We start from the raw sequence: 57,671 nt of genomic DNA on the forward strand, positions 1-57,671 counted from the left end.
GCCGCGCCGCCCGAGTCGCCCGGGCGGCCGGAGCCCGCCGTGCCGTTCGAGTATCCCCGGCCCTTCGAGTTCCCCCGGTCGCCGGAGTACCCAAGGCCGTCGGAGCACCCCAGGCCGCCGGAATCCGCGGTGCCGCCCGCCTCCGCCGTACGGCCGGCCGCGGAACCCGGATTGCTGTCGGCGGCCATGCTGGCCCGCGCGGCGACGGCGCTGGACGCCGCGACCGTGAGCGCGGGACTGGACGCGGCGCTGGCCGCGCACGGCGTCGTGTGGACGTGGGAGCGGCTCGTGCTGCCGGTGTTCGCGGCCGTCACGCGCAGGCAGCAGGACACCGGCACCGGGATCGACGTCGAGCACCTGTTCTCCGACCGGCTCCAGGCCGCGCTGGCGCGGTTCTCCGCGCGTGCGCCCTCGCCCGTGCATCCCCGTCCCGTCCTGCTGGCCGGTGCGGAGGAGGAGCAGCACGCGCTGCCGATCCACGCGCTGGCCGCCGCGCTCGGCACGCTCGGGGTGGAGGCCCGCGTGCTCGGGGCCCGGACGCCGTACGCCGCGCTGTCGGATGCCATGCGCCGCCTCGGCCCCGCTGCCGTGTTCGTGTGGTCGCAGATCAGGGAGACGGGCGACCCCGCCCCGCTGGCCGCTCTGCCGAGGCTCCGCCCCGCCTGCCGCATCGTGGTCGGCGGTCTCGGATGGTGGGACGACCTGCCTACGCACGTCGTCCGGGTGAACACGTTTCGTGACGCCATCTCGGCGGTAATGACCACTCTGCGGTGAATTCGCCGTCTTTAATGCATTTTTGATCCGGCGTTCGGCCCCCATGGTTGCCCGCCTCGAACACGGGCGGCTATGAATAGGTTTTGAATAAGTTTCTGTCCAAGGGGGGCCGATGGAGGAGACCCTGGAGTTCCGCCTCGCCGCAGGGGACACGGGAGCGCTGGGGGAGTGCTACCGGGTGCACTCCCCGGCCGTACGCTCCTACCTGCGCAAACTCGTGCCGCCCCAGGACGTGGAGGACGTCCTGCAGGTCGTCTTCACCGAGGTGTGGCGCTTCCGGCACCGCTTCGACCCGGGCCGCAGCCTGACGGCCTGGCTGTTCGGCATCGCCCGCAACCGGGCGGTGGACCACCTGAGGGCGCGTACCCCGGCGACGGTCCCGCTGGAGGCGGTTCCCGACCCGGCGGGGCGCGACGGCCGGCTGGACGGCGAGGAGTTCGCCGACCGCGACCGGATCAGGCGCGCGCTGGCCGCGCTGCCGCAGGTGCAGCGCCAGGCGATCGAGCTGGCCTACTACGGGGACCTGACCCAGCGGGAGATCGCCGAGCACCTGCGGGTCCCGCTCGGCACGATCAAGGCGCGTACGGCACGCGGCCTGCACCGCCTGTCCACGCTGCTGCGGCCGGCGGCCTGATCATGGAGCCCGCGGAAGGGATCAGGCCCAGGGTCGCCGTGTCGAGCTGCCTGCTCGGCGCTCCCGTACGGTTCAACGGCGGCCACAGCCGTGACCGGTTCCTGACCGCGGAGCTCGCGGAGCACGTGGACTGGGTGCCGGTCTGCCCCGAGATCGAGATCGGCCTCGGCGCCCCGCGCGAGACGCTCCGCCTGCAGCGCTCCCCGGACGGGCCCCGGCTCGTCACGCGCCGGACGCACGAGGATCTGACCGCCCCGATGACCGCGCTCGCCGCCGAGCGTGCCGCCGGTCTGGCGGACGTCGACGGATACGTGTTCAAGTCGCGGAGCCCGAGCTGCGGGCTGCACGGAATTCCCGTGTACGCCGAGTCCGGCGCCGCGGCCGACCGCCGAGGCAGGGGAATCTTCGCCGCCGCCGTCACCGCCGCCCGCCCCGAACTGGCCGTCGAGGACGAGGGCCGGCTGCACGACGCCGTGCTGCGGGAGGCGTTCGTCGAGCGGATCTTCGCCTCGGCCCGCCTGCGGGCCCTGCTGGCCGGCGAATGGCGCCCCCGCGACCTGGTCGCCTTCCACGCCCGGCACAAGATGCAGATCCTCGCCCACGCGCCCGCGGCGTACCGGGAGATCGGGCGGCTCGTGGCCGCGGCGGGCGAGCGTCCACGGGAGGCGCTGGCCCGGGAGTACGGCCGGGTGTTCCTGGCGGCCCTCGCCACCAGGGCCACGGTCGGGCGTCACGTCAACGTCCTGCAGCACTGCCTCGGCATGATCGGCCGGGACCTCGACCCGGTCCGCCGGGCCGACCTGGCCGAGGTGATCGCGTCGTACCGGGCCCGCGAGGTCGCCCTCGCGGTGCCGCTCGCCCTGCTCCGGCACCACGCGAGGGGCGCGGCGGCCCAGTACGTCCACGTCGTCCAGGCGCGGTACGTCCGCGACCAGACCTACCTGTCCCCGTATCCCGACGCGCTGCGCCTGCGCAACCACATCCCCGCATGAGCGCGGGCCGGCGGGAAGGAAGAAGACCCATGAGACGCACATCGAAGAAGACGCTGCTGCGCACGGCCCTCGCCGTGACGGCCGCCGCCGCGGTCGGCGGCCTGTCCACCGACCGGCACAACCCGAAAGCACGGCACAACCAAGGCCTGAGGTCAGCCGATCGCGCGGCGGAAGCGCTCGCCGAGCCCGGCCAGCCGTTCGACCGGCTCGTTGGCGAACACGAGCCGCAGGTAGTGCGCCCCCGAAGGGCCCCAGCCGTCCATGGGCGTGGCGGCGACCTTCCCCCGGTCGAACAGCAGCCGGGACAGCTCGGCGGGCGTCAGCCCGAGCGGGCGGGTGTCGACCAGGGCGGACCAGCCGCCGTGCGGCGGGACGACCGGATAGCCGGCCAGTTCGCGGAGGACGGCATCGCGGCGGCGGGCCCACACCGCGGTGGCCGCCGCCACGTCCGCCTCGGCGTCCGGCGCGTCCAGGGCGGCCGCCACCGCCTCCTGGGCGATCCCCACCTGGCAGACGACGTTGGTGAGGCCGACCAGGCGGATGTCGGCGAGGACGGCGGCCGGCCCCACCACCCAGCCGACCCGCCAGCCGATGAGCCGCAGCTCCTTCGACGCCGAGCCGACGGTGATCGTGCGGCCGGCCAGTTCGTCGCGGGCGGCGGGATGGCTCGGAGCCCGGCCGTCGAAGCGGATGCGCTCCATCGCGGCGTCGTAGATCAACCAGGCGTCGTGCCGCTCGCACGCGGCGGCGAGCGCCGCCCAGTGGCGGTCGTCGAGCACGAGACCGGTCGGCATGAGCGGGCTCATCATCAGCACCGCGGCGGTCCGCCCGGTGACCGCCGCGGCCAGCTCCTCCGGGTCGAGCGTCCACCCCTCGGCCGTGGCCCCGGCGGGCACGAAACGGGGGACGCCGCCCGCCAGCCGCACCCGGTTGACCAGCCCCGCGTACACCGGGTCGCACAGCACGACCTCTTGACCCGGCTCGACGGTGGCGAGCAGCGTGTTCAGCACGCCGTTGAGCCCGCCCGCGACGCTGACGCACTCGGTGTCCGGGTCGTACGCGCGCCCGGCCAGGCGGCCCACGTGCGCGGCGGCGGCCGTACGCAGGGAGCGGCGGCCCTGGAACGGCAGATAGCTGTTGGCCGCGTCGTCGTCGAGTGCGGCCCGGGTCGCCTCGATCGCGACGGCAGGCGGCCGGAGATCGGTGTCCAGGTTCTCCAGCCGCAGCAACTCCGGATCGTCCGCCGCGTCGGCGGCGTCGCCGACGGCGTCGACCCCGATGCCGGGGATGTCGCGGAGCCGGGACACGGTCATGGTAACTCCGTTCGCTCAACTGGTATCTCCGTACCACTATGCTGATACGTGTGAACATGGCGCAAGTGGTCGGCGACAACGTCCACCGGCTGCGGAACGCGGCCGGCATCTCCCTGGCGGACCTCGCGGCGGCGGGCGGGATCAGCAAGACGACCCTGCACGGCATCGAGCAGGGCGCGGGCAACCCCACCCTCGGCACGCTGTGGGCCCTCGCCACCGCGCTCAAGGTCTCACTGGGGGAGCTGATCGAACCGCCGGCTCCCGTCGTGGAGGTCGTGCGCGCGGACGACGAGCGGCCCGCCGTGACCGGCGACGCCGTGGGCGCCCGCCTGCTGCACCGCATCCGGCTGCGCGGCACCGTGGAGGTCTACGCGATCGAGGTGGCCGCGAACGGGCAGGAGTCGCAGGCCCACCTGCCCGGGGTCGAGGAGTGCCTGGTCCTCACGGGCGGCCGGATCACGGCCGGGCCCGCCGACGCGCCGGTGGACCTGTCGGAGGGCGACTCGCTGCGGTTCGAGGCCTCCCGGCCCCACGTCTACCGGGGCCACGACGAGCGCAACCGGGCCGTGCTGCTCATGCTCCACCCCGATCCGCCCGGCACCTGAGCCCGCCACCCCCGCCACAGGGCCGGCGCGGGGCCACGTCCGCCAGGAGTGCCCGGGGATCGGCGGCGACGGCCCGGTGCAGGGACGCCTATAGCCTTGGGATGGCCGCGTTCCCCAGGCGGCGTGTTGTGAGGTGGCATGGTCCCGTCCCTGTTCGACCGGCTGGTCGCCGGCGATCACGTGTGCAACGTCTACGACGACGAGGAGCAGCGGCTCGCCGCCGTCGCCCGTTTCGTCCGCGCCGGCGTCGGCGGCGGCAACAGGGTCGTCCACTTCTCGGTCGGCTCCCCGGAGCAGGTCGTGGACGAGCTCGTGGCCCAGGGGGTCGATGCCCGGGCGCTGTGCGAAACCGGCGCATTGCACGTGTACGCCGCGGGGAACACGTACCTGGCGTCGGGCTCCTTCGACCCGGAGGCGGCGGTCGACGGCTGGCGGCGGGCGCTCGCGGAGGCCCTCGACGCGGGCTACGCCGGCCTGTGGGCGCTGGGCGACATGGCCTGGGCGGCCTCGGATATCTCCGGCGCCGAGCGCCTCCACCGGTACGAGGCCGAGGTCAACCGGGTCTTCTCCGGCGGCCGCGCTCTCGCCATGTGCCTGTACGACCGGCGGACGATGCCGCCGGAGGCGCTCGACCGGATCTCCGCCGCCCACCCCTCCCGGCTCGGACCCGGGCCGGACGAGAGCTGGGTCCCGCTGTTGCGCATGCGGCGGACGGCCGTTCCACCCGGCCTCGCGCTCGCCGGCGAGGTCGACGCATCCAACCGGGAGGCGCTGGCCGCGACGCTCGCCGGACTGCGGGAGGACCTGCCGGACGCGCCCGGACCGCTGACCGTCGACCTGTCGGGGCTGCGCTTCGCCGACGCGGGGGTCGCACGGCTGCTGATCGAGGGCCACCGTGCCCTTCCCGGAGGGATCAGAGTGGTCGGGTGCCCACCTCAGGTCGCCCGGCTGTTACGGGTGATGGGCGGCGAGGAGATCCTTGGAGCCGTCGACTGGGCGGAGGCGACGGCATGACCGGGTTCGACCACATCGGGCTGCTGTACCGGGACGAGGACGAGTACGCCGCGGGATGCGCCGCCTTCCTCCGGCAGGCTCTGGCCGCCGAGGAGCCCGCGATGGTCGCCGTGCCGGGCGGCAACGGCGAGCTGATCCGGGCCCGCCTCGGGAGCGACGCCCATCGGGTCGTCTTCCGGGACATGAGCGTCGCGGGCCGGAACCCGGGGCGGATCATCCCGTCGGTCCTGCTCGCCTTCCTGCGCGAGCACGCGGGCCGGCGCGTCTGGATCATCGGCGAGCCCATCTGGGACGGGCGCAGCGAGATCGAGTATCCCGCCTGCGCCCAGCACGAGGCCCTCATCAACGCGGTCTTCGCCGGTGAGGAGGCCGCGATCCTGTGCCCGTACGACGTGGCGCGGCTGAACCCGGAGGCGGTCGCCGACGCGCACCGGACCCATCCCGTCATGCAGGACGCGACCGGCGTCTGGGACAGCCCGGCCTACACCGACCCGATCGAGACCGCCGCCGCGTTCGACGTCCCGCTGCCCGCCCCTCCGCCGGCCGCGGCGGCCTACCGCTTCGAGGGCCTGCGGGCTCTGCCGGCGCTGCGCGCGTTCCTGACCCGCGAGGCCCTCGCGGCCGGGCTCGGGGGGCGGCGCCTGAGCGAGATGCTCATCGCCGTGAACGAGCTGGCCACCAACACCGGGGAGTACACCGACGGGACCGGCACGGTGACGGTCTGGACCGAGCACGGGACGCTGGTGTGCCAGATCGACGACGGCGGCCGGATCGCCGACCCGCTCGCCGGGCGGGTGCCGCCTCCCGACCACGCCACCCACGGACGCGGCCTGCTCATCGCCCACGAGTTCGCGGACCTGGTCCGCATTCACCGGCACTCGCGGGGGACGAGCATCCGCCTCCACTTCGCCCTGTCGCCCGAGCGGGAGCCGGCCGTCAGGCGACGGACGGCTGCGCGCTGAGGCCGCCCGCCGGCGTGCCGCCTGTGTGCTTCGAGGCCGCGCAGGCTGACTCCTATCGCTTGCTGCGGCATCGAGAGGGTCAAGTCAGACGCGGAGCAGGTCGGTCGAGACCGTCCAGAGGCGCTTGGCGGCAGTGGGGTCGAGCGCCCATTCCTTGACACCGTGCGGGTGCTGCGCGAGGTCGGCGTCGTCCGGCACGGTGTAAGCCTCTTGTGAATCGTCGAGGTAGTGGCCTCCGGTGTGAGCGAACTCCGGGGCGACGGCCGCGACGAGGCTGGTGGCGGCTCCCTGCTCGACCGTTTTGTAGGTGAAGACTCCGGCGGCCTCGGCCGCGTCGAGCGATGCCTTCTGCTGCGCTGTGAAGTTGCGCTGCAGTCCCGTCGCGACACCGCCGGGGTTCACCGCATTGGCGACGATGCCGTCGGAGACCCAGAGGCGAGTCGCCTCGACGGCGAAAAGAGAGTTCGCCGTCTTCGATTGGGCGTAGGCGATCTGCGGGTCGTAGCTGCGACGCTCGAAGTGGAGGTCGTCGAAGTCGATGCCGGAACGCATGTGCGCGGTCGAACTGACCGAGACGATCCGTGCTCCGTCACGGTCGATCGCTCCCAGGGCCAGGGCGTCGTGCAGGCCGGTGGCCAGGGCGAAGTGGCCGAGATGGTTCGTCGCGAACTGCAGCTCCCAGCCCTCACGCGTACGTTCGAGGCCACCGGTGACCACGCCCGCGTTGTTGATCAGCAGGTGAAGCGGACCGTTCCATGCGTCGACGAACCGCCTGACGGTGCTCCTGTCGGCGAGGTCGAGCCGGACGACTCGGGGCCGGATCCCTCCGGTCGACTTCGCGATCGTCTCGGCGACGGCGTCACCCGCGGTCGTGTTCCGGACGGCGAGCGTCACTTCCGCTCCGGCAGAGGTCAGCGCACGAGCGGTCTCGGTGCCGATTCCGGAGGAACCTCCGGTGACGATCGCGCGGACGCCGGTGAGGTCGACGCCCCGCAGCACCTCGTCCGCGGTGCTGGAGGAGGTGAAGGGCGTGGAGATGAGTTTGCGCATGGTCACAGCGGTGACTATACACACTAGACTTAGTTTGTATAGTGCGCCGGTCGCTCGTATGCTCGTTTCATGAGCAGTCCCGAGGTCGGTCACCCGCCATCGACAGTCGCCGATACCGACCGTCGGAGCATGGTTCTGGACTCCGCGATGGTCACGTTCGCGCGATTCGGTTACCGGAAGACCTCGATGGAGGAGGTGGCGCGGGCGGCGCGCATCTCCCGGCCCGGGCTCTATTTCCTCTTCTCCTCGAAGGAGACTCTGTTCCGTGCGGCGGTCACCCAGGCCTTGAATCGCGATATCACAGCGGTCGAACACGTCCTGGCCGACACCGGCCGACCTCTTTCGGAGCGCCTCGTCGAAGCGTTCGATCAGTGGGCGGGCCGCTACATCGGCCCGCTGACGAGCGATGTCGCGATGGTCATCGAGGACAATCCCGACCTCCTCGGAGAGATCATCGAGACCTCGCGGCGACGTTTCGAGGAACTGATCACAGACGCGATCGCCATCACGTCGGGACGAGAGGCGGCTCCCCCTGTCGCGCAGACGATGATCAGCGCCTCGATCGGCCTCAAGCATCAGGTCACATCACGGGAGGTCTACCTCGAACGACTGGAGGTAGCCATCGATCTCCTGCTGCGCTGAAGAGGCTTGCCCGGTGAAGGATCCGTACGGGAATCAGCGGTAGCCCTCGGCGGCGGCCGTTCACTGGGCGGCGGCGTCGAGCTCGCGGGAACGCTCGGCCTCCGCGGCCCTCTGGCACTCGAAGGCCGAGAGGATCGTGTCGAGGATCTCGCCGAACTGCCGCACCTGGCCGGGGGTGAGGGGGTCGAACAGCACCCGGCGGACCTCCTCGACGTGGCCCGGCGCCGCCTCCACGAGGGCGGCGAAGCCCTCGTCGGTGAGCTCTGCGACGGTCGTGCGCCGGTCCTCCGGCCGCTTGAGCCGCCGCACCCAGCCCTTCTCCTCAAGCCGGGAGACGGCGTGGGACAGGCGGCTGACCGAATACTGGAGCATGGCGGACAGCTCCGTCATCGTCATGGTCCGCCCGGGAGACTCGGAGAGGACCACGAGGATCATGTAGTAGGCGTGCGGCATGCCCGAGTCTCGCTGCAACTGCCGTTCGAGGGCCTCCTGGAGGAGCTGGCTCGTCCGCAGGTAGGCGCGCCAGGTGCGCTGCTCCTCCGGGTCGAGCCATCGGGTGCCGGACATGGCGCCAAGACTACCGGTCGGTGGGCACGCTGATTTGTGGGCGAAAGACCCTGGTTCGGCCGCTACTGCTGGGAAAGTGTCAGGGGCATGGACGCATACGGGAACATCGACGCCTACTGGCGGGCCGCGAACTACCTGTCCGTCGGCCAGATCTACCTGATGGACAACCCGCTGCTGACCGAGCCGCTCAGCCCCGAGCACGTCAAGCCGCGACTGCTCGGCCACTGGGGCACGACGCCCGGGCTCAACTTCTGCTTCGCCCACCTCAACCGGATCATCCGGGAGCGCGGCCAGGACATGATCTACATCGCCGGCCCCGGTCACGGCGGCCCGGCGGCGGTCGCCCACGCGTGGCTCGAAGGCACCTACACCGAGCGCTACCCCCACGTCACCCAGGACGCCGAGGGCATGCGCAGGCTCTTCCGCCAGTTCTCCTTCCCCGGCGGCATCCCCAGCCACGTCGCCCCCGAGACCCCGGGCTCCATCCACGAGGGCGGCGAGCTCGGCTACGCCCTGTCCCACGCGTACGGCGCGGCCTTCGACAACCCCGGCCTGGTGGTGGCCTGCGTCGTCGGCGACGGCGAGGCCGAGACCGGCCCGCTCGCCACCGGCTGGCATTCCAACAAGTTCCTCAACCGGGACACCGACGGGGTGGTCCTGCCGATCCTGCACCTGAACGGCTACAAGATCGCCAACCCCACCGTGCTGGCCAGGATCCCGGAGGACGAGCTGATCAAGCTCTTCGAGGGGTACGGCTACCGCCCGCACATCGTCTCCGGCCAGGAGCCGGTGGAGATGCACGAGCTCATGGCCGCGACCCTCGACACCGTCTTCGACCAGATGGCCGACGGCGGCCCGCTGCCGATGATCATCCTGCGTACGCCGAAGGGCTGGACCGGGCCGCGTGAGGTCGACGGGCTCCCGGTCGAGGGCACCTGGCGCGCCCACCAGGTTCCGCTGACCGACGTACGGAACCGGCCAGACCGGCTGGAGGCCCTGGAGGAGTGGATGCGCTCCTACCGGCCGGAAGAGCTTTTCGACGCCGACGGACGGCCGGTCGAGAGGATCACGCGGACGGTCCCGGACGGGCCGCTGCGGATGAGCGCCAGCCCGCACGCCAACGGCGGGGAGTTGCTGCGCCCGCTCGTGCTGCCCGACTTCCGCGACTACGCGGTCGAGGTCAAGGCCCCGGCGGCGGCCTCCAGCGAGCCGACCCGGGTCCTCGGGGCGTTCCTGCGCGACGTGATCGCGGCGAACCCGGCGAACTTCCGGCTGCTCGGCCCGGACGAGACCGCCTCCAACCGCCTGTCGGCCGTCTTCGAGGCGACGGACAAGGAGTGGGAGGCCGCCCTGCTGCCCACCGACGAGAACCTCGGTCCCCGAGGCAGGGTCATGGAGGTGCTCAGCGAGCACCAGTGCCAGGGCTGGCTGGAGGGCTACCTGCTGACCGGCCGCCACGGGCTGTTCAACTGCTACGAGGCGTTCATCCACATCGTGGACGCGATGTTCAACCAGCACGCCAAGTGGCTGGAGTCCTCCCGCAAGATCCCCTGGCGGCGGCCGGTCGCCTCGCTGAACTACCTGCTGTCGTCCCACGTCTGGCGCCAGGACCACAACGGCTTCAGCCACCAGGACCCCGGCTTCCTCGATGTGGTGGTGAACAAGAAGGCCGAGGTCGTCCGCGTCTACCTGCCGCCGGACGCCAACACCCTGCTGTCGGTCGCCGACCACTGCCTGCGCTCGCGCGACTACGTCAACGTGGTCGTGGCGGGCAAGCAGCCCGTGCTCGACCTGATGAGCATGGACGAGGCGATCGTCCACTGCACCCGCGGGCTGGGCATCCTCGACTGGGCCTCCACCGACCAGGGCACCGACCCCGACGTCGTGCTCGCCTGCGCCGGTGACGTGCCCACGCTGGAGACCCTGGCCGCCGCCGCGCTGCTCCGCGAGCACCTGCCCGAACTGCGGATCCGGGTGATCAACGTGGTCGACCTCATGCGGCTGCAGCCGGCCTCCGAGCACCCGCACGGCCTGCGCGACGCCGAGTTCGACGCGCTGTTCACCACGGACCGGCCGATCATCTTCAACTTCCACGGCTATCCGTGCTGATCCACCGCCTCACCTACCGGCGTACCGGGCACGACAACCTGCACGTGCGCGGCTACAAGGAGGAGGGCACCACCACCACGCCGTTCGACATGGCGATGCTCAACGACATCGACCGCTTCCACCTGGTGATGGACGTGATCGACCGGGTGCCCGGGCTGGGCAGCAGGGCGGCCCACCTGCGCCAGCGCATGGCCGACGCCCGGCTGCGCGCCCGCGCCCACACCCGCGAGTTCGGCGAGGACCCGGCCGAGATCCGCGACTGGACGTGGCCTTACTGATTCCGGAGGACGAGTCCGGCGGCGGGCGCGGCGCATCACCGCCATTCGGGGGCGGCGGCACCGGTAGCATCGGATGCGACCGGAGCCGCCGCCTCGTGCGCGCGCGGCCACCGAGGTCCACGCATCGACCCTGTCCTAAGGAGCAACCGTGTCCGCCGCCCTTGAGATACGCATCACCCTCGCCGGAGCCGAGCGCGTGGTGGCGGCGGGTACGACGGCCGGGGAGGCGCTCGGCGCCGACGGCAGGTCGGTGATCGCCGCCCGGATCAACGGCGAGCTGCGCGACCTGGCCACCGAGGTCGCCGAGGGCGACGTGGTCGAGCCCGTCGCGATCGACAGCCCCGACGGCCGGGCCATCCTGCGCCACTCCACCGCGCACGTCATGGCCCAGGCCGTCCAGGAGATCTTCCCCGAGGCCAGGCTCGGCATCGGCCCGCCGGTCGAGAACGGCTTCTACTACGACTTCGACGTCCGCGAGCCGTTCACCCCCGACGACCTCAAGCGCATCGAGAAGCGGATGCGCGAGATCGTCAAGCAGGGGCAGACCTTCCGCCGCCGTCCGGTCGGCGACGACGAGGCCCGCGAGGAGCTCGCCGCCGAGCCGTACAAGCTGGAGCTGATCGGGCTGAAGGGCGGCGCCGCGGAGTCCGCCGAGGGCGCGAGCGTCGAGGTCGGCGGCGGCCAGCTCACCATCTACGACAACCTCGACCCGAAGACGGGCGAGCTGTGCTGGAAGGACCTGTGCCGGGGGCCGCACCTGCCGAGCACCCGGGTCATCCCGGCCTTCAAGCTCATGCGGTCCGGCGGCGCCTACTGGCGGGGCAGCGAGAAGAACCCGCAGCTCCAGCGCATCTACGGCACCGCCTGGGAGTCGCGCGAGAAGCAGGACGAGTACCTCAAGTTCCTGGAGGAGGCCGAGAAGCGCGACCACCGCAAGCTCGGCGCCGAGCTCGACCTGTTCTCGTTCCCCGACGAGCTGGGCTCGGGCCTGCCGGTGTTCCACCCCAAGGGCGGCGTGATCCGCCGGGTGATGGAGGACTACTCCCGCCGCCGGCACGAGGAGGCGGGTTACTCCTTCGTCAACACCCCGCACATCACCAAGGACAACCTGTACAAGATCTCCGGCCACCTCGACTGGTACGCCGACGGCATGTTCCCTCCGATGGAGCTGGAGGGCGCGCGCTACTACCTCAAGCCGATGAACTGCCCGATGCACAACCTGATCTTCAGGGCGCGCGGGCGGTCCTACCGCGAGCTGCCGCTGCGGCTGTTCGAGTTCGGCACGGTCTACCGCTACGAGAAGTCGGGCGTGGTGCACGGCCTGACCCGCGTACGCGGACTCACCCAGGACGACGCGCACATCTACTGCACCCGTGAGCAGATGCGCGACGAGCTCACCTCGCTGCTGCGGTTCGTGCTCGACCTGCTGCGCGACTACGGCCTGGAGGACTTCTACCTGGAGCTGTCCACCAAGGACCCGGAGAAGTACGTCGGCACCGACGAGACGTGGGAGGAGGCCACCCAGACCCTGCGGGAGGTGGCCGAGTCCGAGAAGCTGGAACTGGTCCTCGACCCGGGTGGCGCCGCCTTCTACGGTCCCAAGATCTCGGTGCAGGCCCGGGACGCGATCGGCCGGTCCTGGCAGATGTCGACCATCCAGCTCGACTTCAACCTGCCCGAGCGCTTCGGACTGGAGTATCAGGCTCCCGACGGCACCCGGCAGCGGCCGGTCATGATCCACCGGGCGCTGTTCGGGTCGATCGAGCGGTTCTTCGGCGTGCTGGTCGAGCACTACGCCGGCGCCTTCCCGGCGTGGCTCGCCCCGGTGCAGGTCGTCGGCATCCCGATCGCCGACGCCCACGTGCCCTACCTGCAGGACGTCGCCAAGCGGCTGCGCGAGCACGGCATCCGGGTGGAGGTCGACGAGAGCGACGACCGCATGCAGAAGAAGATCCGCAACGCCCAGAAGGCCAAGGTGCCGTACATGCTGCTCGCGGGCGACGACGACATCGCGGCGGGCGCCGTCTCCTTCCGCTACCGCAACGGCGAGCAGAAGAACGGCGTCCCGATCGACGAGGCGATCGACGAGATCGTCGACGCCGTCCGCCGCCGCATCCAGGTCTGACGGCCCACCACCCCGAACGCGGGCGCCCCACCCGGGGCTCCCGCGTTCTGGCTTCTCCTGGCGGAGCGGGACGGCCGAGGAGCTCCCGGGGCGGGCTCAGGCGGCCGGGGCGGCCTCGGCGGGGGAGCCCTGACCGGGGAGGCGGACGTCGTCGACGGTCACGTTGACCTCGACCACCTGCATGCCGAGCATGCGGCTCACCGACCGGGCGACGTTGACCTTGACCTCGGTGGCGACGTCCATCACCACGTGGCCGTACACGATGACGATGGTCACGTCGACCGAGACCTGCTGGTCCTGGATCCTGGCCTGCACGCCCTGGGTCGCCCGCTTGCTCCCCACACCGATGCGGTCGCGTACGGATTCGAAGGCGCGCTCGAAGTCGCCGCCGAGGTCGGCGACGCCGGGGATCTCCAGGGCGGCAAGCGCGGCGACCTTCTCCACCACCTCGTCGGCGACCTTGATCCGGCCCTTGAGGACGTTCGCGGTCGGCGTCTCGGGCCTGGGGGTCTCCACCGGCTCGGGCGGCTCCACGCCGCCCGGCTCGTCCAGGCTCCCCTCGGCGTACGCGTCGGGCTGTTCTTCCACGCGCTCCTCGACGGCGGCGGCCTCGCTCATGTGACGGCTCCTCGGGGGGTGGGGGCGTCCGGCAGGTGCATTGTGCCCGATGACCGAGCAGGCCGTCCGGCGTCCGCGGATATCGGCGGGCCGCCGGTCGTGGCCACCCTGCCGGTGACTGCGCAACCCGGCCGGTGAGAGGAGATCCGCGAGGTCATATGCTGCTGCCAGTGCCCAGTACCAAAGGTGACAGTGCACGGGGGCAACGGGAGCGGAGGAGATCGCGGACGTGGATTCAGAGCCGATCGAGCAGGCGGGCGCCGGGATTCCCGACAGCTTCCAGCGTCTGTGGACCCCGCACCGGATGGCCTACATCAAGGGCGAGAACAAGCCCAGCGGATCCGGCGAGGATGACGGCTGCCCGTTCTGTGAGATTCCCAAGCTCTCCGACGAGGACGGGCTGATCGTGGCCCGGGGATCGGCCGTGTTCGCCGTCCTCAACCTCTACCCGTACAACTCCGGGCACCTGATGGTCTGTCCCTACCGGCACGTGTCCGACTACGCGGACCTCGACGGCACCGAGACGGCCGAGCTGGCCGAGTTCACCAAGCGCGCGACGCAGGCGCTGCGCAAGGCGAGCGGGGCGCAGGGCTTCAACGTCGGCATGAACCTGGGCGGCGTGGCGGGCGCGGGCATCGCCGCCCACCTCCACCAGCACGTCGTGCCCCGGTGGGGCGGCGACACCAACTTCATGCCGGTGGTCGGGCGCACCAAGGTGCTGCCGCAACTGCTGCGCGACACCCGCGACCTGCTCGCCGACGCCTGGCCCGCCGCCTCCTGACCGTTCCTCGGCCAAGCGCCGGAAAGGGTGTCAGGCCGCGGCGGGGCTCGCGGGCGGGCCGGGCGACCCCGCGGCCGGGACCGGCTCGCCGTGCTGCAGGGCGCGGATGCCCGCGCTGAGGACGAGCGGCACGGCCAGAGCCAGGGCCATGGACAGCACCGCGGCCCCCGAGTCGTTGACGAGCATGCCGACCAGGCCGCTCACGAGCGCGCCGAGCAGGCCCGCCCTGAGCATGGGCGCCCGTTCGAACGCGATCGGCAGGACGCCGGCGCTCGCCGCCCCCGGCCGCAGCAGCGCGAAGACGAGGAACGCGAACGCGGCGAGCACCACCGGCATCAGGTTGGGGCTGAGCAGCGTGGAGAGCATCGCCCCGAGCTTGCGGGAGATCACCGGCAGGAACGTGCCGTCGGCCACCTGCCCCACGAAGCGGCCGAGGTGCGTCTGGCTGGCCGGGGGACGCAGGTAGTCGAGGTAGGCGATCGCCATCACCAGCACGCCGCCCGCGGCGCAGAAGGCCCCCAGCTTGACGATCGACACCCGCCTGCCCGCCACGATCAGCGCGGTGACCGCGATGCCCGGGACGAAGGCGATGACGCCGCCGAAGTCGCTGCCGACGCCCGGCCAGCCGTCGAGCAGCATGGCGAAGGCCCCGAGCGCGGCGACCAGGGCCACCGCGACGGCCTTGCGGCCCGCTCTGACCAGCCGGTCGGCGGCGGCCGTGGTGACGAGCAGCACGGCGGTGGCGAGCAACGCGAAGGGGATGTTCCCCAGGCCGTAGTAGCGGGCGCCGACCACGCCCGTGTAGCCCATCAGGCTGTTGAGCTGCAGGGGCGTGCCGGTCAGCAGGTCGCCGAGCAGCACGGCCGCGGTCACCGCCGCGATCACGGTCAGCGGCCCGAGCACGCCGCGCCGCCACGGGCCGGCGAGGGCCGCCACGGTCAGCGCCGCGGTGATCGCCGCGATCGCGGCGAAGAGCGTGACCGCGGGCTGCGCCGTACGGGCCCACGGGGTGAGGTTGACCAGGTAGGTCGAGACGGGGATCGAGGCGAGCGCCACGGCGGCGGCCCGTACGGCGGGCAGCCCGTCGCGGCGGCGCAGCAGCAGGAACGCGGTGATGTAGAAGAGCACCTGGAGCACGGCGAGCGTGGTGAAGAAGACGCCGGTCGTGTCGCGGATCGTCTGCCCGGCGACGTCGGCGGTGCGCAGGGCCGTCACGCGCTCGTCCAGGTTTCCGCCCGTCGCGTGGGTCTCGACCGGCACGCCGACGACGGCCGGGGGAGCGGCCACCCCGGTCCTGGCCAGGATCGTGGCGGTGAGATCCGGAACGATGATCATGTCGTCGCGGTGGGTGGACCGGGCGCCGAGTGTCCCCGCCGTGCCGCTGTCAGGGCCGTGCAGCATGGCGGCCCTGAGGTGGGGGGCCGAGCCGTGGTCGGAGAGCCCGGCGACCAGCACCGTCGCCGATCCGAGCCGCGGCAGGAACGAGCCCAGCTTCGCGTCGGCCGCCCGCGCCGCGGCCCGCCGCGCGTCGGCCGACAGGCGCTCGGGCACGTCGCTCAGCCGGTCGCCGGAGATGTAGGGCGCGACGAGGTCGGGGATCTCCACCGCGACCACGTCGCCGCGCGACCACTGCGTGACCTCGGCGGGGGAGGGGGCGTAGACGTCCACCCGGCCCTCGCGGTCGGCCAGCGCGAGCGCCGCTCCCGGGCCGACGGCCATCGTCGTCCGCCCGGCCGCGTGCAGGGCCTGCCCGAGCGTGCCCGCGTCGCGCTGCTCCCGCACCTCCCACAGCCAGGAGAACTCGGGGACCACCGCCCCCTCGCCGGCGGCCTCGGGCGTGGGGGCCATGCCGCACGCTCCCCCCACCGCCGACCGCACCCCGGCCGAGACCGTGAGCCAGGCATCGTACGGGCAGGTGTCCTTGCGTACGGCCCGCACCGACAGGGAGCCGAGGGCGGACTCGCCGGCGAGCCGCCAGAGGTTCGGGGTGTCGGCCGGGGTGATGTCGCTCCACATCAGGCCGGGGATTCCGACGAGCACGACCCGTTCACCGGCCGCCGTCTCCGGCCCGGCAGAAAAGGCCGCGAAGGCGGCGGACGCGGCCGCCGCGGGAGCGGAGGCCGCGACCGACACGCCGAACACGATGGCGACGACCGCGCGCTTCACCCACGTGCCACTCACCGGCGACCCCCAGCCCCCGTACGTGATCTTGAAAAAACTCGCGACCACGCTACCGGAGTCGTCGATGTCCGCGCAGCAATCCGCGACGACCCGCCCTGCCCAGGGATGGCGCCCCTGGGCCGGGGTCAGGCCGCCCGGGTCGCTGGGCTCTCGTTGCCGACGCGGTCGACGGCGGTGACGTAGTAGGTGCCGGGGGCGCCGGCGGCGTACGACGGAGCCTGCGAGGCCGGCACGACGGCCACCAGGTTGCGCGCGTCCGCCGTGGCGCAGGAGGCGTCCTTGCCCGTCACCCGGTAGATCCCGTACGCCTGGGCGCCCGGCTGGGCCTGCCACGTCAGCGTCCCGCCGGCGGCCTTGACCCCGCGCGGGGCGGCGGGGGCGGACCCCTCCCTGAGCACCGGCGGCAGCGCCGGGCGGGCGTAGTGGCTCTTCACGATCCGGTCGAGCACGCCCATCGGGTTCTTCACCAGCTGTGCGGCGCTGAAGTAGACGTCGCCCGAGATCTCCGGATACTTGCGGTTCAGCGTGAGGTGGGCCGGCAGCTCGCCCGCCTTCGTCCAGGCCGGAGTGTCGGCGGCCCCCACCCGGTAGAGCGCCTGCCCGATGTAGAGGTCGACGTCGGTGCCCTTCACCGCGTCGGCCCACCACTTGGCGAGCACGGAGTAGTCGGCCGCGGCGAAGCCCCTGGGCCAGTAGAGCTGGGGCATCACGTAGTCGACCGAGCCCGCCTTGATCCACGCCCTGGCGTCCGCGTAGATCGAGTCGTAGGCCGACATGCCCTTGGTGGCCGAGCCCGCCGGGTCCTCGGTCCTGTTGCGCCAGATGCCGAACGGGCTGATCCCGAAGGCGGTGTACGGCTTGGCCGTGTGCACCGCCTGCGAGACCTGGGCGACCAGCTGGTTGACGTTGCGCCGCCGCCAGTCGGCCAGGGTCAGGCCCTTGCCGTACTTCTTGTACGCGGCCTGGTCGGCGAACCGCGTGCCCTGGCCGGGGTAGGGGTAGAAGTAGTCGTCGAAGTGGACGCCGTCGACGTCGTAGCGCTTGACGACGTCCGTCACCACCTTGGTCACCCAGTCGCGCACCTGCGGCAGGCCGGGGTTGTAGTAGAGCTTGCCCTCGTGTTTGACGGTCCAGTCGGGATGCAGGCGCGCCGGGTGCCCGGCGGGCAGCGTGGAGGAGGCCGAGTCGGCCGCCCGGTAGGGGTTGAACCACGCGTGGAACTGCAGGCCGCGCTTGTGGGCCTCGTCCACCAGGAACGGCAGCGGGTCCCAGCCCGGGTCCTTGCCCGCGGTGCCGGTGAGCCACTGGGACCACGGCTCCAGCGACGAGCGGTAGATCGCGTCCGAGGCGGGCCGCACCTGGAAGAACACCGCATTCAGGTGACGCTTGACCGCGTTGTCGAGGATATTCACATATTCGGTTTTCTGCCGGTCGGGCGACAGCCCCGGCTTCGACGGCCAGTCGAGATTGTGCACGGTGGCGATCCAGACGCCGCGAAGCTGGCGCTTGGGGTATTTCGCGCTGGTGGCGCACGTGTCCGCCGCCGTGAGCGTCTCCGCCTCGACCTGCTGCCGCGTCGCCTTCGCCGCCGCCGTACGGCCGGCCTTCTCCGCGCCGACCTTTTCGGCCTGGGCGCCGGGGCCGAGCGTGTACGCGGCTCCGACTGCGACGGCGGCGATCACGGTGGTCGCGATCAACGGGCGGATGACCTGTCCCCGCTCGGTCACGTGGCTACCCCTCCGATTTGCCAGTAAGTCCGGCCATAAGTCTTACATCGGCAAAAGAGCGGTTTAGCCAGAAAAACGAAATGAACTTGTGATGCGGACGTGACGCGGGGCACTTCCTGGGGCTGCCCTTACCGCGCGCGAGCGAAACCCGGCCCCGGGCGGCGGCACGGATGAGCTGCGAAAACCCCGGCGGCCGGGAGGCGGGCCGCCGGGGTCTCCGATTCGGGCTACTGCTCGCCCGCCGCGGCCACCTTGTCGGCCAGGTGCGCGGGGAGGGGCTCGTACCGCAGGAAGGATCGGCTGAACGTGCCCGCCCCGTGGGACAGCGAGCGCAGGTCGATCGCGTACCGCGTGATCTCCAGCTGCGGCACCTCGGCGCGCACCAGCGTACGGCCGGTGCCGACCGGCTCGGTGCCGAGCACCCTGCCACGGCGGGAGGACAGGTCGGACATCACGGCTCCGACGTACTCGTCCGACACGAGCACCGACACCTCGTCCACCGGTTCGAGCAGGTGCGTCGCCACCTTGGACGCGGCGTCCTTCAGCGCGAGCTGGCCGGCGATCTGGAAGGCCATGTCGGAGGAGTCGACCGAGTGGGCCTTGCCGTCGTAGAGCGTGACGCGCACGTCGACCATCGGATAGCCGGCGACGACCCCGCGTTCCATCTGCGCCCGCACGCCCTTCTCCACGGACGGGATGAACTGCCTCGGCACCACGCCGCCCACGATCTTGTCGACGAACTCGAACCCGCCGCCCGACGGCAGCGGCTCGACCTCGATGTGGCAGATCGCGTACTGTCCGTGGCCGCCGGTCTGCTTGACGTTGCGCCCCATGCCCTGCGCCTTGCCGGCGAAGGTCTCCCGCAGCGGCACGCGCAGGTCGATCTTCTCGACCTCGACCCCGTGCCGCTTGGCCAGGCGGTCGAGCAGGACGTCGGAGTGCGCCTCGCCCATGCACCACAGCACGAGCTGGCGGGTCTCGGCGTTGTTCTCCAGCCGCAGGGTCGGGTCCTCCGCGACCAGGCGGGCCAGGGCCTGGCTGAGCTTGTCCTCGTCGGCCTTGGACTTCGCCCTGATCGCGACCGGCAGCAGCGGTTCCGGCATGGTCCACGCCTCGACCAGCAGCGGGTCGTCCTTGTCCGACAGCGTGTCGCCCGTCTCGGTCCGAGACAGCTTGGCCACCGCGCAGATGTCCCCGGCGACGCACTTGCCCACGGTCCGCTGCGACTTGCCGAGCGGCGACGACAGCGCGCCCACCCGCTCGTCGACGTCGTGGTCCTCGTGCCCCCGTTCCGCCAGGCCGTGGCCGGAGACGTGCACCGTCATGTCCGGCCGCAGGGTGCCCGAGAAGACTCGGACCAGGCTGATCCGCCCGACGTACGGGTCGCTCGTGGTCTTCACGACCTCGGCCACGAGCGGGCCGTCCGGGTCGGCGGTGATCTCCCTGCACGGCTTGCCGTCGATCGAGGTGATCTTCGGCAGCGGGTGCTCCAGGGGCGAGGGGAAGCCCTGGGTGACGATCTCCAGCAGCTCCAGCATGCCGACGCCGGGCGCCGTGGCGAGGACCGGGTAGAAGCCGGCCCGCGCGACCGCCTTCTCCAGGTCGTCGATGAGCACCTTGGTGTCGATCGTCTCGCCGGAGAGGTAGCGGTCCATCAGGGACTCGTCCTCGCTCTCCTGGATGATCCCCTCGATGAGGTCGCCGCGGTACTGCTCGATGAGCGTCAGCTGGTCGGCGTCCGGCTCCCGCTCGGTCCTGCGCCCGCCGCCGTAGTCGAACAGCCGCTGCGACAGCAGGCCGAGCAGCCCGGTGCCGTCCACCGGCAGGTAGAGCGGCGCCACCCCGTCGCCGAACGCGTCCTGGCAGGTGGCGAGGACCTCGTCGAAGTTGGCGCGCTGATGGTCGATCTTGGTGATGACCACGGCGCGGGGCATCCCGACGAGCGCGCACTCCTCCCAGAGCATGCGGGTGAGCCCGTCCACCCCCTCGGCCGCCGAGACGACGAACAGCGCCGCGTCGGCCGCGCGCAGCCCGGCCCGCAGGTCGCCGACGAAGTCCGCGTATCCCGGGGTGTCCAGAAAATTGATCTTGATGCCGTTGTGGACGACGGGGGCGACCGACAGGTTGACGGAACGCTGCTGGCGCACCTCCACCTCGTCGAAGTCGCTGACCGTGGTGCCGTCCTCGACCCGGCCGGGACGCTGGATGGTGCCCGTCTCCGCGAGCAGCGCCTCGACCAGCGTGGTCTTCCCGGCCCCGGAATGGCCGACCAGCACGACATTGCGCACCATGTCCGGCCGATCGGCCGCGGGTGCCCTGCCCGCGGCCCCTGTTGTCGCGCCGGTTGATCTTTCGGCCACGTCGCCTCCCGAATCTCTGAGCGGTCGGGATGGGCACGTGGCACGCACCCCGCGCCGGCCGCTCGTGCCGTCGCTGTTCCCGCGCCCGGGGGCCCGCCCTTTCCAGGACCGTTCACCTCTGTGACATCTCCGCGCGGTCCTGCGGGCGCGTGCTCTTCACCCTTTACCCATGTGGCGCATATCACAAGACTTTTCGGCGGAATGTGCTTGCGAGATGCGGCGGCGCTGGATGGCCTACGATCGAACGGCGATGTTGAACATCCTGCGCCCCGCCGTCACCCGAGTCATGACCCCGCTGGGACGAGCCCTCGCCCGCCGGGGGATCTCGCCCGACGTGATCACCACGATCGGCACGCTCGGAGTGGTGGCCTCGGCCCTCGCCTTCTACCCGCTCGGGCATCTGTTCGCGGGAACGCTCGTCATCACGTTCTTCGTGCTCGCCGACCTCCTGGACGGCGTGCTGGCCCGGATGACGGGCAAGGGGAGCACGTGGGGCGCGTTCCTGGACTCCACGCTCGACCGTCTCGGCGACGCCTCGATCTTCTCGGGGCTGATCCTCTACTTCGTCCTCAAGGACGAGCCCGAGATCGTCCTCGCGACAGTCGCGCTCTTCTGTCTTGTCGCGGGAGCATTGGTCTCCTACGCCAAGGCCAGGGCCGAGGGCCTCGGCATGACCGCGAACGTCGGCATCGCCGAACGGGGGGAGCGTCTCGTGGTCGTGCTCGTCGCGGCCGGCCTGTCCGGCCTCGGGGTGCCGTACGTCCTGGCGGCCGGGCTCTGGCTGCTCGCCGCCGCCAGCGCCGTCACGGTGGTCCAGCGGATGGTGCACGTCTACAGACAGGCGGTGATCAGATGAAGGGCACGGCCGGCCCACCCCCCGGGCGGCCACCGAGACCCGGCGCGGCGCCGCTCGCCGACCGGCTGGTCGCGGCGGCGTACACCGTCGGCTGGGCCGTGGTCCGCTACGTGCCGGAACGGCTGGCCGCCTGGTTCTTCCGGGTCCTCGCCGACTGGCTGTGGCGCAGGCGGGGCAAGTCCGTGCGCCGCCTGGAGTCCAACCTGGCCCGCGTCGTCGGCGGCCACCCCGGCGACCAGGCCGTACGCGACCTGAGCCGGGCCGGCATGCGCTCCTACTTCCGGTACTGGATGGAGTCGTTCCGCTTCACGGCCTACACCCGCGAGCGCATCCTCGACGGCACCCGCGCCACCGGGGGCGAGCACATCTTCGACAACCTCGCCCGGGGCAGGGGAGTGGTGGTCGCGCTGCCCCACATGGGCAACTACGACCTCGCCGGGGCCTGGCTGGTCCACATGGGCCACCGCTTCACCACCGTCGCCGAGCGGCTGAAGCCGGAGTCGCTCTTCGAGCGCTTCGTCGCCTACCGCGAGCAGCTCGGCATGGAGGTGCTGCCGCTGACCTCCAGGGACGGCGGCAGCGCCATGGCGTTCGGCACGCTCGCCAAGCGGCTGCGCGAGGGCAGGCCGGTCTGCCTGCCCGCCGAGCGCGACCTGACCGCCTCCGGCGTCGAGGTCGAGTTCTTCGGCGCCAGGACGCGCATGGTCGCAGGACCGGCCGTGCTGGCGATCCAGACCGGAGCCGCGCTGCTGCCCGCCGTGCTGTGGTTCGACGGGGACGGCTGGGGCATCCGGGTGTACGAGGAGATCCCGGTCCCGACCGAGGGGACGCGGGAGGAGAAGGTCGGGGTGATGACCCAGGCCGTGGCGGCGGTGTTCGAGAAGGGCATCGCCGAGCACCCGGAGGACTGGCACATGCTCCAGCGCCTGTGGCTCGACGACCTGGAGCCCCGCACCGGGGCCGGGTCGTGAACGTCGGCATCGTCTGCCCGTACACCTGGGAGGTCCCCGGGGGCGTGCAGGCGCACATCAGGGACCTCGCCGAGGCGCTCATCGACGACGGGCACAAGGTGTCCGTCATCGCCCCCGCGGCCGACGACGCCGAACTGGAGGCGTACGTGACCCCGGCGGGCCGCGCCGTGCCCGTGCCGTACAACGGGTCGGTCGCTCGCCTGGCGTTCGGGTTCCTGTCGGCCAACCGCGTGCGCAAGTGGATCAGGGAGGGCGGGTTCGACGTGCTGCACGTGCACGAGCCCGCCGTGCCGTCCCTCGGCGTGCTCGCCTGCTGGGTCGCCCGCGGGCCCATCGTGGCGACGTTCCACGCCTCCTACGAGCGGTCGCGGGCGATGTCGGTGGCCGCGCCGATGCTGCAGAGCGCGCTGGAGAAGATCACGGGCAGGATCGCGGTCTCCGACGCCGCCCGCAAGACGCTCGTGGAGCACCTCGGCGGCGACGCGGTGCTGATCCCGAACGGCGTCACGGTGCGCAGGTACGCCGAGGGCGAGCCGCTGCCGGGCTGGGGCCCGGACGGCAACGTGATCGGCTTCCTCGGCCGGATGGACGAGCCGCGCAAGGGCCTGGCCGTGCTGCTGGAGGCGTTCGCCCTGCTGGCCCCCGAGCGGCCCGCGCTGCGGCTGCTCATCGCCGGCCCCGGCGACCCCGACGACGTGCTCGGGCGGGTGCCCAAGCAGTACCGGGACAGGGTCGGGCTGCTCGGCATGGTGAGCGAGGCGGACAAGGTGCGCGCCTACCACTCCGTGGACGTCTTCTGCGCGCCCAACCTCGGCGGGGAGAGCTTCGGCATCGTGCTCACCGAGGCCATGTCGGCCGGGGCGCCGATCCTCGCCAGCGACATCCCCGCCTTCCGGCGCGTGCTGGGCGAGGGGCAGGCGGGGGCGCTGTTCGCCACCGGGGACCCCGCCGCCCTGGCCAGGGAGGCGGCCCGGCTGCTCGACGACCCGGAACGCCGCGCCAAACTGTCCGACGAGGCCCGCCAGGCCGTGTGGAAGTACGACTGGTCCACGGTCGCGCGGGAGGTCGTGCGCGTCTACGAGACGGTGACCCACTCCAGCACGGGTGTGGTGGAGGACGCGCTGCCGTGACCACGACCCTGATCCTCGTGGCGGCCGTGGTCGTCGTGCTGTTCGCCGTCTACGTCTCGTGGCGGGCCGGGCGGCTGGACCGTCTCCACATCCGCCTGGAGACCGCGCAGGCCGCGCTCGACGCCGCGTTGCTGCGCCGCGCCGCGGTCTGCCTGGAGCTAGCCGGCTCGCGCATCCTCGACCCCGCCACCTCGCTGGTGCTCGCGGCGGCCGCCCACGAGGCCCGTACGGCGGGCCCGGACGAGCGCGAGCACGCCGAGAGCGACCTGTCGAGGACCCTGCGGGCGGTGGTCGACCAGGAGCGGTTCCGGGAGAAGCTGGCCGAGCACCCCGCGGGGGCGGCGCTGCTGGAGGAACTGGACACCGCGGTCGCCAAGGTCGTCTACTCGCGCCGCTTCTACAACAACGCCGCCGCGGTCACCCGTACGGCGCAGCGGCGCTGGCTGGCCCGCACGCTGCGCCTGGCGGGGCACACCGATCCGCCCCGCTTCTTCGACATCGACGACGAACCGCCCGAAGCCCTCGCTACTGGATAGTCACTTTTTGTCGGGCATTTCGGGCGGATCCCGGTAAGCTCATGCCGTTTCATTGCCATGCTGGTCAACGGGTCCGCGTGGGCCAGGTCCGTCGTGCCTGGTGGCGGGGGCTCTCCACCGGGAGGAGCGGGTACGGTGCGGGCAGGGATCGGCTTCACGCTGGCCATGGCGGTCATCCTGACCGGAACCGCGTGTTCGGGCGACGACAAGCCCGCCGCCCAGTCCCAGGAGGCGAGCCCGCTGGCGTCCCCATCGCCGACGCCGCCTCCCGAGCACCCGTTCACCGGCCGCCCCGTCGCCGCCCGCAAGCCGGTCCTCGCGGTGAAGATCGAGAACACCCACGCGGGCAAACCGCAGATGGGCCTGCGCAGCGCCGACATCGTCTTCGTCGAGCAGGTCGAGGGCGGGCTCACCCGGCTCATGGCGATCTTCTCCTCGAAGCTGCCCGCCCAGGTGGGGCCGGTCCGCAGCGCCCGCATCTCCGACCTGCACATCCTCCCGATGTTCGGCAAGCCCGCCCTGGCCTACTCCGGGGTGCAGACGAAGATGATCCCCTACGTCCAGAAGGCCTCGCTGTTCGACGTGTCCGACAGCCGGGTCCCCGGCGCGTACACCCGTGCGCAGGGCCGGGTCGCGCCGTACAACCTGATCGGCAGCCCCAGGAAGCTGCTCGCCAAGGCGCCGCAGGCGAGCAAGGCCGACGACATCGGCTTCGTCTTCTCCGACGAACCGCCGGCCGGGGGCACGCCGCAGAAGAGCGTCTCCGTCCGCTACCCGGCGGCCCGCTTCACGTTCGCCTGGTCGGCGGCGCAGAAGCGCTGGCTGGTGACGCAGGACGGCGAGAAGGACATGGCGGCCGAGGGAGGCCAGCAGGGGGCCCCGACGATCGTCATCCAGTGGGTGAAGACCGACCGCTCGGAGTTCCACGACTTCACCGGCAGCTACACCCCGCTCGTGCACACCGTGGGCAAGGGCACCGGCGTCGTGCTCAGGGACGGCCAGGCCTACCGGGTGAAGTGGTCGCGCGCCTCGGAGAAGGAGGGCACCACCTACACCATGGCCGACGGCACGCCGATGCCGTTCGCCCGCGGCCAGGTCTGGGTCGTGCTCGCCTCGCGCAAACCCGTCGCGCCGTGATGGACAAAAGGCCTGATCGACTCTGACATATGGGTGCGTCGGGGGCGGGACGGGCCAGCACCTACCATGGAGGGGAATCCGTAGGCCCGCCGTCGTGAGGTAGCACCGTGTCCAGCAGCACCCCCGAAGTCAACGAGACCACCGCCGTCGGCACCGCCCGCGTGAAGCGCGGCATGGCCGAGATGCTCAAGGGCGGTGTCATCATGGACGTCGTCACCCCGGAGCAGGCCAAGATCGCCGAGGACGCCGGAGCCGTCGCCGTCATGGCGCTGGAGCGTGTCCCCGCCGACATCCGCGCCCAGGGCGGGGTTTCCCGGATGAGCGACCCCGACATGATCGAGGGCATCATCAACGCCGTCTCCATCCCGGTGATGGCCAAGGCCAGGATCGGCCACTTCGTCGAGGCACAGGTGCTCCAGGCGCTCGGCGTCGACTACATCGACGAGTCCGAGGTGCTCACCCCGGCCGACTACGCCAACCACATCGACAAGTGGCAGTTCACCGTCCCCTTCGTGTGCGGGGCCACCAACCTCGGCGAGGCGCTGCGCCGCATCACCGAGGGCGCCGCGATGATCCGCTCCAAGGGTGAGGCCGGGACCGGCGACGTCTCCAACGCCACCACCCACATGCGCAAGATCCGGGGCGAGATCAAGCGCCTCACCTCGCTGCCCGAGGACGAGCTGTACGTCGCCGCCAAGGAACTGCAGGCGCCGTACGAGCTGGTGGCCGAGGTCGCCAAGACCGGCAAGCTGCCGGTGGTGCTGTTCACCGCGGGCGGCATCGCCACCCCGGCCGACGCCGCGATGATGATGCAGCTCGGCGCCGAGGGCGTGTTCGTCGGCTCGGGCATCTTCAAGTCCGGCGACCCGGCCAAGCGCGCCGCCGCCATCGTCAAGGCCACCACGTTCTACGACGACCCTGACGTGATCGCCAAGGTCTCGCGCGGCCTGGGCGAGGCGATGGTCGGCATCAACGTCGACGACATCCCCGTGCCGCACCGCCTCGCCGAGCGCGGCTGGTAGGCACGGCTCCGGGAACATCCGAAAGGGCCGCCGGCGACGGCGTGCCGGAAGCGAGGCGAGACGCTCGGCTGGGAAATCCAGCCGAGCGTCTTTGCGTGCACGACTTCCCCATGCCGACGCCCGAGGCGGCGGGCGAACCGGCCTCCCGCGGCCTGCTTCGTCTGTCCCGGACCGGCCACCGCTAGGGTGACCTGCTATGACGACCGACGACACCGGACGGCTCGCCGAGAACCTGTCGCGCGAACTGCGCCACATCGTGATGCTGCTGCGCCGTACGACGGCCGGGCAGCCGGTCACCGCCCAGCAGTACTCCGTGCTCGGCTCCCTTGAGGACGGCGCGCGCCGGATGACCGAGCTGGCCGAGGAGCACGGCGTGCAGCTTCCGACGATGAGCGTGCAGGTCAACCGCCTGGAGGAGGCCGGTCTCGTCGCCCGGGGCACCGACGCCTCCGACGCCCGGGTGCGCACCGTCGAGCTGACCGGCGAGGGCCGCGACCGTCTCCGGGCCGTACGGCAGGCCAGGATCGCCTACCTGTCCGGCCGGCTGGACGCGCTGACCGCCGAGGAACGCTCGGCCATCGCCCGTGCCCTCCCCGCCCTGGCCAAGCTGGGCCGCTCCTGATTTATCGTTTTGGGCGCGCAAGACCGCGGCCATACCCTGAACAGGGTCACCACAGGAAGGGAAACCGTGACGTCCGCACCCAAGATCGGCGTGCTCGCCCTGCAGGGCGACGTGCGCGAGCACATCCGCGCCCTGGAGGAGTCGGGCGCGACCGCCACGCCGGTGCGCAGGCAGGAGGAGCTCGCCGCGGTGGACGCGCTGGTCGTCCCGGGCGGGGAGTCGACCACGATGTGGAAGCTCGCCACCACCTTCGAGCTGCTCGAACCGCTGCGGCTGCGGATCAAGGAGGGCATGCCCGCCTACGGCTCGTGCGCCGGAATGATCATGCTGGCTGACCGTATCGAGGGCGGCATCGAGGGCCAGGAGACGCTGGGCGGCATCGACATGGTGGTCCGGCGCAACGCCTTCGGCCGCCAGGTCGACTCGTTCGAGGCCGATCTCGACTTCGCCGGGCGCGGGACGATCAGGGCCGTCTTCATCCGCGCGCCCTGGGTCGAGTCCGTGGGGCCCGACGTGGAGGTGCTGGGCCGCACCGAAGCTGGGGATAGGATCGTCGCGGTCCGACAGGGACCGTTGCTCGCGACGTCCTTCCATCCGGAGCTGACCGGCGACGCGCGGGTGCACTCGTATTTTGTCGAAATGGTGAGGGAGCTCTAGGCGATGTCCGGCCACTCCAAATGGGCGACGACGAAGCACAAGAAGGCGGCGCTGGACTCCAAGCGCGGCAAGCTTTTCGCCAAGCTCATCAAGAACATCGAGGTCGCGGCCAGGACCGGCGGGCCCGACCCGGACGGCAACCCCACGCTGTTCGACGCCATCACCAAGGCCAGGAAGAACTCGGTCCCGATCGACAACATCGAGCGGGCCCGCAAGCGCGGCGGCGGCCTCGAGGCCGGCGGCGCCGACTGGCAGACGATCATGTACGAGGGCTACGCCCCCGGCGGCGTCGCGGTCCTCATCGAGTGCCTCACCGACAACCGCAACCGCGCGGCGTCCGAGGTGCGCGTGGCGCTGACCCGCAACGGCGGCTCGCTCGCCGACCCCGGCTCGGTGTCGTACATGTTCAACCGCAAGGGCGTCGTGATCGTCCCCAAGGGGTCGCTGACCGAGGACGACGTGCTCATGGCCGTCCTCGACGCGGGGGCCGAGGAGGTCAACGACCTCGGCGAGAACTTCGAGGTGGTCTGCGAGGCCTCCGACCTGATCCCCGTGCGCAAGGCGCTGCAGGACGCGGGCATCGACTACGAGTCGGCCGAGATGAGCTTCGTCCCCACGCTCAACGTCCCCCTCGACGAGGAGGGCGCCCGCAAGGTCTTCAAGCTCATCGACGCGCTCGAGGACAGCGACGACGTGCAGAACGTCTGGGCGAACTTCGACGTGAGCGACGAGGTCATGGAGAAGGTCGAGGCCTGACGCCGGAGCCGGGCAGAGGGGCGGAAAACCGGTGGCAGAGGCCGCCGGTGCCCGCATAGCTTGGCCGGTTGTGGAAATCCGTCATCTCACGAGCGACGACCTGGACGCCGTCCTCGACAACCGCAGGCGCGCCTTCGGCCCCTTGTCCGGCGGCGGTGCCGAGACCTGGCGCAAGCTCGTCTCCCCGATGCTGCCGGAAGGCCGTTACCTGGGCGCCTTCGACGGCTCCCGTCTCCTCGGCACGGCCAGGGTCAACCCGTACGTCCAGTGGTGGCACGGCCGCCCGCAGTCCATGGGCGGCGTGGCGAGCGTGACGGTGGCGCCGGAGGACCGCGGCAGGGGAGTGGGCCGGGCGCTCATGGACGCGGCGATCGAGCGCTGCGCGGAGCTCGGCCACGCGGTCTCCGCGCTCTACCCGGCCACCACGCCGCTGTACCGGAGCGCGGGGTACGAGCACGCCGGCGTGCTCCAGCGGGTCACCCTGCCCTCCGAGGCGCTGCGCACGCTGGGCGGCCCCGGCGGCGCGGCCGGCGCGGTCAAGCTGCGCCGGATGGGTCCCGCCGACGCGGCGAGCTCGTGGCGCTGATCGGCAGGGTGCACGCCGCCACGCGCGCGAGCGGGCCGCTGTGCTTCGACGAGCGGACCTGGCGGCTGTGGCTGGAGGACGACGACGACTTCTGCTATCTGGCCGAGGACGGGTTCGTCGTCTACCGGTGGAGCGACGGGAACATCGAGGTCGACAACCTGCTGGCGGGGTCGGAGGCGACGGCCAGGGCCCTGTGGTCGATGGTCGGCAGCGCCTCGTCCGTCGCGAAGTCGGTGACCGCCTGCGTCGACCCGGCCGACCCGGTGCTCTGGATGCTGCGGGAGCGGTCGAAGGACGAGGTCACCCAGACCCGGTGGATGTTCCGGCTGATCGACCTGCCCGCCGCGGTCGAGGGGCGGGGCTTCCCCGCCGGGGTCCGCGTCGAGACCCCCGTCGAGGTGACCGACTCCCGGCGCCCGGGCAACGCGGGCGCATGGCTGCTGCGGGTGGACGGCGGCTCCGGCTCCGTGACGCGGCGGGATGTGGCGAGTGGCGAGGGGGCACACGGGGACGCGACGCGGCTCACGATCGGCGGGATGTCCGCGCTGTTCGCCGGGGTGCCCACGGCCACGCTCCGCCGCGCCGGCCTGCTGACCGGCGGCTCTCCCGACGCCGACGACGCGCTGGACGCCGCGTTCGGCTGCAGCGCGTACATGATCGACTACTTCTGACGCACCCGCTCGGCCGCTGATCGCGATAGAGTGACCGACCGAACAGATGTTCGGCGCAGTGGCGGCCGCGCGGTGGCCGCGCCGCCGGGATCAGGGAGGCGTGCCGGTGCGGTTGCCCCAACTGCGGGTGATGGGCGTGGACCCGGGGCTGACGCGGTGTGGTCTCGGCGCCGTGGAGGGCCGTCCGGGCGCGCCGCTGAGCCTGCTGTCGGTCGGGGTGGTCCGCACCCCGGCCGACGACGACATCGGGTCCCGGCTGGTCGTCATCGAGGCGGAGATCGAGCGCTGGCTCGACGAGATCAGGCCCGACGCGGTCGCCGTCGAGCGGGTCTTCGCCCAGCACAACGTCCGTACGGTCATGGGGACGGCCCAGGCGTCGGCCGTCGCGATCGTCTGCGCCGCCCGGCGGGGGCTGCCGGTCGCGCTGCACACGCCGAGCGAGGTCAAGGCCGCCATCACGGGCAACGGCAACGCCGACAAGAAGCAGGTCGGCACGATGGTCACCCGGCTGCTGCGGCTCGACGCCATGCCCAAGCCCGCGGACGCGGCCGACGCGCTCGCCCTGGCCATCTGCCACGTCTGGCGCGGCGGCGTGCAGCACCGCCTGGGCGACGCCCTGGCCCGGGCCCGTTCCGGGGGTACGGTCCCCGCGGGCTCTGGTAGGACTGGGAGGCCCGGCGAAGTCGCGGCCGGGCGTCCGGACCGGGGAGGGAACACGCGGTGATCGCATCCGTTGCGGGGCAGGTGGCGGCGATCGGGGCCGACAGCGCCGTGGTCGAGGTGGGCGGCGTCGGAATGCTCGTCCACTGCACTCCCGGCACCCTGGCCGGGCTGCGCGTCGGCGAACCCGCCCGGCTGTCCACCTCGCTCGTCGTCCGCGAGGACTCGCTCACGCTGTACGGCTTCGCCTCCGACGACGAGCGCACGGTCTTCGAACTGCTCCAGACGGCCAGCGGGGTCGGGCCGCGCCTGGCCCTGGCCATGCTCGCGGTCCACGCGCCCAACGCGCTGCGGGTCGCGGTGGCGAGCGCCGACATCAAGGCCCTGACGATGGTGCCCGGCATCGGCCAGAAGGGCGCGCAGCGCATCGTGCTCGAACTCAAGGACAAGCTCGGCACCCCGGCGGCGGCCGTCGACGCCGCGCTGAACGGTGCGGCGGCGGCACCCGTCTGGCGCGACCAGGTCCACTCGGGACTGGTCGGGCTCGGCTACTCGTCCAGGGACGCCGACGAGGCGGTCGCGGCGGTCACCGCGGAGGCCGAGGCGGAGATCGCGGCCGGCCGCAGCCCCCAGGTGGCCGCGCTGCTCAAGTCCGCCCTGCGGGCGCTGAGCGTGCGGTGACCTCGTGAGCCGTGTGGTGTGTGGCGGGCTGATGGTTCGATGAAATTTTCACCGGGAAGCGGACGGGTCCCGGCAGGCCGAGCGGATGGTGTCGAGTGAGCTTCGAGCGGGATCTCGTGTCCCCGGAACCCGAGGGCGACGAGCGGGCGATCGAGGCCGCGCTGCGTCCCCGGCGCCTGGACGAGTTCATCGGCCAGGGCCGGGTGCGCGAGCAGTTGTCGCTGGTGCTGGAGAGCGCCCTGCGCCGCAACCGCCCGCCCGACCACGTCCTGATGAGCGGCGGCCCCGGGCTCGGCAAGACGACGCTCGCCATGATCATCGCCTCTGAGCTCGGCGCGCCGCTGCGGATGACCTCGGGCCGGCGCTGGAGCGCGCCGGCGACCTCGCCGCGATCCGTGTCCACGCCTGACCGAGGGCGAGGTCCTGTTCATCGACGAGATCCGACCGCATGGCCCGCCCGGCGGAGGAGATGCTCTACCTCGCCATGGAGGACTTCCGGGTGGACATCGTCGTCGGCAAGGGCCCGGGCGCCACCTCGATCCCCCTCGACATCGCCCCGTTCACGCTGGTCGGGGCCACCACCCGGGCGGGGCTGCTGCCCGCGCCGCTGCGCGACAGGTTCGGCTTCACCGCCCACATGGACTTCTACGAGGTCGCCGAGCTCGAGCAGGTGCTGCGGCGCTCCGCGCGGCTGCTGTCGGTGGAGCTGCCGGACGAGGGCGCCTACGAGATCGCCCGCCGCTCGCGCGGCACGCCCCGCATCGCCAACCGCCTGCTCCGGCGGGTGCGCGACTTCGCAGAGGTCCGCGCGGAGGGCGTGATCACCCGTGAGATCGCGGCGGCGGCGCTCAACCTGTACGAGGTCGACGCCGAGGGGCTGGACCGGCTCGACCGGGCCGTGCTCGACGCGCTGCTGCGCAAGTTCGGCGGCGGCCCGGTGGGCCTGTCGACGCTCGCCGTGGCCGTGGGGGAGGAGCCGGAGACCGTCGAGGTCGTGGCCGAGCCCTTCCTGGTGCGGCAGGGCCTGCTGGCCCGCACCCCGAGGGGCCGCGTCGCCACCGCCGCCGCCTGGGCGCATCTCGGCCTGACTCCGCCTCCTGACGCGGTCGGCTCGGTGGCGGTGCCGACGCTCTTCGACGAGTCCTGAACGCCGGCGCGGCGGCTGGAAGCGGAAACTGGGGCAAAGAGGTAACAGACCGATTGCGAAGCCCATGAAACGGGAACTTTCCTGCCCGCCGAGCCGTGGGTTCGTTGCCGGGCTTCTGCGTGCTCGCATACACTGCGTGGCTTGACTGGCCGCACACGCGAGAAGTCGCGGTGGCCCGCGTGTGAAGCGCACAAGACCTCCGGCGTCAGGCCGGTTCATCACGTTACGGAAGGGTGGCCCCCGTGGGTAACAACCCGCTTGGGACGTTCCTGCCACTGATCTTGCTGGTAGTGGTTTTCTACTTCCTCCTGATCCGCCCCCAGCGCAAGCGGCAGCAGGAGCAGATCCAGATGCAGAACTCCCTGACCCCGGGCGTCCGGGTCATGACCACGACAGGCCTGTTCGCGACGGTCGTCGCACTGCAGGACGACGACGTCGTGCTGGAGGTGGCCCCCGGCGTCGAGACCCGCTGGGCCAAAGCGGCGATCGGCCGGGTGCTCACTCCCGTGGACGAGGTGACGGACGGGGAGGCCGAAGAGACCGTGACGGATGGTCCCGACACGGGGAACGGTGACGATACGAGCACCAAGCAGTCCTGAGTAGGCTGATCACAACCTTTCGACGAAAGAACTGACCTCCAGTGGCCCCACCGACCAGTAGCCAGAGCAAGCCTGGACGCACACTCCTGCTGCTCCTTGCGCTCATCCTCGTCATGGGCGCGACGGTCGCCCTCCAGAAGGCGTTCGTTCCCAAGTTCGGCCTCGACCTCGCGGGCGGCACCACTGTGACGCTCTCGCCGGTCACGGCGAACGGGAAGGCGCCGTCGCAGGAGAGCCTCGACCGAGCCGTGACGATCATTCGGCAGCGCGTCAACGGCACCGGCATCTCCGACGCCCAGGTCGCGAAGTCGAACGACAACATCGTGATCCAGATCCCGGGCGCGGGCCGGGAGGAGGCGCTCCGGCTGGTGTCGACCACCGCCGAACTGCGCATGCGGCAGGTGCTCGCGGTGGCCGCCGCCAAGGCGCCGCCGGCTCAGGTGCCCACGGCGGCGCCCACGCCCAGCGGGTCGGCCGCGGCGACGCCGGCGGCCACTTCGAAGGCGTCCACGCCGGCCAGGGAAAGCGCGGCCCCGAACGGGAACGCGACCCCGGCGGGCCGTGCCCTGTCGAAGGCGCTGACCGCGCCGTCGCCGGAGCCGAGCACCTCGACGAGGGCCACGACTCACCACAGGGCGGGCGCCGGGACAGCCCGGGGGGCCCGGGCCAAGGCGTCGCCCTCGGCGGCTCCCAGCCCCACGCCGACGGCGAGCCCGGAGGACACGAGCGACCCACTGGCCGGTCAGGACACCAGCGGCATCGACCCGGCGCTGCTCACCGAGTTCCGCAAGATCGACTGCACCGCGAAGAACCGCGGCCAGGGCGCCATCGACGACCCGAACAAGCAGATCGTCGCCTGCAGCGACGACGGCTCGGCGCGGTACATCCTGGACAAGGCCGCGGTGCAGGGCACCGAGATCAGCGGCGCGCAGGCGGGCACCGACCCCACCACCGGTGAGTGGATCGTCCAGGTCGACTTCAAGTCGAAGGGCGCCACCCAGTTCGCCGACATCACCCGGCGCATCACCAGCCTGCCGGCCCCGCGCAACCAGCTCGCCAACGTGCTGGACGGCGTCGTGATCGTCGCTCCGACGATCGAAGAGGCCATCCCCGGCGGCAGCGCCCGCATCTCCGGCAGCTTCACCCAGAAGACGGCCACCGAGCTGGCCGACCAGCTCAAGTACGGCGCGCTGCCGCTGAAGTTCCAGCAGAGCTCTGTCGTGTCGGTCTCCTCGACCCTCGGGCAGGACCAGCTCAACGGCGGTCTCATCTCCGGCGCGCTCGGCCTGATCGTCGTCATGATCTACCTGCTGCTCTACTACCGCGGCCTCGGGCTCATCGGCATCGCCAGCCTGGGCGTGGCCACCGTGTTCACCTACCTGACGGTGGACGTGCTGAGCCACAACGCCGGCTTCCGGCTCTCGCTGCCGCACATCATCGGCCTGGTGGTCTCGATCGGCATCACCGCGGACTCGTTCATCGTGTACTTCGAACGGATCCGCGACGAGATCAAGGAGGGTCACCGCACGCTGCGCTCGGCGGTGGAGGTGGCCTGGCGGCGCGCCCGGCGGACCATCCTGGTCGCCGACGCCGTCATGTTCATCGCCGCGGTGGTGCTCTACTTCCTCGCGGTCGGCGACGTGGCCGGCTTCGCGTTCGCGATGGGCCTGACGACGCTCATCGACATCGTGGTGGTGTTCCTGTTCACCAAGCCGCTGATGTCCCTCGTGGCGCGGTTGCGGTTCTTCTCGAAGGGCCACAAGCTGTCCGGACTCGACGCGGAGCGCATGGGCCGCACCAGCCCCGCCGAGCAGACTCTGCAGGAGGCGTGATGCCGGGAGTGATCAGCCGCCTCTACCGCGGCGACATCAACATCGACTTCGTCGGCAAGCGCAAGATCTGGTACGGCCTGTCGGTCTTCCTGCTGGCCGTCTCCATCCTGGGCCTGGCGCTGCACGGGCTGAACCTGGGCGTGGAGTTCCGGGGCGGCTCGGTGTTCGACTTCAAGCGCACACCCGGCTCCAGCCTCGAACAGGTCCGCGAGACCGTCGCGGACGCCGGAGTCCACCAGGTCATCGTGCAGCAGGCCGGCCCGAACTGGCGGGTCACCACCGAGAGCCTCAAGGGCGACGAGGTGACCAAGGTCCAGCAGACGGTCGCCCAGAAGTACGGCGTCACGGAGGACCAGGTCAGCTCGCAGGTCATCGGCGCGACCTGGGGTGGTGAGGTCTCGCAGAAGGCCTGGATCGGCCTCGCGGTCTTCATGATCGCGATCATGCTGTACCTGTCGGTGGCCTTCGAGTGGCGGATGGCCCTCGCGGCGATCGTCGCCCTCGTCCACGACCTCGTGATCACCGCGGGCGTCTACGCCTGGTCGGGCTTCGAGGTCACCCCGGCGACCATGCTCGGCTTCCTCACGATCCTCGGTTACTCGTTGTACGACGCGGTCGTCGTCTTCGACATGATCAAGGAGGTCACCGGCAAGCTCGGCACGAGCGCGAAGATGACCTACACGCAGGCCGCCAACAACGCGCTCAGCCACACGCTGATCCGGTCGCTGAACACCTCGCTGGTGGCGATCCTGCCGGTGGCGGCGATCCTGTTCATCGGCACCACGCTGCTCGGCGCGGGCACGCTGAAGGACCTGTCGCTGGCCCTGTTCGTCGGCATGATCGTCGGTACGTACTCGTCCCTGTGCGTGGCGACGCCGATCCTGGTCACGCTCAAGGAGCGGGAGCCCAAGTGGCAGGCGCTGGCCCAGCGGGTGCACGCCAAGCAGGTCTCCGCCGCCAAGGCCGCCGCCAAGGAGCCCGTCTCGGCCGGCTCGCAGAACGTCACCACCACGACCACGGAGAAGCGCAAGAAGCGCTGACGCCGTCTCGTCGCAGGTGCCCCCGGAACCCGCCCGGTTCCGGGGGCGCCTTCATGTCGGGCGGGGCCTTATCTCGGGCGATCCCGTTAGGCTTGGGCGTCGTGACTGACTGGACGGCTCTCATCAGGGATGTCCCGGACTATCCGAAGCCGGGCATCCTCTTCAAGGACATCACCCCGCTGCTGGCGGACCACGCGGCCTTCACGCAGGTCGTGGACGAGCTCGGGGACGGCCTGGCGTTCGACAAGGTGGTCGGCATCGAGGCGCGGGGCTTCATCCTCGCCGCGCCGGTGGCCTACCGCAGCGGTGCGGGGTTCGTACCAGTGCGCAAAAAGGGCAAATTGCCCGCCGACACGTACGAGGCGTCCTATGATCTGGAGTACGGCTCCGCGACGATCGAGGTGCACGCCGACGCCTTCGACCCCGGCGACCGGGTCCTGATCGTGGACGACGTCCTCGCCACGGGCGGCACGGCCCGGGCGGCGGTGGAGCTGGTCAGAAGGACGGGCGCGGAGGTCGTGGCCGTGTCCTTCCTGATGGAGCTGTCCTTCCTCTCCGGCCGCGACCGGCTGCCGGGCCTGGACGTCCGCACCCTGCTCGCCGTCTGAGCCGTGCGGGCCGCTCAGGGGGCACGCGGCCGAGAGTGCTGTGGCAGCACGGATACACTGTGGAATCTGGACTCGACGTGAGGAGTCTGTGTGCCCCGTGAAGTGGTCGTGCCCGACAGCGCGCGGGTCGATCGCGGAGTGATCTCCCGCGACGCCCCCGAGCCCGTCGCAGACGTGCCCCCCGACGCGGCGCGCGACCCCGCGGCGGTCCCGGAGGACAAGCCGGCGTCGCCGGCCACGCGACGGAGGCTCGCCCGTTTCGGGGGGCAGTGGGGTGCTATGAATCCGGTGTTGGAACCGCTCTTCAAGACGGTCCGTGCCACCCATCCCAAAGCCGACCTGCGGCTGATCGAGCGCGCGTACGACGTCGCCGCCTACCATCACCGCGATCAGAAGCGCAAGAGCGGCGACCCGTACATCACCCACCCGCTCGCGGTGGCGACGATCCTGGCGGAGCTGGGCACGGACGACGAGACGCTGTGCGCCGCCCTGCTGCACGACACCGTCGAGGACACCGCCTACAGCCTCGACGAGTTACGAGCCGACTTCGGCGACAACATCGCGTTGCTCGTCGACGGCGTGACCAAGCTCGACAAGGTGAAGTTCGGCGACGCGGCACAGGCCGAGACCGTGCGCAAGATGGTCGTCGCGATGTCGCGCGACATCCGCGTGCTGGTGATCAAGCTGGCCGACCGGCTGCACAACATGCGGACCATGCGCTACATGCCCGAGCACAAGCGCCAGCAGAAGTCCCGCGAGACGCTGGAGATCTTCGCTCCGCTGGCCCACCGGCTCGGCATGAACACCATCAAGTGGGAGCTGGAGGACCTCGCGTTCGCCATGCTCTACCCGAAGCGGTACGACGAGATCGCCCGGATGGTGTCGGAGCGCGCGCCGCGCCGCGACCTGTTCCTGCACGAGGTCATCGAGAAGGTCTCCGCCGACCTGCGCGAGGCGAAGATCAAGGCGACCGTGCGCGGCCGGCCCAAGCACTACTACTCGATCTACCAGAAGATGATCGCCAAGGGCGTGGCCTTCGACGACATCTACGACCTGGTGGGCATCCGCGTCCTGGTCGACACGGTCCGCGACTGCTACGCCGCGCTCGGAACGATCCACGCCCAGTGGAAGCCGGTGCCGGGGCGGTTCAAGGACTACATCGCCATGCCCAAGTTCAACATGTACCAGTCGCTCCACACGACGGTCATGGGCCCCGAGGGCAAGGCCATCGAACTGCAGATCCGGACGCGGGCCATGCACAACCGCGCCGAGTACGGCGTGGCCGCGCACTGGAAGTACAAGGAGGAGATGACCGGGGCCGCCGGCAAGGTCAAGCAGGTCAACGACATGGCCTGGCTCCGCCAGCTCCTCGACTGGCAGAAGGAGACCTCCGACCCCGGGGAGTTCCTGGAGTCGCTGCGCTTCGACCTGTCGGTCTCGGAGGTGTTCGTCTTCACCCCGCGCGGCCAGGTGATCGCCCTGCCCGAGGGCGCCACCCCGGTCGACTTCGCGTACGCCGTGCACACCGAGGTCGGCCACCGATGTATCGGCGCGCGGGTGAACGGCAGGCTGGTCCCGCTGGAGTCCCGCCTCGGCAACGGCGACACCGTCGAGATCTTCACCTCGAAGTCGCCGGACGCGGGACCGTCCAGGGACTGGCTGAAGTTCGTCAAGAGCGGCCGGGCCCGCAACAAGATCCGCCAGTGGTTCACCAAGGAGCGCCGCGAGACCGCCATCGAGGCGGGCAAGGAGGCCATCGGGCGGGCCATGCGCAAGCAGGGCCTGCCGCTGCAGCGGCTGATGTCCGGCGAGGCGCTGCTGGCCCTGGCCAGGGACCTGCGCTACGCAGACGTCTCGGCCCTGTACGCGGCCGTCGGCGAGGGGCACGTCGCGGCCCAGTCGGTCGTGGAAAAGCTCGTACAGGCCCTGGGCGGCGTCGAGGGGGCCGAGGAGGACATCGCCGAGGCCCAGGTCCCCACGCGGCTCAAGGGCCGTCTGAGGGCCAACTCGAACGCCGGCGTGATCGTCGCGGGCGACCCGGACGTGTGGGTCCGCCTGTCGCGCTGCTGCACCCCGGTGCCGGGGGACGAGATCGTCGGGTTCGTCACGCGGGGGCACGGCGTGTCGGTGCACCGCACCAACTGCCCGAACGTGGAGCAGCTCAGCGCCCACCCCGACCGGCTGGTCGAGGTCTCCTGGTCGCCCGGGGACGACTCGGTCTTCCTCGTCGCCATCCAGGTGGAGGCGCTCGACCGGCCCCGCCTGCTGTCGGACGTCACGCGGACCCTGTCCGACCAGCACGTGAACATCCTGTCGGCCTCGGTGACGACCAGCCGCGACCGGGTGGCGATCAGCAAGTTCACCTTCGAGATGGGCGACCCCAAGCACCTCGGCCACGTGCTCAAGGCGGTGCGCACCGTCGCGGGCGTCTACGACGTCTACCGCGTGACCAACTGACGCCCGCGGCCGGGGCGCCCGGAACAACAGGGCCGGCGACCGGGCGGCCCCGCCTGCAACATCTTCGCCAAGCGGCGGACATGCGAATCCCGGCGTGACAAGAGGTCACGCCGGGACTCACGCGAAGCGGGTCAGGAGAACTCGGCGAGCGTGCGCTCCGCCTCCTGGAGCCAGGAGCGGCGGGCGGCCAGCGCCTCCTCCGCCTCCTTGACGTCCTTGTCCCGGCCGGCCGTCTGGGCCTTGGCCAGCCGCGTCTCCAGCTGGTCGATCGACCTGCGGAGCTGGTTGACCGTGTCCTGGGCGCGAGCCCTGGCCTCGGGGTTGGAGCGCTTCCACTCGGACTCCTCGGCCCTGCGGACCGCGTCGTCGACCTTGCGCAGCCCGCCCTCCAGACGGTCGCGCTGGTCGCGCGGCACCGGGCCCGCGGCCTCCCAGCGCTCCAGGATGCCCCGCAACGCCGTGCGCGCGGCCCGCGCGTCGGTGACCGGCAGCAGCTTCTCGGCCTCGGCCAGCAGGGCCTCCTTCACCTCGGCGTTCGCCGCGAAGGAGGCGTCCCGCTCCGCGAACACCGCCGAGCGGGCCTGGAAGAACTGGTCCTGGGCGGCCTTGAAGCGCGCCCACAGCTCGTCCTCGACCTCGCGGGAGGCGCGTCCCGCGGCCTTCCACTGGCGCATCAGCTCCCGGTAGGCCGCCGCGGTGGCGTTCCAGTCCGTCGAGTCCGCCAGGGCCTCCGCCTCGCTGACGATGTGCTCCTTGGTGCCGCGCACCGCGTCGCGCTGCTGGTCGAGCGAGGAGAAGTACGCCTTGCGCCGCTTGGCGAAGGCCGTACGCGCCGTGGACAGCCTCTTCCACAGCGTCGCCTCGGTGGCCCGGTCGACCCGCTCGGCGGCCTTCCACTCGTCGACGAGCTGCCGCAGCCGCTCACCGCCGGACTTCCAGTGCGTCGTCTCCTCGGCGATGCGCTCGGCCTCGGCGACGATGCGCTCCTTCACCTCGCGCGCGTGCGCCCGGGCCTGGTCGCGCGCGGCCCGTAGCTCCTCGCGCCGCTTGCCGACCAGCTCGGTCAGCGCCGTCAGCCGGTCCTGCAGCGAGCCGAGGTCGCCGACCGCGTGCGCCTCGGCCACCGACTCCCGCAGCTTGGCGATGCTCGCCTCGGCCTGGGCCGGCGCGAGGTCGGTGCCGCGCACCCGCTGCTCCAGGAGCTGCACCTGGCCCGCCAGCTCGTCGAACTTCCGGCGGTAGTAGGCCAGCGCCTCCTCCGGCTCACCGGCCTGCCAGGACCCGACGGCCCGTTCTCCCTCAGCCGTACGCACGTAGACGGTGCCGTCCTCGTCTACCCGGCCCCACGGGTCGGTGCTCACCGTGTCCTCCCGCACTTGAATCAGCCTCCAGGGCTCGATGTGCCCTTGGTTGTATTACGTCAGCTCTTGCTGGTGATTGTCACGTCTTTGATGACCACGGGCTGCTTCGGGGCACCAGTGCCGTCCCCGCCGGCACTGGGGATGACGCCCTTCTTGGCGACCTTGTCCACGATTTCGAGTCCTTTGGTCACCGTACCGAAAGGCGTGTAGTCGGGGGTCAGCCCGGTGTCCCCGAACACGATGAAGAACTGGCTTCCGTTGGTGTTCGGGCCGCTGTTCGCCATCGCGATCACGCCCCGCGTGTACTTGGCGCCCGCCAGGTTCTCGTTGGCGAAGCGGTAGCCGGGGCCGCCCTGGCCGTCGGTCGGGTTCTTGCCGTCGGCCTTGGCCAGCGGGTCGCCGCACTGCAGGATCGGGAAGTCCGTGCCCATCCGGTGGCACTTCGTGTTGTCGAAGTAGTCCTTGGAAGCAAGGAACTTGAACGAGTTGACCGTGCAGGGCGCCTTCTCGCTGTCCAGCCTCGCGACGATGTCGCCGAGGTTGGTCTTGATGGTCATGGTCGCCGGGGCGGTGCTCACCTTCTCCGGGGGCATGCCGACGTTCTTGACCTGGCCGCTGCCCTCGTCCGCGACGTAGCCGCAGGTGCCCTTGGCCGGGTCGTACGGCTTGGGGTCGGCCACGGCGGGCTTGATGCTCGCCGACGGCGACGCGGACGCCGTGGCGCTGCTGTCGTCGCGACCGAGAAGGGTCGTCGCCGCCACCACGCCGCCGATCACCACCACCACGGCCGCGGTGGTGCCTATGATCGCGGTGCGCCGCGACTTCTGCTCGCGTTCCGCGCGTGCCCGCAGCTGCCGTTCGTAGTGCTCCCGGGCCAGCTGCTTCTGCCGGTCCTTGCCGGTGACCACTTCGACCTCCCGACTGTCCTGTTTCCCATGGTCGTACGCCCGGACGCGATCTCGCCGGCGCGTGCCCGCCACACCCGGGAGGTGCTCCGGGAACGGCGGCCCGTTCTATAGCATCCGGCTCGACTGCTCCAAGAATGACTATTGAGGTGGGCGAATCGTATCGGCTGACGGGTATTGGTTCGCAGCCTGCCGACCCGCACCGGTACCCTTCGGTTACATTCGCTCGCGCAATCCTTGATTGATCCGTAGAGACGCAGAGGCCGCTTCCGTGCTCGTCGCCGGGTTTCCCGCAGGGTCGTTCCAGACCAACTGTTACGTCGTCGCTCCCGCTGCAGGCGAGGAGTGCGTGGTCGTCGACCCAGGTCAGGACGCCGTGGAGGATCTCGACGCGCTGCTACGCGAGCACCGGCTCAAGCCGGTTGCGGTGCTGCTCACCCACGGCCACATCGACCACGTGTGGTCGGTGGCCCCGGTGTGCGGCGCCCGCGACGTGCCCGCGTGGATCCACCCGGAGGACCGCGACCTGCTGTCGGACCCGGCGAAGGGGTTCCCGCCACAGGCGGGCCAGGCGTTCGGCGGGCTGAAACTTTCCGAGCCCGATGACGTGCGGGAGCTGGCCGACGGGGCCGTGCTGTCGCTGGCCGGGCTGGAGCTCACGGTCGAGCACAGGCCGGGCCATACCAAGGGGTCGGTGACGTTCCGGACGCCCGTCGAGGACTCCCAGGTCCTGTTCGCGGGCGACCTGCTGTTCGCCGGCTCCATCGGCCGTACCGACCTGCCCGGCGGCGACTACGCCGCCATGCTGCGCAGCCTCGCCAAGACGCTGACGCTGCCGGACGAGACCACGGTCCTGCCCGGCCACGGACCTCAGACGACCATCGGCCGCGAGCGCGCGACCAACCCCTTCCTCAGGGACGTCGCGCCGCACGCAGGCCCGACCAGGGGATTGTGATGACCTTTCAGGCGCCCAAGGGCACCTTCGACTGGATGCCACCGCGTTCGGAGTGGGCTCTCGCCGTACGGGACGCCCTGGCCGCGCCGGCCCGCCGCGCCGGTTACGGCTACATCGAGACGCCGGCCTTCGAGGACACGGCGCTGTTCTCGCGCGGCGTCGGCGAGTCGACCGACATCGTGACCAAGGAGATGTACACGTTCACGAGCCGGGGCGGCCAGTCACTGACGCTGCGCCCCGAGGGCACCGCGAGCGTGATGCGTGCCGTGCTCGAACACGGCCTGTACGGCGGGCCGCTGCCGATCAAGCTGTGGTATTCGGGCAGCTACTTCCGCTACGAGCGGGCCCAGGCGGGGCGCTATCGCCACTTCTCCCAGGTGGGGGCGGAGGCCCTGGGGGCCGAGGACCCGGCGCTCGACGCCGAGCTGATCGTGCTGGCGATGGACGGCTACGCCTCGCTGGGCCTGCGCGGCGTCCGGCTGCTGCTGAACTCGCTCGGCTGCAAGGAGTGCCGCCCGGCCTACCGCGCCGCACTGCAGGACTTCCTGCGCGGCCTGGACCTCGACGAGCCCACCCGCAACCGGATCGAGATCAACCCGCTGCGGGTGCTCGACGACAAGCGCCCCGAGGTGCGCGCGCAGCTGGAGAACGCGCCGCTGGTTACCGACCACCTGTGCGGGGCCTGCAAGGCCTACCACGAGGAGGTCAGGGGCCTGCTGACGGCCGCCGGCGTGACGTACGAGGACGACCCCCGGCTCGTGCGCGGCCTGGACTACTACACGCGTACGACCTTCGAGTTCCTGCACGACGGCCTGGGCGCCCAGTCGGCGGTCGGCGGGGGCGGGCGCTACGACGGGCTGAGCGAGCAGATCGGCGGCCCGGCGCTGCCCAGCGTGGGCTGGGCACTCGGGGTGGACCGTACGGTGCTGGCGATGGAGGCCGAGGGCCTGCTCGCCGAGCGCCCCCGCGGCGTCGAGGTGTTCGCCGTCCCGCTCGGCGAGGAGGCCAGGCGGCGCGTGTTCCCGCTCGTGAGCGAGCTGCGCCGGGCCGGTCTCGCGGTCGACATGGCCTTCGGCGGCCGTGGCGTCAAGGGCGCGATGAAGGCCGCCGACCGCAGCGGCGCGCGGTACGCGCTCATCCTCGGCGACCGAGATATCGAGGCGGGAGCCGTGCAAGTGAAGGACCTGACCACAGCCGACCAGACCGCGGTTCCGCTCGCGGAGGTCGTCCAGTTCTTGAAGGGGAAACTCTCGTGATCCGCACCCACGAGGCAGGCACGCTCCGCAAGGAGCACGCGGGCCAGAAGGTGACGCTGGCCGGATGGGTGGCGCGCCGGCGCGACCACGGCGGCGTGGTCTTCATCGACCTGCGCGACGCCTCCGGCTCGGCCCAGGTGGTCTTCCGCGAGGAGGACCACGCTCACGACCTGCGCGCGGAGTACTGCGTGAAGGTCACAGGCGAGGTACGCCAGCGCCCGGCCGGCAACGAGAACCCCGATCTGCCCACGGGCGAGATCGAGGTCGTCGCCTCCGAGGTGGAGGTGCTGAGCGAGTCGGCGCCGCTGCCGTTCCCGATCGAGGGCAGCTCGGGCGTGTCGGAGGAGGCGCGGCTGAAGTACCGCTACCTCGACATCCGCCGTCAGCGGATCGCCGACGCGCTGCGGATCCGCTCGCAGGCGACCTACCTCGCCAACGAGGTCATGCGCGAGCGCGGGTTCGTCTACGTCGAGACGCCGAACCTGACCCGCTCGACGCCCGAGGGCGCCCGCGACTTCCTGGTGCCCGTCCGGCTCCAGCCGGGCAACTGGTACGCCCTGCCGCAGTCGCCCCAGCTGTTCAAGCAGCTCCTCATGGTGTCCGGCCTGGAGCGCTACTACCAGCTCGCCCGCTGCTTCCGCGACGAGGACCTGCGGGCCGACCGGCAGCCCGAGTTCACCCAGATCGACATCGAGATGTCCTTCGTGGACCAGGACGACGTGATCGAGCTGGGCGAGGCGCTCATCGGGCGGATCTGGAAGGAGACGCTCGGCTACGAGCTGCCCACGCCGCTGCCCCGGATGACGTACGCCGAGGCGATGGCGCGGTACGGGTCGGACAAGCCCGACCTGCGCTTCGGCGTCGAGCTGACCGACCTCACGGACTACTTCTCCGGCACCTCGTTCCGCGTCTTCCAGGCGCCGTACGTGGGCGCGGTCGTGATGCCCGGCGGCGCCTCGCAGACCCGCAGGGAGCTCGACGCCTGGCAGGAGTGGGCCAAGTCGCGCGGCGCGCGCGGCCTGGCGTACGTGCTGGTGCAGGAGGACGGCACGCTGGGCGGCCCGGTGGCCAAGAACCTGTCGGAGACCGAGCTGGCCGGCCTCGCCGAGGCGACCGGCGCCAAGCCCGGCGACGCGGTCTTCTTCGCGGCCGGCGCGCGCGCGGCCTCCCGCGACCTGCTCGGCGCGGCCCGCCTGGAGATCGGCCGCCGCTGCGACCTGATCGACGAGTCGCAGTGGTCGTTCCTGTGGATCGTCGACGCCCCGATGTTCGAGGAGGACGGCGAGGGCGGCTGGACCCCGGTCCACCACCCGTTCACCTCGCCGAAGCCCGAGTGGGCCGACACCTTCCAGGACAACCCCGGCGAGGCTCTGGCGTACGCGTACGACATGGTCTGCAACGGCATGGAGATCGGCGGCGGCTCGATCCGTATCCACCGCGCCGAGATGCAGCAGCGCGTGTTCGACGTGCTCGGCATCTCCAAGGAGGAGGCCGAGAGCAAGTTCGGCTGGCTGCTTGAGGCGTTCAAGTACGGCCCGCCGCCGCACGGCGGCATCGCCTACGGCTGGGACCGCGTCTGCATGCTGCTCGCGGGCGGCGAGTCGATCCGGGACGTGATCGCGTTCCCGAAGACGGCGTCCGGCTTCGACCCGCTGAGCGGGGCGCCCACCCCGATCAGCCCGGAGCAGCGCAAGGAGGCCGGCGTGGACGCCACGCCGAAGGGCGACAGGCCCGAGCCCGCCGCGCAGCAGAGCTGATCCCGACACAGGACGCCCCCGCGACACCGGTCGCGGGGGCCGTCGTGCGTCCGGGGACGCTCAGACGATGGTCACGTCCTTGATCACGACCTTCTTCTTGGGGGCGTTGGAGCCCTCGCCCCGCACGTCGGCGGTGGGGTCGCCGTTGAACGGGATGATCCCGCCTCTGGCGATCTTGTCGACCACGTTCATGCCCTTGCTCACCACGCCGATCATGGTGAACGCGCCGCCGGCGGCGGTCAGCTGGCTGTTCTCGTCGCTGAAGGAGATGAAGAACTGGCTGCCGTTGGAGTTGGCGTCCTCCGTGTTCTGCGCCAGTCCGACGGTTCCCCGGACGAGCGGCATGCCGCCGAGGTTCTCGTCGTCGAACAGGTAGCCGGGGCCGCCCGTGCCGTCCTCCTTGCGCTTGCCGTCGCCCGTGGCCAGGGGGTCGCCGCACTGCAGCATGCCGAGTCCGACGGTCTCCACGGTGGCGAGGCGGTGGCACTTCGTGTTGTCGTAGAAGTTCTTACTGGCCAGGAACGCGAGCGAGTTCACCGCGCACGGCACGTCCTTCGTGGCCAGGTCGATGACGATCTCGCCCTGGTTGGTCGTGATGATCATCTGCTTGGCCAGGATGACCCTCCTGGTCAGCTTGCTGGGCGGGAAGCCCACGAACTTCGACGGGGCGCCCGTGTCGTCCTTGCGGTACTGGCAGGTGACCTGACGCAGGCTGGTGGGCTGGGCCGTCGGCGTGGGGTTCGCGAGCTCGGTGTGCTGCACCTTGGGACCCTCTGAGTCAGAGGGCGAGGCGGAGGCCGATGGGGTGGCCTCGGCCGTGGTCCCGGCCGAGCCGTCACTGCAGGCCACCAGGCTGCCCGCCAGCGCGAGGAGCCCCAGCCCGGCGCCGAGGGTGCCACGCAGGCGGCGACGGGGGGTGGTCGCGCGCCCGGTCGTGCTCACGCGCGAAGCCGGTTGCTTCTGCCGATCAGTGTCGGTCACCGCTATGCCTTCCCTTTCCCCTTTTGTTACGACTGATGCGTCACTCTATCCGTGATCCCGTCGGCTTCGTGTAAAGCAGACGTCCCAGGGGTATCACGACAGTTTGCGCTCATCTTGCTCTCAGATCCGCCTGGGAACCTCCTGCCGAGCGAATCCGTACAAGGGAGTACGGCTCGCGATCCGCGCCCCGGTTGCCGTCTCAGGAGCGATGCACGATGTTCGACCAGGTCTTCGGACTCCCGGCCCATGCTCTCATCGTCCACGCGGCCGTGATCTTCGCGCCGCTGCTCGCGGTGCTGTCGATCGCGTACGCCGCGCTGCCCCGCCTCCGGCACAAGCTCGACTGGGCCCTGGTCGTGACCGCCGTGGTGGCCCTCGGCTCGGTGTTCGCGGCAAAGGAGAGCGGGGAGGCGCTGGAGCACCGGCTGTTCCAGGGCCGGCCCTCCCCGGCGATCGAGGTCCACAGCGGCCTCGCGGACATCCTCGTGCCGGTGACCGCGATCCTGACCGTCGCGTCCCTGCTGATGGTGTGGCTCACCCGGGCCCGCCGCGCCCCCGAGGGCGGCGGCACGCGGGCCGTCGCCCTGGTCGTGTCGGCCGCCGCCGTGATCCTCGCCGTGGCCGTCGGCTACTACGCCGTACGGACCGGGCACACGGGCGCGACGGCCGTGTGGGGCCGCTGACGGTAGTGTCGGCGATGTGGAGAGCCTGTTCGATTCGGCCGCCGAGGAGGCGCACCGGGGCCAGGAGCCGCTGGCCGTGCGGATGCGGCCGCGCTCGCTGGAGGAGGTGATCGGCCAGCGGCACCTGCTGGGGCCCGGCACGCCGCTGCGCCGTCTGGTGGAGAGCGACGCCCCCATGTCGCTGTTCCTGTGGGGACCCCCGGGCACCGGCAAGACCACGCTGGCGTACGTCGTCGCGGGCGCGACCAAGCGGAGGTTCGTGGAGATCTCGGCCGTCTCCGCCGGGGTCAAGGACGTGCGCGCCGCCATCGACCAGGCCCGCCGCGAGCTCGGCATGACCGGCAGGCAGACCGTGCTGTTCGTGGACGAGGTCCACCGGTTCAACAAGGCGCAGCAGGACGCGCTGCTGCCCGCGGTGGAGAACCGCTGGGTCACGTTCATCGGCGCGACGACGGAGAACCCGTTCTTCTCCGTCATCTCCCCGCTGCTGTCCCGCTCGCTGCTGCTCACCCTGGAGCCGCTGGCCGAAGACGACGTCCGCGCCGTCCTGGAGCGCGCGGTGGCCGACCCGCGCGGCCTCGGCGGGCGCGTCACGCTGCACCCCGACGCCCTCGACCAGCTCGTACGGCTGGCCGGCGGCGACGCCCGGCGCTCGCTGACCTACCTGGAAGCCGCCGCGATGCTGGCAGGCGACGTCACGGTGGAGGTCGTGGAGAAGGCCGTCGACAAGGCGGCCGTGCGCTACGACCGCCAGGGCGACCAGCACTACGACGTGGTCAGCGCGTTCATCAAGAGCATGCGGGGCTCGGACGCCGACGCCGCGCTGCACTACCTCGCGCGGATGGTGGAGGCGGGGGAGGACCCGCGGTTCATCGCCCGCCGGATCGTGATCTTCGCCAGCGAGGACGTCGGGATGGCCGATCCCACGTGCCTGCAGGTCGCGGTGGCCGCCGCCCAGGCCGTGGAGTTCATCGGCCTGCCCGAGGGCAGGATCAACCTCGCCCAGGCGGTCATCCACTGCGCGCTGGCGCCCAAGTCGAACGCGGTCGTCAAGGCGATCGGCGCGGCCTCCGACGACGTGCGGCGCGGCATGGTGGGCCGCATCCCCGACCACCTGCGCGACGCGCACTACCCGGGCGCGAAGAAGCTCGGCCACGGCAGGGGCTACCAGTACCCGCACGACTTCGAGCACGGCCTCGTCCGCCAGGACTACGCCCCGGAGGAGCTGCGGGAGCGCCGCTACTACGAGCCGACCGCGCACGGCGCGGAGGCGCGGTTCGCGGAGCGCTGGGCGAAGATCCGCAGCTTCCTGCGCGGCGGCTGAGCACCGCCGGTGTGCGGCCCGGGGTGTGTGGCGCGGAACGGCGGGCAGGGCGTTCGCGGTAAGGTCTTGCCATTCCAGCTCCGTTGATCTAGGGAGATCGGCACATGCTTACCGCGGGAGAGCTGGCGGGCCTCGTGGTCGCCATTTTCTGGGTGATCCTGGTCTGCTTCATGGTCGTCGTGCTGGTCAGGCTGGCCAGACTGCTGACCGAGACCCGCAAGTCCGTGGCCGAGCTGAGCGACCGCATCGCCCCGCTCCTCGACGACATGAGCCAGACCGTCTCCGAGGCCAACCGGCGGCTGGTGGCGGCCGAGGAGATCACGCACAACATGCGTGACGTCAGCGGCAACATGGTCAAGATCACCGGGGTGGCGTCCACGCTGTTCGCCGGTCCGGTGCTCAAGATCTCCGCCTTCCGGGACGGCTTCCGCCTGGCGCTGGCCCGGCGTGCCGCCCGCAGGGTCCCGGCCCGGCGGGTCGCCCGCGGCGGCCCCCGCACCGGCGACAGGATCAGCGAGCGGCACGCGGCCGAGCGCGCCGTGGAGCGCCGGGCGATCGGGAGGGGACGCGGATGATCCGGCGGCTCTTCTACATGTCCCTGGGCGCGTTCCTCACGGTCTGGACCATGCGTAAGCTTCAGTCGTTGCGGCCCGACCACGTGGCCAGGCGCACCGCCGACCGCGCGGTGACCCTCGCGGACCAGCTCAGGGACTTCGCCGGCGAGGTGCGCCACCTGTCGGCGAGCAGGGAAACCGAGTTGCGTGCCGAGTTCGGGCTCGACACGGTTGATGGAAACACCACCGGCAAGAACAGAATCTACGACGTAAAGGACGGCCGCTGAAATGGAGTCGGCAGAGATCGCGCGCCGCTTCCTGCGCTTCTTCGAGGAGCGCGGGCACACAGTCGTGCCCTCGGCCAGCCTGGTCGCCGAGGACCCGACACTGCTTCTCGTGAACGCGGGGATGGTCCCGTTCAAGCCCTTCTTCCTGGCGCAGCAGACGCCGCCGTACCGGCGGGCGACCAGCGCGCAGAAGGTCATGCGCACCCTCGACATCGACGAGGTCGGCAAGACCACCCGGCACGCCAGCTTCTTCCAGATGCTCGGCAACTTCTCCTTCGGGGACTACTTCAAGGAGCAGGCGATCCCGTTCGCCTGGGAGCTGCTGACGCGGCCCGAGTCCGACGGCGGCTTCGGCTTCCCCGAGGACCGCCTGTGGGCGACCGTCTACCTGGACGACGACGAGGCCCAGGACATCTGGCACCGCAAGGTGGGGCTGCCGCTCGACCGCATCCAGCGCCGCGACCTCGCCGACAACTACTGGCACATGGGCGTCCCCGGGCCGGGCGGGCCGTGCTCGGAGATCTACTACGACCGCGGCCCCGAGTACGGCCGCGAGGGCGGGCCGATCGCCGACGAGAACCGCTACCTCGAGGTGTGGAACCTCGTCTTCATGCAGTTCCAGCTCAGCAAGGTCCGCAGCAAGATCGACTTCGACGTGGCGGGCGAGCTGCCGGCCAAGAACATCGACACCGGCATGGGCCTGGAGCGCATGGCGGCCATCCTGCAGGGCGTCGACAACATCTACGAGATCGACACGACGTACAAGATCCTCGACACGGCGGCCGACCTCACCCGGTCCCGCTACGGGCGCGACAAGCGCGCCGACGTGTCGCTGCGGGTGATCGCCGACCACATGCGGGCGGGCGTCATGCTCGTCGGCGACGGCGTGCTGCCGTCCAACGAGGGCCGCGGCTACGTGCTGCGCCGCATGCTGCGCCGCGCGATCCGCAACCTCCGCCTGCTCGGCGCGGGAGAGGAGCGGCACATGCACGCGCTCACCGCCGTCACCATCGACGTGATGGGCGAGCAGTACCCCGAGCTCAAGGCCGACGCCGCCAACATCCACACGGTCATCGACGCCGAGGAGGCGTCGTTCCTCGGCACGCTCCGCACCGGTACGGCGATCTTCGACGTCGCGGTCGAGGAGACCAAGCGCAAGGGCGTCTCGACGCTCAGCGGCGACCAGGCGTTCCAGCTCCACGACACCTACGGCTTCCCGATCGACCTCACCCTGGAGATGGCGGCCGAGCAGGGCCTCCAGGTGGACGAGGAGGGCTTCCGCCGGCTCATGAAGGAGCAGCGGGACCGCGCCAAGGCCGACGCCGCGGCGAAGAAGACCGGCAACGCCGACATCTCGGTGTTCACCGGCATCCTGGAGAAGGCCGGGAAGGTCGACTTCCTCGGCTACGACCACACCACCGCCGAGGCCAACGTCATCGGCCTGCTCGTCGACGGCGCGTCCGTCCCGGCGGCCGGCGCGGGGACCACGCTGGAGGTCGTGCTCGACCGCACCCCGTTCTACGCGGAGGGCGGCGGTCAGCTCTCCGACCAGGGCCTGATCCGCACCGGCGGCGCGGAGATCGAGATCGTGGACGTCCAGTCGCCGGTGCCCGGCCTGATCGTGCACCGCGGCAAGGTGCGTACCGGCGAGGTGCGCGTCGGCGACCAGGCGCAGGCCGACATCGACCTGGAGCGGCGCCGCGCGATCTCGCGCAGCCACACCGCGACCCACCTGGTCCACCGCGGGTTCCGCAACGCCCTCGGCGAGTCGGCGGCCCAGGCGGGCTCGGAGAACTCCCCGGGCCGCTTCCGCTTCGACTTCACCGCGGCCGGGGCCGTCTCCCCGTCGATGCTGCGCGACGTCGAGGACGAGGTGAACGCCGTCCTGATCAACGACCTCAAGGTCAACGCGTTCTACACCAGCCAGGCGCAGGCCCGCGCGATGGGCGCGCTCGCGCTGTTCGGCGAGAAGTACGGCGACGAGGTCCGGGTGGTCGAGGTCGGCGACTACTCCCGGGAGCTGTGCGGCGGCACCCACGTGGCCAGCTCCGGCCAGCTCGGCCTGGTCAAGGTGCTGGGCGAGTCGTCCATCGGCGCGGGCGTGCGCCGCGTGGAGGCGCTCGTCGGGCTCGACGCGTTCCGGTTCCTGGCCCGCGAGAGCGTGCTGGTCGCCCAGCTGAGCGAGCAGCTCAAGACCCGCCGCGAGGAGCTGCCCGAGCGCATCGAGGGCATCGTCACCCGGCTGCGCGCCGCCGAGAAGGAGCTGGAGAAGCTGCGCTCGGCCCAGGTGCTCGCGGTGGCCAGCGAACTGGCCGCGCAGGCCCGCGACGTGCAGGGGGTCTCCGTGGTGACGCACCGCGCGCCTGATGGCACCTCCGCCGACGACCTGCGTAAACTCGCCCTCGATGTGCGCGGCAGGTTCCCTGGCGACCGCGCCGCGGTCGTCGTCGTCTCCGGCGTCCCCTCCGACCGGCCGGTCGTCGTCGCCGCGGTCAACGAGGCGGGACGCGAGCGGGGCCTGAAGGCGGGCCGGCTCGTCGGCGTCGCCGCCAAGGCACTCGGGGGTGGCGGTGGCGGCAAGGACGACGTGGCCCAGGGCGGCGGCACGCGGTCCGAGGCGATCGGCGACGCGTTGCGCGCGGTCGAGGAGGCCATCTCCTCCGCCCTGGCGTGAGCGGCCGATGAGGCACGGCGTCAGGATCGGGGTCGACGTCGGCTCCGTCCGCATCGGCGTGGCCCGCAGCGACCCGTCGGGTCTGCTGGCCACGCCGGTGGAGACCGTACGGCGCGGCCGTGGCGACCTGGCGAGGATCGCGGAGATCGCGGCCGAGCACGAGGCGATCGAGATCGTGGTCGGGCTGCCCACGTCGCTTTCGGGCAGGGAGAGCCACGCCGCCGGGGCCGCGCGCGAGTTCGCCGCGCGGCTGGCCGTCCGGGTGGCTCCGGTCCCGATCCGGCTGGTGGACGAGCGGCTCACCACGGTCAGCGCGCAGCAGGGCCTGCGTTCCAGCGGCGTGAGGGCCCGCAACCAGCGTGACGTGATCGACCAGGCGGCGGCCGTCGTGCTGCTGCAGGCCGCGCTCGACGGCGAGCGGGCCACCGGCAATCCCCCCGGCAGACCTCTCGAACCACCGCGCCCGGCACCGGGCCAGGTGAGGAAGCGAGCGGCGGGACCGCCAGGTGAGGCGGACGTTCGCCGCCGTGGCCGGGGGGCTCGCCCTGGTCGCGGTGGCGGTGGCCTACGGCGTGCACCAGGTGGTCGGGCAGCCCGACGAGGCCCCCGACTACTCCGGCGGCGGTTCCGGGACGGTCACGGTCGAGATCACGCCGGGCGCGAGCGCCGCCGAGATCGGCGAGACGCTGGAGCGGGCCGGCGTGGTGGCCAGCGCCCAGTCGTTCGTCGAGCAGGTGATCACGCGCTCCAAGGAGAGCGGGCTGCATCCGGGCCGTTACACCCTGCGGCGGCGCATGGCCGCCGCCAGCGCCCTCGATCTGCTGCTCTCGCGCGGGAGCAGGGTCGTGCGCACGGTCACCGTGCCCGAGGGGCTGCGCACGAGCGAGGTGCTGCGCACGCTCGCGGACCGGACCGGCATCCCCCTGAAGGACTTCACCACGGCCGTCGCCGAGCCCCGGCGCCTGCGCCTGCCCGCGTACGCCGAGGGGACGGCCGAGGGGTTCCTGTTCCCCGCGACGTACGAGATCGAGCCGGGGATGACCGCCGTCGACCTGCTCAGGAAGATGGTGGCCCGGTTCCGCGTCGCCGCCGCGAAGGTGAAGCTGGAGGACCTGGCGCCGCGCGTGCGGCTCACGCCCAAGCAGGCGGTGACGGTCGCCAGCATCGTGCAGGCCGAGGGCGGCGTCCCGGCCGACTACCCCAAGATCGCCAGAGTGGTGTACAACCGTCTCGCGCGCGGCGCGAAGCTGGAGATGGACAGCACGGTCAACTACGCGCTGAACCGCCACACCCTCAAGGTCAGCACCGAGGACACGCGGGTCGACTCGCCGTACAACACCTACGCGCGCTCGGGCTGCCGCCCGGGCCCATCGGCAACCCGGGGGAGAGCGCGCTCGCGGCCGCCCTCCACCCCGCCGACGGCACGTGGTACTGGTTCGTGACCACAGATCCTCGGCGTAAAATCACCAAATTCACTGACAAAGAGGCTGAGTTCAGGAAATATCGGGAGGAGCTGAACAGGTATCTCGGGACGAACTGATCGCCTCCCGGGCATCCGCGCGGCGCCGTCCCGCGGGGTTCCGGAGCGCGCCCGGTGCGTCCGCACGGCCCCGCCGCCCCCGGGCGGGGCTCCATATATCGGGAACGCCCCCCGCGGAACCCCCTGTCCCGAACCCCCTCGGTTTGGCACACTCGCTTGACGGGAGGCCTCTCGTACCGAGAGATTGGCCAGCGCACTATGAATGATCTGGACATGGACTTCCTGCTCGGCGCCGAGGACGACGACGGTTCTCCCCGGCGCCGGCCCTCTGGCAGCCGGACCCAGCAGCGGCGCAGCCGCAGACGCCGCAAGAGGCAGCGGCGCAAGGGCAGGGTCGCCACGCTGTTCGCCATCGTGATCATCATCGGGGTCCTCGGCGGCCTCGGTTACTTCGGATTCACCTGGGCGCGCGGCGTGATGATCCCCAAGGACTTCACCGGGGAGGGGCGCGGGGAGGTCGTCGTCGAGATCGAGGAGGGCGCGAGCGCCACCGACGTCGCCCAGATGCTGGAGGACGAGGGCGTCGTGGCCAGCGCGCGGGCGTTCATCAACGCCATCGGCGCCGCCGGGAAGAGCTCCTCGCTCCAGCCGGGCCAGTACGAGATGCGCAAGGGCATGTCCGCCGAATCCGCCCTGGCCCTGCTCGACCCCAAGAACCGGATGCTCAACCGGCTGACCATCCGTGAGGGCCTGCGGCTCAGCAAGATCTACGAGGAGCTGTCGACGGCCACCGGCAAGCCGGTTGAGGACTTCAAGAAGGCCGCCCGCACCGACATCGGTCTCCCCGCGTACGCCAAGGGCCGTCTTGAGGGCTTCGCGTTCCCGGCCACGTACGAGATCAGCAGCAAGCTCACCCCGCAGCAGATCCTCACCAAGATGGTCGACCGGTTCAACCAGACCGCGGACCAGGTCGACCTGGAGAAACAGGCGAAGCAGCTCGGCTTCACCGCCAGGCAGATCATCATCATCGCCAGCATCGTGCAGGCCGAGTCCGGCAGCGCCGATGACATGCCGAAGGTCGCCCGGGTCATCTACAACCGGCTGAGCTCCGACCCCCAGATGAAGCTGGGCATGGACAGCACGGTCATGTACGGCCTGAACAAGTACGGCATCGCGGCCTCGCACGCCGACCTGGAGAGCACCTCGCGGTACAACACGTACAAGTACTTCGGCCTGCCGCCCGGCCCGATCAGCAACCCCGGCGACCACGCGATCGAGGCCGCGCTGCACCCGGCGGACGGCAACTGGCTGTACTTCGTGACGGTCGACCCCAAGCGGGGCATCACCAAGTTCACCGACAAGGAGTCGGAGTTCTGGAAGCTCCGCGACGAGTTCAACAGGAACAACAAATGACCGCGACCGGCCTGCGGGCCGCCGTCCTGGGCTCCCCGATCGCGCACTCGCTGTCCCCGGTGCTGCACCGGGCGGCGTACGCGGCGATGGGCCTGCGCGACTGGCGCTACGACGCGATCGAGTGCGCCGAGGACGGGCTGGCCGACCTGGTCGGCGGGCTCGGCCCGGAGTGGGCGGGGCTGTCGCTCACGATGCCGCTCAAGCGCGCCGTGCTGCCGCTGCTCGACACCGTCGCCGACCTCGCCGTGGCGGTCGGCGGCGCCAACACCGTGGTGTTCCGCGACGGCGCCCGGCACGGTGAGAACACCGACGTGTACGGCATCGTCGAGGCGCTCGCGGAGGCGGGTGTGCCCGCGCCGGCCTCCGCGGTCGTCCTCGGCGGCGGCGCCACCGCGGCCTCGGCCGTGGCCGCCCTGCGGGAGACGGGCCTCGCGGAGGTCACGCTGGTCGTGAGGGATCCGGGCCGCGCGGGAGAGACCCTGCGGGTCGCCGAGCGCCTCGGCGCCACGGTGACCGTGCGCTCCTTCGACGACTTCGACCCCGCGGCCGACCTGGTCGTCTCCACGCTGCCGTCCGGCGCGGCCGACGCGCTGGCCGAGCGGGGTCGCGGCCCGCCCTGCCCGAGAAGGCGGCGCTGTTCGACGTCGTCTACGCGCCCTGGCCGACGCCGCTGGCCGCGGCCGTACGGGCGCGGGGGCGCACGGTGATCGGCGGCTTCCCGATGCTGCTGCACCAGGCGGTGCGGCAGGTCGAGTTGATGACCGGCCGCGCGGACGTGCCGGTGGAGGCGATGCGCGCCGCCGGCGAGGCCGAGATCGCGCGGCGCGCGGCCTCCTGACCGGCACGGGGGCGCACCGCGGCACCTCCCGTGGGGGCCCCGGAATACATCGGGGGACCTTCCGGTTTGTGGTAGCGTAGGAACTCGATCGGTCCGGCATGAGCTGGACGCGCAAGCGGAGGTCCTCCTCCCACCTGCTCCGCCGAAAGGCGGACGGGTCAAGGATCACACCGGAGTTTTCGGCAGGAGAGCTCAGTGACCCCGCATGCGTGACGTGCGGGGTTTTGTTTTTGCTCCGCGCGGTCGAGACAAGCGGAAGTCTTTTGGAGGTCCCATCAGCACCGAGCCCCGCATCAACGACCGTATTCGCGTGCCCGAGGTGCGCCTCGTCGGCCCGAACGGCGAACAGGTCGGCATCGTCTCCATCGGCGACGCACTGAAGCTGGCGCAGGAGAGCGATCTCGACCTGGTGGAGGTCGCGGCCACGGCCCGCCCGCCCGTCTGCAAGCTCATGGACTACGGCAAGTTCAAGTACGAGTCGGCCATGAAGGCGCGCGAGGCCCGCCGCAACCAGGCGCACACGATCATCAAGGAGATCAAGCTCCGGCCGAAGATCGACCCGCACGACTACGAGACCAAGAAGGGTCACGTCGTGCGCTTCCTGAAGGCGGGAGACAAGGTCAAGGTCACGATCATGTTCCGGGGTCGCGAGCAGTCCCGGCCGGAGCTGGGCTTCCGGCTCCTGCAGCGCCTCGCCGAGGACGTCACCGACCTGGGGTTCGTCGAGTCGCAGCCGAAGCAGGACGGCCGCAACATGATCATGGTGATCGGGCCGCACAAGAAGAAGGCCGAGGCGAAGGCCGAGAAGGCCGCCGCCAAGGCCCGCGGCGCCGGCCAGCAGGAGGCGGAGCCCGCCGAGGAGCAGGCCGCGCAGCCGCAGTGACGCCCGCTTGAACCATCGGGCGGGGCGCCGCAGACGTACACGGAAACCGAGACCGGGACGGTCTCGCGGAGTAAGGCAGGCCGCCGGCCCGGGTCACCGGCCCGGGCCGTCGGCACGGACGAAAGAGGAGAGACGGCTGAGATGCCGAAGATGAAGACGCACAGCGGTGCGAAGAAGCGGTTCCGGCTCACCGGATCCGGCAAGGTTGTCCGCCGCCGCGCCAACCGGCAGCACCTGTTCGAGCACAAGCCGTCCACTCGCACGCGCCGTCTCGAGGGCGTCGTCGTCATGTCCGACGCCGACACCAAGAAGATCAAGAAGCTGCTCGCGAAGTAACGACCCGGGGAGATAGAACAACATGGCACGCGTGAAGCGGGCGCTCAACGCCAAGAAGAAGCGCCGGGTCGTCCTCGAGCGGGCGAGCGGTTACCGCGGGCAGCGGTCGCGGCTCTACCGCAAGGCCAAGGAGCAGATGCTCCACTCGATGACCTATGCGTACCGGGACCGCAAGGACAAGAAGGGCACGTTCCGCCGGCTGTGGATCCAGCGGATCAACGCCGCCGCCCGGGCCAACGGCATCACCTACAACCGCTTCATCCAGGGCCTGCGCCTGGCCGGCATCGAGGTGGACCGCAAGATCCTCGCGGACCTCGCGGTGAACGACACGCAGACCTTCGCCACGCTGGTCGAGTCCGCCAAGAAGGCGCTCCCGTCCGACGTGAACGCGCCGGTCGCCTGAGACCTGCGCGAAGACGAGGGCCCGCCGCCTGCGGCGGGCCCTCATCCACGTCGAGGGGGGACAAGCGGGCATGGCGGAGCTCACCAACATCAAGTCGCCGCGCGTCAAGGCGGCCCGCAGGCTGACCAAGCGCGCCTTCCGGGACCGCGACCGGGCGTTCCTGGCGGAAGGGCCGCAGGCGGTCCGCGAGGCCCTCGCGCTCAAGGACGTCACGGTCGAACTGTTCACGACGGTCGAGGCGGAGACGCGCCACGCCGACATCGTGGCCGCCGCCGTCGCGGCGGGCGTGCCGGTCCACCGCGCGAGCGGCGAGGTCATGTCGGAGCTGACCCAGACGGTCACCCCGCAGGGCCTGCTGGCCGTGTGCCGGTTCGTGCACGTCCCGCTGGCCGAGGCGGTGCCGCGGGGGGCCCGGCTGGTGGCGATCCTCGCCCACGTGCGCGATCCCGGCAACGCGGGCACGGTCCTGCGTACGGCCGACGCGGCGGGCGCCGACTCGGTGGTGTTCACCGACGCGTCGGTGGACCCGTACAACGGCAAGTGCGTGCGGGCCAGCGCGGGCAGCCTGTTCCACCTGCCGGTCGTGACCGGCACTCCCGTGGCGGACGCCGTACGGCACGCGCGGGAGGCGGGGCTGCGCGTGCTCGCGGCCGACGGCGCGGGCACCCGGACCCTCGACGAGGTCGCCCTGGACGCGCCCAGCGCCTGGCTGTTCGGCAACGAGGCGTGGGGACTGCCGCCCGAGCTCCTCGCGCTGGCCGACGAGGTGGTGCGCGTCCCGATCTACGGGCGGGCGGAGAGCCTCAATCTCGCCACGGCGGCCGCGGTCTGCCTGTACGCCTCCGCGCGCGCTCAGCGGCAGACCTTACATTCCGTGGAAG

50 protein-coding genes and 5 pseudogenes (1 of these 55 running past the window's edge) are annotated in these 57,671 nt (G+C 71.3%); 45 read left to right on the plus strand and 10 right to left on the minus strand.

Annotated features, from left to right (window positions below; translation table 11 throughout):
• From B1L11_RS47060 to B1L11_RS23525, 3 genes are all read left to right on the plus strand, one after another.
• Positions 1–774, plus strand: a 774-nt coding sequence (locus B1L11_RS47060) for a MerR family transcriptional regulator (protein WP_079316493.1), incomplete at its 5' end; no start/stop codon positions are given.
• A gap of 112 nt (positions 775–886) precedes the next feature.
• Positions 887–1,408 (plus strand): RNA polymerase sigma factor, encoded by a 522-nt coding sequence (locus tag B1L11_RS23520; protein ID WP_079316494.1) that lies wholly within the window; start codon positions 887–889, stop codon positions 1,406–1,408.
• Between the two features lie 2 nt (positions 1,409–1,410).
• Positions 1,411–2,400, plus strand: coding sequence for a DUF523 and DUF1722 domain-containing protein (locus B1L11_RS23525; RefSeq protein WP_079316495.1), 990 nt, complete (start codon positions 1,411–1,413; stop codon positions 2,398–2,400).
• Between the two features lie 152 nt (positions 2,401–2,552).
• On the opposite strand, the gene B1L11_RS23530 is transcribed toward B1L11_RS23525, so the two are convergent.
• Positions 2,553–3,713 carry a pyridoxal phosphate-dependent aminotransferase gene (locus B1L11_RS23530; RefSeq protein WP_079316496.1) on the minus strand — a complete coding sequence of 387 codons (1,161 nt, stop codon included), beginning with the start codon at positions 3,711–3,713 and terminating at the stop codon, positions 2,553–2,555.
• A gap of 56 nt (positions 3,714–3,769) precedes the next feature.
• Here B1L11_RS23530 and B1L11_RS23535 point away from each other — a divergent pair, with 56 nt between their 5' ends.
• From B1L11_RS23535 to B1L11_RS23545, 3 genes are all read left to right on the plus strand, one after another.
• Complete coding sequence (locus B1L11_RS23535) at positions 3,770–4,318, plus strand: helix-turn-helix domain-containing protein (protein WP_256862823.1); 549 nt, start codon at positions 3,770–3,772, stop codon at positions 4,316–4,318.
• 138 nt (positions 4,319–4,456) lie between these two features.
• Positions 4,457–5,332: an MEDS domain-containing protein gene (locus B1L11_RS23540; protein WP_079316498.1), complete on the plus strand. Its 876-nt coding sequence runs from the start codon at positions 4,457–4,459 to the stop codon at positions 5,330–5,332.
• Positions 5,329–6,294, plus strand: coding sequence for a sensor histidine kinase (locus tag B1L11_RS23545; protein WP_079316499.1), 966 nt, complete (start codon positions 5,329–5,331; stop codon positions 6,292–6,294). Before B1L11_RS23540 ends, B1L11_RS23545 begins: the two co-directional genes overlap by 4 nt.
• Positions 6,295–6,378: 84 nt before the next feature.
• Here B1L11_RS23545 and B1L11_RS23550 read toward each other — a convergent pair whose 3' ends face one another.
• Positions 6,379–7,437: an SDR family NAD(P)-dependent oxidoreductase gene (locus B1L11_RS23550; RefSeq protein ID WP_218671265.1), complete on the minus strand. Its 1,059-nt coding sequence runs from the start codon at positions 7,435–7,437 to the stop codon at positions 6,379–6,381.
• On the opposite strand from B1L11_RS23550, the gene B1L11_RS23555 reads away from it, so the two are divergent.
• Positions 7,414–7,986: a TetR/AcrR family transcriptional regulator gene (locus tag B1L11_RS23555; RefSeq protein ID WP_079316501.1), complete on the plus strand. Its 573-nt coding sequence runs from the start codon at positions 7,414–7,416 to the stop codon at positions 7,984–7,986. The genes B1L11_RS23550 and B1L11_RS23555 overlap by 24 nt on opposite strands.
• A 60-nt stretch (positions 7,987–8,046) precedes the next feature.
• Here B1L11_RS23555 and B1L11_RS23560 read toward each other — a convergent pair whose 3' ends face one another.
• Positions 8,047–8,553, minus strand: a complete 507-nt coding sequence (locus tag B1L11_RS23560) for a MarR family winged helix-turn-helix transcriptional regulator (RefSeq protein WP_079316502.1) — start codon at positions 8,551–8,553, stop codon at positions 8,047–8,049.
• Positions 8,554–8,640: 87 nt separating this feature from the next.
• Here B1L11_RS23560 and B1L11_RS23565 point away from each other — a divergent pair.
• Together B1L11_RS23565 and thrS are read left to right on the plus strand one after the other, a co-directional pair.
• Positions 8,641–10,940: pseudogene (locus B1L11_RS23565) on the plus strand (phosphoketolase).
• Positions 10,941–11,088: 148 nt separating this feature from the next.
• Positions 11,089–13,065 carry a threonine--tRNA ligase gene (gene thrS / locus B1L11_RS23570; protein ID WP_079316503.1) on the plus strand — a complete coding sequence of 659 codons (1,977 nt, stop codon included), beginning with the start codon at positions 11,089–11,091 and terminating at the stop codon, positions 13,063–13,065.
• A 96-nt stretch (positions 13,066–13,161) separates the two neighbouring features.
• On the opposite strand, the gene B1L11_RS23575 is transcribed toward thrS, so the two are convergent.
• Complete coding sequence (locus tag B1L11_RS23575; protein ID WP_079316504.1) at positions 13,162–13,683, minus strand: Asp23/Gls24 family envelope stress response protein; 522 nt, start codon at positions 13,681–13,683, stop codon at positions 13,162–13,164.
• Between the two features lie 229 nt (positions 13,684–13,912).
• Here B1L11_RS23575 and B1L11_RS23580 point away from each other — a divergent pair, with 229 nt between their 5' ends.
• Positions 13,913–14,464 carry an HIT domain-containing protein gene (locus B1L11_RS23580; RefSeq protein WP_218671266.1) on the plus strand — a complete coding sequence of 184 codons (552 nt, stop codon included), beginning with the start codon at positions 13,913–13,915 and terminating at the stop codon, positions 14,462–14,464.
• Between the two features lie 30 nt (positions 14,465–14,494).
• Here the strand turns inward: B1L11_RS23580 and B1L11_RS23585 are convergent, their stop codons facing one another.
• The 3 genes from B1L11_RS23585 to B1L11_RS23595 form a co-directional block, all read right to left on the minus strand.
• A complete protein-coding gene (locus B1L11_RS23585; RefSeq protein WP_143737488.1) occupies positions 14,495–16,645 on the minus strand; it encodes a hypothetical protein in 2,151 nt (716 codons plus the stop codon).
• A 125-nt stretch (positions 16,646–16,770) separates the two neighbouring features.
• Entirely contained in the window at positions 16,771–18,372 is a 1,602-nt protein-coding gene (locus B1L11_RS23590; RefSeq protein ID WP_079316507.1) for a glycoside hydrolase family 10 protein, read from the minus strand.
• A 227-nt stretch (positions 18,373–18,599) separates the two neighbouring features.
• Positions 18,600–20,732 carry an elongation factor G-like protein EF-G2 gene (locus tag B1L11_RS23595; RefSeq protein WP_079316508.1) on the minus strand — a complete coding sequence of 711 codons (2,133 nt, stop codon included), beginning with the start codon at positions 20,730–20,732 and terminating at the stop codon, positions 18,600–18,602.
• Positions 20,733–20,982: 250 nt separating this feature from the next.
• Here B1L11_RS23595 and pgsA point away from each other — a divergent pair, with 250 nt between their 5' ends.
• From pgsA to B1L11_RS23685, 19 genes and pseudogenes are all read left to right on the plus strand, one after another.
• Complete coding sequence (gene pgsA / locus B1L11_RS23600) at positions 20,983–21,588, plus strand: phosphatidylinositol phosphate synthase (RefSeq protein ID WP_079316541.1); 606 nt, start codon at positions 20,983–20,985, stop codon at positions 21,586–21,588.
• Positions 21,585–22,559, plus strand: coding sequence for a phosphatidylinositol mannoside acyltransferase (locus B1L11_RS23605; RefSeq protein WP_079316509.1), 975 nt, complete (start codon positions 21,585–21,587; stop codon positions 22,557–22,559). Before pgsA ends, B1L11_RS23605 begins: the two co-directional genes overlap by 4 nt.
• On the plus strand, positions 22,556–23,689 hold the full coding sequence (locus B1L11_RS23610) for a glycosyltransferase family 4 protein (RefSeq protein WP_079316510.1): 1,134 nt from the start codon (positions 22,556–22,558) through the stop codon (positions 23,687–23,689). The genes B1L11_RS23605 and B1L11_RS23610 overlap by 4 nt, the downstream gene beginning before the upstream one ends.
• The gene (locus tag B1L11_RS23615; RefSeq protein WP_079316511.1) at positions 23,686–24,225 is read left to right on the plus strand and encodes a hypothetical protein; all 540 of its coding nucleotides are present in this window, start codon (positions 23,686–23,688) and stop codon (positions 24,223–24,225) included. The genes B1L11_RS23610 and B1L11_RS23615 overlap by 4 nt, the downstream gene beginning before the upstream one ends.
• A 135-nt stretch (positions 24,226–24,360) precedes the next feature.
• Entirely contained in the window at positions 24,361–25,362 is a 1,002-nt protein-coding gene (locus B1L11_RS23620; RefSeq protein WP_079316512.1) for a DUF3048 domain-containing protein, read from the plus strand.
• Between the two features lie 107 nt (positions 25,363–25,469).
• Complete coding sequence (gene pdxS, locus B1L11_RS23625; RefSeq protein WP_079316513.1) at positions 25,470–26,384, plus strand: pyridoxal 5'-phosphate synthase lyase subunit PdxS; 915 nt, start codon at positions 25,470–25,472, stop codon at positions 26,382–26,384.
• A gap of 196 nt (positions 26,385–26,580) precedes the next feature.
• Positions 26,581–27,006 (plus strand): MarR family winged helix-turn-helix transcriptional regulator, encoded by a 426-nt coding sequence (locus B1L11_RS23630; protein ID WP_079316514.1) that lies wholly within the window; start codon positions 26,581–26,583, stop codon positions 27,004–27,006.
• A 66-nt stretch (positions 27,007–27,072) separates the two neighbouring features.
• Positions 27,073–27,663, plus strand: a complete 591-nt coding sequence (gene pdxT / locus B1L11_RS23635; RefSeq protein ID WP_079316515.1) for a pyridoxal 5'-phosphate synthase glutaminase subunit PdxT — start codon at positions 27,073–27,075, stop codon at positions 27,661–27,663.
• Between the two features lie 3 nt (positions 27,664–27,666).
• The gene (locus B1L11_RS23640; RefSeq protein ID WP_079316516.1) at positions 27,667–28,419 is read left to right on the plus strand and encodes a YebC/PmpR family DNA-binding transcriptional regulator; all 753 of its coding nucleotides are present in this window, start codon (positions 27,667–27,669) and stop codon (positions 28,417–28,419) included.
• A gap of 70 nt (positions 28,420–28,489) precedes the next feature.
• Positions 28,490–29,005 carry an enhanced intracellular survival protein Eis gene (gene eis, locus B1L11_RS51710; protein WP_256862820.1) on the plus strand — a complete coding sequence of 172 codons (516 nt, stop codon included), beginning with the start codon at positions 28,490–28,492 and terminating at the stop codon, positions 29,003–29,005.
• Complete coding sequence (locus B1L11_RS51715) at positions 28,996–29,676, plus strand: sterol carrier protein domain-containing protein (protein WP_256862821.1); 681 nt, start codon at positions 28,996–28,998, stop codon at positions 29,674–29,676. The genes eis and B1L11_RS51715 overlap by 10 nt, the downstream gene beginning before the upstream one ends.
• Positions 29,677–29,797: 121 nt before the next feature.
• Positions 29,798–30,400 (plus strand): crossover junction endodeoxyribonuclease RuvC, encoded by a 603-nt coding sequence (ruvC, locus tag B1L11_RS23650; protein WP_079316542.1) that lies wholly within the window; start codon positions 29,798–29,800, stop codon positions 30,398–30,400.
• On the plus strand, positions 30,397–31,017 hold the full coding sequence (gene ruvA, locus B1L11_RS23655; RefSeq protein ID WP_079316517.1) for a Holliday junction branch migration protein RuvA: 621 nt from the start codon (positions 30,397–30,399) through the stop codon (positions 31,015–31,017). The genes ruvC and ruvA overlap by 4 nt, the downstream gene beginning before the upstream one ends.
• Before the next feature lie 95 nt (positions 31,018–31,112).
• Positions 31,113–32,164 (plus strand): annotated as a pseudogene (gene ruvB, locus B1L11_RS23660) (Holliday junction branch migration DNA helicase RuvB).
• A 242-nt stretch (positions 32,165–32,406) separates the two neighbouring features.
• The gene (yajC, locus tag B1L11_RS23665; RefSeq protein WP_079316518.1) at positions 32,407–32,763 is read left to right on the plus strand and encodes a preprotein translocase subunit YajC; all 357 of its coding nucleotides are present in this window, start codon (positions 32,407–32,409) and stop codon (positions 32,761–32,763) included.
• A 113-nt stretch (positions 32,764–32,876) separates the two neighbouring features.
• Positions 32,877–34,595, plus strand: coding sequence for a protein translocase subunit SecD (gene secD / locus B1L11_RS23670; RefSeq protein ID WP_079316519.1), 1,719 nt, complete (start codon positions 32,877–32,879; stop codon positions 34,593–34,595).
• On the plus strand, positions 34,595–35,635 hold the full coding sequence (gene secF, locus B1L11_RS23675; RefSeq protein ID WP_079316520.1) for a protein translocase subunit SecF: 1,041 nt from the start codon (positions 34,595–34,597) through the stop codon (positions 35,633–35,635). The genes secD and secF overlap by 1 nt, the downstream gene beginning before the upstream one ends.
• A gap of 101 nt (positions 35,636–35,736) precedes the next feature.
• Positions 35,737–36,243 (plus strand): adenine phosphoribosyltransferase, encoded by a 507-nt coding sequence (locus tag B1L11_RS23680; protein WP_239108514.1) that lies wholly within the window; start codon positions 35,737–35,739, stop codon positions 36,241–36,243.
• Between the two features lie 279 nt (positions 36,244–36,522).
• Positions 36,523–38,700, plus strand: coding sequence for a bifunctional (p)ppGpp synthetase/guanosine-3',5'-bis(diphosphate) 3'-pyrophosphohydrolase (locus tag B1L11_RS23685; protein ID WP_143737490.1), 2,178 nt, complete (start codon positions 36,523–36,525; stop codon positions 38,698–38,700).
• Positions 38,701–38,831: 131 nt separating this feature from the next.
• Here B1L11_RS23685 and B1L11_RS23690 read toward each other — a convergent pair whose 3' ends face one another.
• Together B1L11_RS23690 and B1L11_RS23695 are read right to left on the minus strand one after the other, a co-directional pair.
• Positions 38,832–40,061 (minus strand): DUF349 domain-containing protein, encoded by a 1,230-nt coding sequence (locus tag B1L11_RS23690; protein ID WP_079316543.1) that lies wholly within the window; start codon positions 40,059–40,061, stop codon positions 38,832–38,834.
• 59 nt (positions 40,062–40,120) lie between these two features.
• Entirely contained in the window at positions 40,121–40,969 is an 849-nt protein-coding gene (locus B1L11_RS23695; protein ID WP_079316523.1) for a peptidylprolyl isomerase, read from the minus strand.
• Between the two features lie 268 nt (positions 40,970–41,237).
• On the opposite strand from B1L11_RS23695, the gene B1L11_RS23700 reads away from it, so the two are divergent.
• The 3 genes from B1L11_RS23700 to aspS are packed head-to-tail and all read left to right on the plus strand — an operon-like array spanning position 41,238 to position 44,934.
• The gene (locus B1L11_RS23700) at positions 41,238–41,921 is read left to right on the plus strand and encodes an MBL fold metallo-hydrolase (RefSeq protein WP_079316524.1); all 684 of its coding nucleotides are present in this window, start codon (positions 41,238–41,240) and stop codon (positions 41,919–41,921) included.
• Positions 41,921–43,177 (plus strand): histidine--tRNA ligase, encoded by a 1,257-nt coding sequence (gene hisS, locus B1L11_RS23705; RefSeq protein WP_079316525.1) that lies wholly within the window; start codon positions 41,921–41,923, stop codon positions 43,175–43,177. Before B1L11_RS23700 ends, hisS begins: the two co-directional genes overlap by 1 nt.
• Positions 43,174–44,934: an aspartate--tRNA ligase gene (gene aspS / locus B1L11_RS23710; RefSeq protein WP_079316526.1), complete on the plus strand. Its 1,761-nt coding sequence runs from the start codon at positions 43,174–43,176 to the stop codon at positions 44,932–44,934. Before hisS ends, aspS begins: the two co-directional genes overlap by 4 nt.
• Before the next feature lie 60 nt (positions 44,935–44,994).
• On the opposite strand, the gene B1L11_RS23715 is transcribed toward aspS, so the two are convergent.
• Positions 44,995–45,876: a peptidylprolyl isomerase gene (locus B1L11_RS23715; protein WP_256862822.1), complete on the minus strand. Its 882-nt coding sequence runs from the start codon at positions 45,874–45,876 to the stop codon at positions 44,995–44,997.
• A 254-nt stretch (positions 45,877–46,130) separates the two neighbouring features.
• On the opposite strand from B1L11_RS23715, the gene B1L11_RS23720 reads away from it, so the two are divergent.
• The 13 genes and pseudogenes from B1L11_RS23720 to B1L11_RS23785 all read left to right on the plus strand — a co-directional run.
• On the plus strand, positions 46,131–46,598 hold the full coding sequence (locus tag B1L11_RS23720) for a DUF2231 domain-containing protein (protein WP_079316528.1): 468 nt from the start codon (positions 46,131–46,133) through the stop codon (positions 46,596–46,598).
• 16 nt (positions 46,599–46,614) lie between these two features.
• Positions 46,615–47,922 (plus strand): replication-associated recombination protein A, encoded by a 1,308-nt coding sequence (locus tag B1L11_RS23725; RefSeq protein ID WP_079316529.1) that lies wholly within the window; start codon positions 46,615–46,617, stop codon positions 47,920–47,922.
• Between the two features lie 104 nt (positions 47,923–48,026).
• Positions 48,027–48,497: a DUF948 domain-containing protein gene (locus tag B1L11_RS23730; RefSeq protein ID WP_079316530.1), complete on the plus strand. Its 471-nt coding sequence runs from the start codon at positions 48,027–48,029 to the stop codon at positions 48,495–48,497.
• Positions 48,494–48,763, plus strand: coding sequence for a hypothetical protein (locus B1L11_RS23735; RefSeq protein WP_079316531.1), 270 nt, complete (start codon positions 48,494–48,496; stop codon positions 48,761–48,763). Before B1L11_RS23730 ends, B1L11_RS23735 begins: the two co-directional genes overlap by 4 nt.
• Before the next feature lies 1 nt (position 48,764).
• Complete coding sequence (gene alaS, locus B1L11_RS23740) at positions 48,765–51,437, plus strand: alanine--tRNA ligase (RefSeq protein WP_079316532.1); 2,673 nt, start codon at positions 48,765–48,767, stop codon at positions 51,435–51,437.
• 7 nt (positions 51,438–51,444) lie between these two features.
• Positions 51,445–51,897, plus strand: a pseudogene (ruvX, locus tag B1L11_RS23745) (Holliday junction resolvase RuvX); the annotation flags it as partial.
• A 121-nt stretch (positions 51,898–52,018) separates the two neighbouring features.
• Positions 52,019–52,977: pseudogene (gene mltG, locus B1L11_RS23750) on the plus strand (endolytic transglycosylase MltG).
• Between the two features lie 198 nt (positions 52,978–53,175).
• The gene (mltG, locus tag B1L11_RS23760) at positions 53,176–54,330 is read left to right on the plus strand and encodes an endolytic transglycosylase MltG (RefSeq protein ID WP_079316534.1); all 1,155 of its coding nucleotides are present in this window, start codon (positions 53,176–53,178) and stop codon (positions 54,328–54,330) included.
• Positions 54,327–55,168, plus strand: a pseudogene (locus tag B1L11_RS23765) (shikimate dehydrogenase). The gene mltG (B1L11_RS23760) and the pseudogene B1L11_RS23765 overlap by 4 nt, the downstream one beginning before the upstream one ends.
• Positions 55,169–55,442: 274 nt before the next feature.
• Entirely contained in the window at positions 55,443–56,051 is a 609-nt protein-coding gene (infC, locus tag B1L11_RS23770; RefSeq protein WP_372974714.1) for a translation initiation factor IF-3, read from the plus strand.
• A 141-nt stretch (positions 56,052–56,192) separates the two neighbouring features.
• On the plus strand, positions 56,193–56,387 hold the full coding sequence (gene rpmI, locus B1L11_RS23775; RefSeq protein ID WP_030504936.1) for a 50S ribosomal protein L35: 195 nt from the start codon (positions 56,193–56,195) through the stop codon (positions 56,385–56,387).
• A 22-nt stretch (positions 56,388–56,409) separates the two neighbouring features.
• Positions 56,410–56,790 carry a 50S ribosomal protein L20 gene (gene rplT, locus B1L11_RS23780; protein WP_079316536.1) on the plus strand — a complete coding sequence of 127 codons (381 nt, stop codon included), beginning with the start codon at positions 56,410–56,412 and terminating at the stop codon, positions 56,788–56,790.
• 70 nt (positions 56,791–56,860) lie between these two features.
• Positions 56,861–57,671, plus strand: partial view of an RNA methyltransferase gene (locus B1L11_RS23785; protein ID WP_079316537.1) — the 5' portion only. 23 nt of this gene lie beyond the right edge of the window; 811 of the gene's 834 nt are visible here — the first part of the coding sequence; it begins with the start codon at positions 56,861–56,863; its stop codon lies off the right edge, out of view.

It is taken from the genome of Microbispora sp. GKU 823, from assembly GCF_002027145.1.
GTDB classification, from domain to species: Bacteria; Actinomycetota; Actinomycetes; order Streptosporangiales; family Streptosporangiaceae; genus Microbispora; species Microbispora siamensis.

What these genes read in the sequence shown, in the direction of transcription:
- B1L11_RS23640 (WP_079316516.1), top strand. Translation starts at nt 27,667, where the DNA reads ATGTCCGGCCACTCCAAATGGGCGACGACGAAGCACAAGAAGGCGGCG.
- alaS (WP_079316532.1), top strand. Translation starts at nt 48,765, where the DNA reads ATGGAGTCGGCAGAGATCGCGCGCCGCTTCCTGCGCTTCTTCGAGGAG.
- B1L11_RS23605 (WP_079316509.1), top strand. Translation starts at nt 21,585, where the DNA reads ATGAAGGGCACGGCCGGCCCACCCCCCGGGCGGCCACCGAGACCCGGC.
- secD (WP_079316519.1), top strand. Translation starts at nt 32,877, where the DNA reads ATGGGCGCGACGGTCGCCCTCCAGAAGGCGTTCGTTCCCAAGTTCGGC.
- B1L11_RS23545 (WP_079316499.1), top strand. Translation starts at nt 5,329, where the DNA reads ATGACCGGGTTCGACCACATCGGGCTGCTGTACCGGGACGAGGACGAG.
- B1L11_RS23560 (WP_079316502.1), bottom strand. Translation starts at nt 8,553, where the DNA reads ATGTCCGGCACCCGATGGCTCGACCCGGAGGAGCAGCGCACCTGGCGC.
- B1L11_RS23535 (WP_256862823.1), top strand. Translation starts at nt 3,770, where the DNA reads ATGGCGCAAGTGGTCGGCGACAACGTCCACCGGCTGCGGAACGCGGCC.
- mltG (WP_079316534.1), top strand. Translation starts at nt 53,176, where the DNA reads ATGAATGATCTGGACATGGACTTCCTGCTCGGCGCCGAGGACGACGAC.
- pgsA (WP_079316541.1), top strand. Translation starts at nt 20,983, where the DNA reads ATGTTGAACATCCTGCGCCCCGCCGTCACCCGAGTCATGACCCCGCTG.
- B1L11_RS23685 (WP_143737490.1), top strand. Translation starts at nt 36,523, where the DNA reads ATGAATCCGGTGTTGGAACCGCTCTTCAAGACGGTCCGTGCCACCCAT.
- B1L11_RS23525 (WP_079316495.1), top strand. Translation starts at nt 1,411, where the DNA reads ATGGAGCCCGCGGAAGGGATCAGGCCCAGGGTCGCCGTGTCGAGCTGC.
- B1L11_RS23630 (WP_079316514.1), top strand. Translation starts at nt 26,581, where the DNA reads ATGACGACCGACGACACCGGACGGCTCGCCGAGAACCTGTCGCGCGAA.
- secF (WP_079316520.1), top strand. Translation starts at nt 34,595, where the DNA reads ATGCCGGGAGTGATCAGCCGCCTCTACCGCGGCGACATCAACATCGAC.
- B1L11_RS23540 (WP_079316498.1), top strand. Translation starts at nt 4,457, where the DNA reads ATGGTCCCGTCCCTGTTCGACCGGCTGGTCGCCGGCGATCACGTGTGC.
- B1L11_RS23520 (WP_079316494.1), top strand. Translation starts at nt 887, where the DNA reads ATGGAGGAGACCCTGGAGTTCCGCCTCGCCGCAGGGGACACGGGAGCG.
- B1L11_RS23575 (WP_079316504.1), bottom strand. Translation starts at nt 13,683, where the DNA reads ATGAGCGAGGCCGCCGCCGTCGAGGAGCGCGTGGAAGAACAGCCCGAC.
- rpmI (WP_030504936.1), top strand. Translation starts at nt 56,193, where the DNA reads ATGCCGAAGATGAAGACGCACAGCGGTGCGAAGAAGCGGTTCCGGCTC.
- hisS (WP_079316525.1), top strand. Translation starts at nt 41,921, where the DNA reads ATGACCTTTCAGGCGCCCAAGGGCACCTTCGACTGGATGCCACCGCGT.
- B1L11_RS23735 (WP_079316531.1), top strand. Translation starts at nt 48,494, where the DNA reads ATGATCCGGCGGCTCTTCTACATGTCCCTGGGCGCGTTCCTCACGGTC.
- rplT (WP_079316536.1), top strand. Translation starts at nt 56,410, where the DNA reads ATGGCACGCGTGAAGCGGGCGCTCAACGCCAAGAAGAAGCGCCGGGTC.
- B1L11_RS23720 (WP_079316528.1), top strand. Translation starts at nt 46,131, where the DNA reads ATGTTCGACCAGGTCTTCGGACTCCCGGCCCATGCTCTCATCGTCCAC.
- B1L11_RS23730 (WP_079316530.1), top strand. Translation starts at nt 48,027, where the DNA reads ATGCTTACCGCGGGAGAGCTGGCGGGCCTCGTGGTCGCCATTTTCTGG.
- B1L11_RS23530 (WP_079316496.1), bottom strand. Translation starts at nt 3,713, where the DNA reads ATGACCGTGTCCCGGCTCCGCGACATCCCCGGCATCGGGGTCGACGCC.
- B1L11_RS23555 (WP_079316501.1), top strand. Translation starts at nt 7,414, where the DNA reads ATGAGCAGTCCCGAGGTCGGTCACCCGCCATCGACAGTCGCCGATACC.